Source organism: Youxingia wuxianensis (assembly GCF_014385085.1).
Lineage (GTDB): Bacteria > Bacillota > Clostridia > Oscillospirales > Ruminococcaceae > Youxingia > Youxingia wuxianensis.
The window spans coordinates 171,771-221,636 of record NZ_JACRTD010000005.1 but is presented as its reverse complement, the minus strand read 5'-3'; the positions used below and the strand labels follow the sequence as shown (position 1 = coordinate 221,636).

53 protein-coding genes and 6 pseudogenes (1 of these 59 cut by a window edge) are annotated in these 49,866 nt (G+C 51.6%); 41 read left to right on the top strand and 18 right to left on the bottom strand.

Translation table 11 applies throughout. The annotated features are described in order from the left end of the window. The 4 genes and pseudogenes from H8705_RS08810 to H8705_RS08795 form a co-directional block, all read left to right on the top strand. Window positions 1–528, top strand: a pseudogene (locus tag H8705_RS08810) (AAA family ATPase); the annotation flags it as partial. A gap of 122 nt (window positions 529–650) precedes the next feature. Then, window positions 651–842 (top strand): transposon-encoded TnpW family protein, encoded by a 192-nt coding sequence (locus tag H8705_RS08805; RefSeq protein ID WP_087385489.1) that lies wholly within the window; start codon window positions 651–653, stop codon window positions 840–842. A gap of 35 nt (window positions 843–877) precedes the next feature. Next, a pseudogene (locus H8705_RS08800) lies at window positions 878–2,143 on the top strand (VirD4-like conjugal transfer protein, CD1115 family); the annotation flags it as partial. 67 nt (window positions 2,144–2,210) lie between these two features. After that, window positions 2,211–2,339: pseudogene (locus H8705_RS08795) on the top strand (Maff2 family mobile element protein); the annotation flags it as partial. Between the two features lie 135 nt (window positions 2,340–2,474). Here the strand turns inward: H8705_RS08795 and H8705_RS08790 are convergent. From H8705_RS08790 to tnpA, 3 genes and pseudogenes are all read right to left on the bottom strand, one after another. After that, window positions 2,475–2,684, bottom strand: a pseudogene (locus H8705_RS08790) (IS66 family transposase); the annotation flags it as partial. A gap of 181 nt (window positions 2,685–2,865) precedes the next feature. Further along, entirely contained in the window at window positions 2,866–3,213 is a 348-nt protein-coding gene (tnpB, locus tag H8705_RS08785) for an IS66 family insertion sequence element accessory protein TnpB (RefSeq protein ID WP_075704897.1), read from the bottom strand. Then, window positions 3,207–3,623: an IS66 family insertion sequence element accessory protein TnpA gene (gene tnpA / locus H8705_RS08780; protein WP_075704896.1), complete on the bottom strand. Its 417-nt coding sequence runs from the start codon at window positions 3,621–3,623 to the stop codon at window positions 3,207–3,209. The genes tnpB and tnpA overlap by 7 nt, the downstream gene beginning before the upstream one ends. 166 nt (window positions 3,624–3,789) lie before the next feature. On the opposite strand from tnpA, the gene erm(G) reads away from it, so the two are divergent. The 3 genes from erm(G) (at window position 3,790) to H8705_RS08765 (ending at window position 5,531) form a co-directional block, all read left to right on the top strand. After that, complete coding sequence (gene erm(G) / locus H8705_RS08775; protein WP_014387027.1) at window positions 3,790–4,524, top strand: 23S rRNA (adenine(2058)-N(6))-methyltransferase Erm(G); 735 nt, start codon at window positions 3,790–3,792, stop codon at window positions 4,522–4,524. Between the two features lie 225 nt (window positions 4,525–4,749). After that, the gene (locus H8705_RS08770) at window positions 4,750–4,947 is read left to right on the top strand and encodes a helix-turn-helix domain-containing protein (protein WP_075704895.1); all 198 of its coding nucleotides are present in this window, start codon (window positions 4,750–4,752) and stop codon (window positions 4,945–4,947) included. A gap of 104 nt (window positions 4,948–5,051) precedes the next feature. Beyond that, window positions 5,052–5,531 carry an MGMT family protein gene (locus H8705_RS08765; RefSeq protein WP_075704894.1) on the top strand — a complete coding sequence of 160 codons (480 nt, stop codon included), beginning with the start codon at window positions 5,052–5,054 and terminating at the stop codon, window positions 5,529–5,531. A 44-nt stretch (window positions 5,532–5,575) separates the two neighbouring features. On the opposite strand, the gene H8705_RS08760 is transcribed toward H8705_RS08765, so the two are convergent. Next, window positions 5,576–5,806, bottom strand: a complete 231-nt coding sequence (locus H8705_RS08760) for a hypothetical protein (protein ID WP_158024444.1) — start codon at window positions 5,804–5,806, stop codon at window positions 5,576–5,578. A 396-nt stretch (window positions 5,807–6,202) separates the two neighbouring features. Between H8705_RS08760 and H8705_RS08755 the strand changes: the two genes are divergently transcribed. The 21 genes and pseudogenes from H8705_RS08755 (at window position 6,203) to H8705_RS08655 (ending at window position 27,423) form a co-directional block, all read left to right on the top strand. Beyond that, window positions 6,203–6,601: a plasmid mobilization protein gene (locus tag H8705_RS08755; RefSeq protein ID WP_002584975.1), complete on the top strand. Its 399-nt coding sequence runs from the start codon at window positions 6,203–6,205 to the stop codon at window positions 6,599–6,601. Then, window positions 6,573–8,198, top strand: coding sequence for a relaxase/mobilization nuclease domain-containing protein (locus H8705_RS08750; RefSeq protein ID WP_262395402.1), 1,626 nt, complete (start codon window positions 6,573–6,575; stop codon window positions 8,196–8,198). Before H8705_RS08755 ends, H8705_RS08750 begins: the two co-directional genes overlap by 29 nt. Continuing rightward, window positions 8,188–8,574: a cysteine-rich VLP domain-containing protein gene (locus tag H8705_RS08745; RefSeq protein WP_071431006.1), complete on the top strand. Its 387-nt coding sequence runs from the start codon at window positions 8,188–8,190 to the stop codon at window positions 8,572–8,574. Before H8705_RS08750 ends, H8705_RS08745 begins: the two co-directional genes overlap by 11 nt. Before the next feature lie 112 nt (window positions 8,575–8,686). Next, window positions 8,687–9,445, top strand: a complete 759-nt coding sequence (locus H8705_RS08740) for a phage replisome organizer N-terminal domain-containing protein (protein WP_021659606.1) — start codon at window positions 8,687–8,689, stop codon at window positions 9,443–9,445. Further along, window positions 9,442–10,284, top strand: a complete 843-nt coding sequence (locus H8705_RS08735; RefSeq protein ID WP_262395401.1) for an ATP-binding protein — start codon at window positions 9,442–9,444, stop codon at window positions 10,282–10,284. The genes H8705_RS08740 and H8705_RS08735 overlap by 4 nt, the downstream gene beginning before the upstream one ends. Before the next feature lie 14 nt (window positions 10,285–10,298). Continuing rightward, the gene (locus H8705_RS08730; protein WP_020995296.1) at window positions 10,299–10,487 is read left to right on the top strand and encodes a transposon-encoded TnpW family protein; all 189 of its coding nucleotides are present in this window, start codon (window positions 10,299–10,301) and stop codon (window positions 10,485–10,487) included. 111 nt (window positions 10,488–10,598) lie between these two features. Continuing rightward, window positions 10,599–12,218 carry a recombinase family protein gene (locus H8705_RS08725; RefSeq protein WP_074754402.1) on the top strand — a complete coding sequence of 540 codons (1,620 nt, stop codon included), beginning with the start codon at window positions 10,599–10,601 and terminating at the stop codon, window positions 12,216–12,218. Between the two features lie 86 nt (window positions 12,219–12,304). Next, a pseudogene (locus H8705_RS13700) lies at window positions 12,305–12,400 on the top strand (Maff2 family mobile element protein); the annotation flags it as partial. A 73-nt stretch (window positions 12,401–12,473) separates the two neighbouring features. Beyond that, complete coding sequence (locus H8705_RS08715; RefSeq protein ID WP_002604481.1) at window positions 12,474–13,337, top strand: VirB6/TrbL-like conjugal transfer protein, CD1112 family; 864 nt, start codon at window positions 12,474–12,476, stop codon at window positions 13,335–13,337. A 10-nt stretch (window positions 13,338–13,347) separates the two neighbouring features. Next, complete coding sequence (locus H8705_RS08710; protein WP_215696661.1) at window positions 13,348–13,896, top strand: MT-A70 family methyltransferase; 549 nt, start codon at window positions 13,348–13,350, stop codon at window positions 13,894–13,896. A gap of 1 nt (window position 13,897) precedes the next feature. Continuing rightward, complete coding sequence (locus H8705_RS08705) at window positions 13,898–14,290, top strand: PrgI family protein (RefSeq protein ID WP_002604479.1); 393 nt, start codon at window positions 13,898–13,900, stop codon at window positions 14,288–14,290. Beyond that, window positions 14,250–16,646, top strand: coding sequence for a VirB4-like conjugal transfer ATPase, CD1110 family (locus H8705_RS08700; protein ID WP_002604478.1), 2,397 nt, complete (start codon window positions 14,250–14,252; stop codon window positions 16,644–16,646). Before H8705_RS08705 ends, H8705_RS08700 begins: the two co-directional genes overlap by 41 nt. Beyond that, window positions 16,643–17,599, top strand: a complete 957-nt coding sequence (locus H8705_RS08695) for a DNA-methyltransferase (protein ID WP_002604477.1) — start codon at window positions 16,643–16,645, stop codon at window positions 17,597–17,599. Before H8705_RS08700 ends, H8705_RS08695 begins: the two co-directional genes overlap by 4 nt. 38 nt (window positions 17,600–17,637) lie before the next feature. After that, window positions 17,638–19,566 (top strand): C40 family peptidase, encoded by a 1,929-nt coding sequence (locus tag H8705_RS08690; RefSeq protein WP_425516017.1) that lies wholly within the window; start codon window positions 17,638–17,640, stop codon window positions 19,564–19,566. Between the two features lie 13 nt (window positions 19,567–19,579). Continuing rightward, entirely contained in the window at window positions 19,580–20,302 is a 723-nt protein-coding gene (locus H8705_RS08685) for a phosphoadenosine phosphosulfate reductase domain-containing protein (RefSeq protein ID WP_002604475.1), read from the top strand. A gap of 6 nt (window positions 20,303–20,308) precedes the next feature. Next, window positions 20,309–20,575 carry a DUF4315 family protein gene (locus H8705_RS08680; RefSeq protein ID WP_002584965.1) on the top strand — a complete coding sequence of 89 codons (267 nt, stop codon included), beginning with the start codon at window positions 20,309–20,311 and terminating at the stop codon, window positions 20,573–20,575. Beyond that, entirely contained in the window at window positions 20,565–21,299 is a 735-nt protein-coding gene (locus tag H8705_RS08675; protein WP_262395399.1) for a DUF4366 domain-containing protein, read from the top strand. Before H8705_RS08680 ends, H8705_RS08675 begins: the two co-directional genes overlap by 11 nt. Then, window positions 21,296–23,371 (top strand): type IA DNA topoisomerase, encoded by a 2,076-nt coding sequence (locus H8705_RS08670; RefSeq protein WP_044942468.1) that lies wholly within the window; start codon window positions 21,296–21,298, stop codon window positions 23,369–23,371. The genes H8705_RS08675 and H8705_RS08670 overlap by 4 nt, the downstream gene beginning before the upstream one ends. Continuing rightward, a complete protein-coding gene (locus tag H8705_RS08665) occupies window positions 23,368–23,736 on the top strand; it encodes a cysteine-rich VLP domain-containing protein (RefSeq protein ID WP_002584962.1) in 369 nt (122 codons plus the stop codon). Before H8705_RS08670 ends, H8705_RS08665 begins: the two co-directional genes overlap by 4 nt. 125 nt (window positions 23,737–23,861) lie before the next feature. After that, a complete protein-coding gene (locus H8705_RS08660; protein WP_262395398.1) occupies window positions 23,862–27,209 on the top strand; it encodes a YodL domain-containing protein in 3,348 nt (1,115 codons plus the stop codon). A 4-nt stretch (window positions 27,210–27,213) separates the two neighbouring features. Then, window positions 27,214–27,423 carry a transposon-transfer assisting family protein gene (locus tag H8705_RS08655; RefSeq protein ID WP_002584960.1) on the top strand — a complete coding sequence of 70 codons (210 nt, stop codon included), beginning with the start codon at window positions 27,214–27,216 and terminating at the stop codon, window positions 27,421–27,423. 201 nt (window positions 27,424–27,624) lie between these two features. Here H8705_RS08655 and H8705_RS08650 read toward each other — a convergent pair whose 3' ends face one another. The 3 genes from H8705_RS08650 to H8705_RS08640 form a co-directional block, all read right to left on the bottom strand. Continuing rightward, window positions 27,625–28,959, bottom strand: coding sequence for a relaxase/mobilization nuclease domain-containing protein (locus H8705_RS08650; RefSeq protein WP_002584959.1), 1,335 nt, complete (start codon window positions 28,957–28,959; stop codon window positions 27,625–27,627). Next, complete coding sequence (locus H8705_RS08645) at window positions 28,920–29,249, bottom strand: plasmid mobilization protein (protein WP_002584958.1); 330 nt, start codon at window positions 29,247–29,249, stop codon at window positions 28,920–28,922. Before H8705_RS08645 ends, H8705_RS08650 begins: the two co-directional genes overlap by 40 nt. Window positions 29,250–29,450: 201 nt before the next feature. Continuing rightward, complete coding sequence (locus H8705_RS08640) at window positions 29,451–29,807, bottom strand: helix-turn-helix transcriptional regulator (RefSeq protein WP_002584957.1); 357 nt, start codon at window positions 29,805–29,807, stop codon at window positions 29,451–29,453. Window positions 29,808–30,205: 398 nt separating this feature from the next. On the opposite strand from H8705_RS08640, the gene H8705_RS08635 reads away from it, so the two are divergent. The 6 genes from H8705_RS08635 to H8705_RS08610 all read left to right on the top strand — a co-directional run bounded on the left by H8705_RS08635 (window position 30,206) and on the right by H8705_RS08610 (window position 34,911). Continuing rightward, entirely contained in the window at window positions 30,206–30,391 is a 186-nt protein-coding gene (locus H8705_RS08635) for a cysteine-rich KTR domain-containing protein (protein WP_003431289.1), read from the top strand. Window positions 30,392–30,407: 16 nt separating this feature from the next. Beyond that, window positions 30,408–31,391: a 23S rRNA (adenine(2503)-C(2))-methyltransferase RlmN gene (gene rlmN, locus H8705_RS08630; protein ID WP_002584956.1), complete on the top strand. Its 984-nt coding sequence runs from the start codon at window positions 30,408–30,410 to the stop codon at window positions 31,389–31,391. Window positions 31,392–31,864: 473 nt separating this feature from the next. Continuing rightward, window positions 31,865–32,302: a sigma-70 family RNA polymerase sigma factor gene (locus H8705_RS08625; protein ID WP_002604474.1), complete on the top strand. Its 438-nt coding sequence runs from the start codon at window positions 31,865–31,867 to the stop codon at window positions 32,300–32,302. Continuing rightward, window positions 32,286–32,528, top strand: coding sequence for a helix-turn-helix domain-containing protein (locus H8705_RS08620; protein WP_002604473.1), 243 nt, complete (start codon window positions 32,286–32,288; stop codon window positions 32,526–32,528). The genes H8705_RS08625 and H8705_RS08620 overlap by 17 nt, the downstream gene beginning before the upstream one ends. 458 nt (window positions 32,529–32,986) lie before the next feature. Then, a complete protein-coding gene (locus H8705_RS08615) occupies window positions 32,987–33,160 on the top strand; it encodes a transposon-encoded TnpW family protein (RefSeq protein WP_002604472.1) in 174 nt (57 codons plus the stop codon). Window positions 33,161–33,237: 77 nt separating this feature from the next. Beyond that, complete coding sequence (locus H8705_RS08610) at window positions 33,238–34,911, top strand: recombinase family protein (RefSeq protein ID WP_002604471.1); 1,674 nt, start codon at window positions 33,238–33,240, stop codon at window positions 34,909–34,911. A gap of 7 nt (window positions 34,912–34,918) precedes the next feature. Here H8705_RS08610 and H8705_RS08605 read toward each other — a convergent pair. After that, window positions 34,919–35,104, bottom strand: a pseudogene (locus H8705_RS08605) (recombinase family protein); the annotation flags it as partial. Between the two features lie 225 nt (window positions 35,105–35,329). Between H8705_RS08605 and H8705_RS08600 the strand changes: the two are divergent. After that, entirely contained in the window at window positions 35,330–35,530 is a 201-nt protein-coding gene (locus H8705_RS08600) for a hypothetical protein (RefSeq protein ID WP_002596235.1), read from the top strand. A 64-nt stretch (window positions 35,531–35,594) separates the two neighbouring features. Here H8705_RS08600 and H8705_RS08595 read toward each other — a convergent pair whose 3' ends face one another. The 10 genes from H8705_RS08595 to tet(W) all read right to left on the bottom strand — a co-directional run bounded on the left by H8705_RS08595 (window position 35,595) and on the right by tet(W) (window position 43,915). Then, complete coding sequence (locus H8705_RS08595) at window positions 35,595–35,789, bottom strand: transposon-encoded TnpW family protein (RefSeq protein WP_002596234.1); 195 nt, start codon at window positions 35,787–35,789, stop codon at window positions 35,595–35,597. Between the two features lie 14 nt (window positions 35,790–35,803). Then, a complete protein-coding gene (locus H8705_RS08590) occupies window positions 35,804–36,646 on the bottom strand; it encodes an ATP-binding protein (protein ID WP_002596233.1) in 843 nt (280 codons plus the stop codon). Beyond that, complete coding sequence (locus H8705_RS08585; protein WP_002596232.1) at window positions 36,643–37,494, bottom strand: replication initiator protein A; 852 nt, start codon at window positions 37,492–37,494, stop codon at window positions 36,643–36,645. Before H8705_RS08585 ends, H8705_RS08590 begins: the two co-directional genes overlap by 4 nt. A 15-nt stretch (window positions 37,495–37,509) precedes the next feature. Next, on the bottom strand, window positions 37,510–37,896 hold the full coding sequence (locus tag H8705_RS08580) for a cysteine-rich VLP domain-containing protein (protein ID WP_002596231.1): 387 nt from the start codon (window positions 37,894–37,896) through the stop codon (window positions 37,510–37,512). Next, window positions 37,886–39,511 carry a relaxase/mobilization nuclease domain-containing protein gene (locus H8705_RS08575; RefSeq protein ID WP_002596230.1) on the bottom strand — a complete coding sequence of 542 codons (1,626 nt, stop codon included), beginning with the start codon at window positions 39,509–39,511 and terminating at the stop codon, window positions 37,886–37,888. Before H8705_RS08575 ends, H8705_RS08580 begins: the two co-directional genes overlap by 11 nt. After that, window positions 39,483–39,881: a plasmid mobilization protein gene (locus H8705_RS08570; protein WP_002596229.1), complete on the bottom strand. Its 399-nt coding sequence runs from the start codon at window positions 39,879–39,881 to the stop codon at window positions 39,483–39,485. The genes H8705_RS08575 and H8705_RS08570 overlap by 29 nt, the downstream gene beginning before the upstream one ends. 497 nt (window positions 39,882–40,378) lie before the next feature. Continuing rightward, complete coding sequence (locus tag H8705_RS08565; protein WP_002586615.1) at window positions 40,379–40,591, bottom strand: helix-turn-helix domain-containing protein; 213 nt, start codon at window positions 40,589–40,591, stop codon at window positions 40,379–40,381. Then, a complete protein-coding gene (locus H8705_RS08560; protein ID WP_002586616.1) occupies window positions 40,584–41,006 on the bottom strand; it encodes a sigma-70 RNA polymerase sigma factor region 4 domain-containing protein in 423 nt (140 codons plus the stop codon). Before H8705_RS08560 ends, H8705_RS08565 begins: the two co-directional genes overlap by 8 nt. 171 nt (window positions 41,007–41,177) lie before the next feature. Further along, complete coding sequence (locus tag H8705_RS08555; RefSeq protein WP_002586626.1) at window positions 41,178–41,945, bottom strand: class I SAM-dependent methyltransferase; 768 nt, start codon at window positions 41,943–41,945, stop codon at window positions 41,178–41,180. A 50-nt stretch (window positions 41,946–41,995) separates the two neighbouring features. Then, window positions 41,996–43,915 (bottom strand): tetracycline resistance ribosomal protection protein Tet(W), encoded by a 1,920-nt coding sequence (tet(W), locus tag H8705_RS08550; protein ID WP_002586627.1) that lies wholly within the window; start codon window positions 43,913–43,915, stop codon window positions 41,996–41,998. Window positions 43,916–44,590: 675 nt separating this feature from the next. On the opposite strand from tet(W), the gene cpaB reads away from it, so the two are divergent. The 6 genes in view from cpaB to H8705_RS08520 are tightly spaced (at most 11 nt apart) and all read left to right on the top strand, a layout consistent with a single transcriptional unit that may run on beyond the window. Then, on the top strand, window positions 44,591–45,421 hold the full coding sequence (gene cpaB / locus H8705_RS08545; protein ID WP_262395397.1) for a Flp pilus assembly protein CpaB: 831 nt from the start codon (window positions 44,591–44,593) through the stop codon (window positions 45,419–45,421). Next, the gene (locus H8705_RS08540) at window positions 45,418–46,224 is read left to right on the top strand and encodes a ParA family protein (RefSeq protein WP_262395396.1); all 807 of its coding nucleotides are present in this window, start codon (window positions 45,418–45,420) and stop codon (window positions 46,222–46,224) included. Before cpaB ends, H8705_RS08540 begins: the two co-directional genes overlap by 4 nt. Then, a complete protein-coding gene (locus tag H8705_RS08535; protein WP_262395395.1) occupies window positions 46,224–47,720 on the top strand; it encodes a CpaF/VirB11 family protein in 1,497 nt (498 codons plus the stop codon). Before H8705_RS08540 ends, H8705_RS08535 begins: the two co-directional genes overlap by 1 nt. Next, window positions 47,717–48,646 (top strand): type II secretion system F family protein, encoded by a 930-nt coding sequence (locus tag H8705_RS08530; protein ID WP_262395394.1) that lies wholly within the window; start codon window positions 47,717–47,719, stop codon window positions 48,644–48,646. The genes H8705_RS08535 and H8705_RS08530 overlap by 4 nt, the downstream gene beginning before the upstream one ends. Before the next feature lie 4 nt (window positions 48,647–48,650). After that, on the top strand, window positions 48,651–49,523 hold the full coding sequence (locus H8705_RS08525) for a secretion protein F (protein WP_262395393.1): 873 nt from the start codon (window positions 48,651–48,653) through the stop codon (window positions 49,521–49,523). Between the two features lie 11 nt (window positions 49,524–49,534). Beyond that, window positions 49,535–49,866 carry the 5' portion of a DUF4320 family protein gene (locus tag H8705_RS08520; protein ID WP_262395392.1) on the top strand. Its footprint extends 64 nt past the window's final position, so 332 of the gene's 396 nt are visible here — the first part of the coding sequence; it begins with the start codon at window positions 49,535–49,537; the stop codon falls past the right edge of the window.

Here is a 49,866-nt window from a genome sequence, read left to right as displayed (position 1 = left end):
CGCCCCATGTTCCGCCGCCTTGCCGATGTTGCCGAGCGTACCGGGTGCGCCGTTATCCTTATCGGACACTTGAACAAAGCTGCCGGAGGGCAGAGCGCATACCGGGGCTTAGGTTCTATCGACTTCCGCGCCGCAGCAAGGAGCGTCCTGCTGATCGGGCGCGTGAAGCGGGAGCCGAATGTGCGTGTTATCGTCCATGACAAATCTTCCCTTGCGCCGGAGGGCAAGCCCGTTGCCTTTTGCCTTGACCCGGAAACAGGCTTTTCATGGATAGGCGAGTATGACATTACCGCCGACGAGCTGCTGTCCGGCGCGGGCGGGAACACCGCCACCAAGACCGAACAGGCGGAACGGCTGATACTTGATTTACTTGCAGACGGAAAAGAGCTTGCCAGCGAGGACATTGATAAGGCCGCAGCCGAAGCCGGGATTTCTGCCCGTACCGTCCGGGCGGCAAAGAAAAACCTTGACGGGCGCATTACCTCAAAGCGCATCGGCGCGGCATGGTATCACGCCCTCAAAAAATGAAGTGGCAAAATCCAAGTGGCAAAACCCAGATACCTTGCCACTTTGCCACTTCGCCACTTCAACCCTCAACCACCGCCCCATGTGCTGCCGCATGGGGCTTTTCTCATAGAAAGGAGCAGCCTATGAACAATGAAACCAGCAAGACCAGCGCCCCCGCAGCCGCTTCCCCTCTGACCGCCAAACCCGACCTTGTGAAGAACATCGGCGGCACGACCTTTGACATTCATATCCATTTCAGCGAAACCAGCCGGGAAACCTTTACGGACAAGGTTGTGCGCCTTATCAAGAACGACAGCGGCGATGAAACCGCTTAAAAGCAAGATACTTTTTTCTTGTTCCTTATTGACAAAACCCGAAAGGTACGGTTTTGATTGAGTGCGGGAAGCTGCTGCAACGGGCGGGCTACCGCATTAAGGTACTGAATACGATTAACTTCAAAAAATCTATGCACTACAACCCCTTTGTGTATATCCGCAGCGAGAAAGATATTTTGAAGCTGGTAAATACGTTGATAGCGAATACCAAAGGTGAGGGAGAAAAAAGCGCGGAGGATTTTTGGGTAAAGGCAGAACGGCTTTTGTATTGCGCGTTGGTGGGCTACATCTGGTACGAAGCCCCCGCCGAGGAAATGAACTTTATTACCCTGTTGGAACTTATCAACGCCAGCGAAGCCCGCGAGGACGACGAGGAATATCAAAGCCCCGTCGATTTGCTGTTTGCCGACTTGGAAGAACGCGACCCCGACCATTTCGCGGTGAAGCAGTACCGAAAATATAAATTGGCGGCGGGCAAAACCGCAAAATCAATCCTCATTTCTTGCGGTGCGAGGCTCGCTCCTTTTGATATAAAGGAATTGCGCGATCTTATGTCCTACGACGAATTAGAACTTGACACGTTAGGCGACAGAAAAACAGCTTTGTTTTTGATTATGAGCGATACGGACAGCACGTTTAATTTTGTTATCGCTATGCTGCAATCGCAGTTATTTAATCTCTTGTGCGACAAGGCCGACGACGAATACGGCGGCAAGCTGCCGGTTCATGTTCGCTGCCTGTTAGACGAGTTTGCAAACATTGGACAAATCCCGCAGTTTGAAAAATTGATTGCCACAATCCGCAGCCGGGAAATCTCGGCTTCTATCATTCTGCAATCGCAGAGCCAGCTAAAAGCCATTTACAAGGACGCGGCAGAAATCATACTTGACAATGCCGACAGCACCTTGTTTTTGGGAGGGCGCGGGAAAAATGCAAAGGATATTTCGGAGAACTTGGGACGTGAAACAATCGACAGTTTCAACACTTCCGAAAATCGCGGCACGCAGGTTTCTCATGGCCTCAATTATCAGAAATTGGGAAAGGAGTTGATGACACAGGACGAAATCGCAGTTATGGACGGAGGAAAATGTATTTTGCAGTTGCGCGGCGTGCGCCCCTTTTTCAGCGATAAGTACGATATAACGCAGCACCCGAACTACAAATACCTTTCCGACTTCGACAAGAAAAACGCTTTTGACGTTGAACGGTATATGTCCACCCGTCCGGCAATCGTAAAGCCCGACGAACCCTTTGACATATACGAAATAGATTTGTCCGACGAGGACGCAGCCGCCGAATAAAAACGGCGGCATTTTTATTTCCAACAACATTTTTTGAGCCGTTTTAGCGGCAGAAAGCGAGGTTTATATGGATTTTTTCAACAGCGCAGTTGACGTATTGCAGACTTTGGTAATCGCGCTTGGCGCAGGACTTGGCATTTGGGGCGGCATTAACCTCATGGAGGGGTACGGCAACGATAACCCCGGCGCGAATGCTCATGTGTCGTAAAGAAACACAGAAAAATTTGATAGACAGTCCTACTATATCCGTAAAAAAATGTTTACAAATGGAGCGCACAGAGTTATACTTGTCATCATAGGTTGCCTTGGGTTTCCGCTCTTTGGTATACCCCTTGACGCTGATCACTTCCGGTTCGATCACTTCCGCAGGCTTTTCATCACCGACGGGTGTACCGAACAGATTCAGCTGTCCGTCCAGCTGGTCATGGCGTATTTCACTGGTTGAGCCAAAGACCTTGTTCTTAAGATACGCAAGCTGAGACTGGAGATTCGCGATCAGAAGGTCTTTTTCACTGTCCTTCGCATTGCGTTCTTCCAGCATCTTCTGCAATGAACTTATGAGTTCGTTCTGAGTGCTGATTGTTTTATTCAGTTGTGAGATTGTATCCTTAAGCTCTAAGAGCTGGATATCTTTTACTCCTGAAGGCATGGTCTTCTGCTCCGTTTTTTGATACTTCTATTGTACCATAAACAGGTGCAAAAGCCTAGAAAAATCAAGCGTTTCAGGCACTTTTTATTGCCTTTGGCTGCTCGATCTCAAGACCGGACATGAGCCAGTCAAACTGCCTCCATGTAATGGTTTTCACCTCGTCACGGTTACGTGGCCACCGGTATTTTCCGGTGTTATGATCGAGGCGTTTATATAAAAGCACAAAACCGTCATTCTCATGAAGGAGTGCCTTTATCCTGTCATTGCGTCTGCCGCAGAAAAGGTAGAGCGCGGTGGTATGCTCCGGTTCAAAGTGAAGCTGGTCTCTGATGATGGCGCACAGACCATCGATTGATTTTCTCATATCGGTGTAGCCACAAATGATATAAATATCTGTTGCAGCTGTAATGTCGCCTAGCATGATGCACCTCCCACAGACCGGATGATCTGTGCTAAAAGTGCCGGATCTATATCATTTGAAATCCTGATCAGGGCGGAGCCGAGTTTGATCTCAGCAGTTGCTTCCATACAGTTTGTATCCGTATGATCCGGAAGCACGCTTAAAAGCTGTGGTGTCTCTTCGTGCAGAACAGGCTGGTCAACGATTTCAAGTTTGACAACATCCTGTTGTTCCGAAGGCTTATAGCCTCCCCGGCCTGTTGCCGGCGGAATATCATAGCAGGATTTTTTGCGAAGCCGCTTGACCCAGTTGTAGAATGTACCGGGTTTGATCCCGTGCTCGTTGCACCACTGAAAATCGCTTAGTCCGCTGCTGCGACATTCCATGATGAGCCGGTATTGCTCATCGGCAGTTCGTCTTTCTGTCTGCATAAATGTAACCTCCATAATTGTAGTAAAATGCTTGCTTACTGCTAGATCCTAGCGCCGGATCATAGAGTAAAATGCTGGCATATGTGATTACTACTATTATGGCAAATATATGACCAAGCGAACAGATACCCTTATATTAGGCGCTTACCTTTAAGGAGAGGTTATAATGAACAAAGTAAATATAAAAGATAGTCAAAATTTTATTACTTCAAAATATCACATAGAAAAAATAATGAATTGCATAAGTTTAGATGAAAAAGATAACATCTTTGAAATAGGTGCAGGGAAAGGTCATTTTACTGCTGAATTGGTAAAGAGATGTAATTTTGTTACGGCGATAGAAATTGATTCTAAATTATGTGAGGTAACTCGTAATAAGCTCTTAAATTATCCTAACTATCAAATAGTAAATGATGATATACTGAAATTTACATTTCCTAGCCACAATCCATATAAAATATTTGGCAGCATACCTTACAACATAAGCACAAATATAATTCGAAAAATTGTTTTTGAAAGTTCAGCCACAATAAGTTATTTAATAGTGGAATATGGTTTTGCTAAAAGGTTATTAGATACAAACAGATCACTAGCATTGCTGTTAATGGCAGAGGTAGATATTTCTATATTAGCAAAAATTCCTAGGTATTATTTCCATCCAAAACCTAAAGTGGATAGCGCATTAATTGTATTAAAAAGAAAGCCAGCAAAAATGGCATTTAAAGAGAGAAAAAAATATGAAACTTTTGTAATGAAATGGGTTAACAAAGAGTATGAAAAACTGTTTACAAAAAATCAATTTAATAAAGCTTTAAAACATGCGAGAATATATGATATAAACAATATTAGTTTCGAACAATTTGTATCGCTATTTAATAGTTATAAAATATTTAACGGCTAAAAACAATAGGCCACATGCAACTGTAAATGTTTAGTTATAGGTAGGGTAGCATAAGTTAAAATGCTATTCTGCCTTTTAAAAGTATGGTATACATTCCAGAGAGAGATTGGATATGTTCCCGTATACCGATAGTGCCAAAAGCGAAGTGGATATGTTTCCGAGAACGGACGTACTCAAATGACATTCATTCTGTCCTCTCCAGCCAGCTCATGGAGGGAAACGACCATGAGTAAACTTCTCCCCTATGAAACAATCGTTAAAGCCCATGAGGGCGACCCGGACGCAATCGACACGGTTCTTTCCCACTACGCCGGATATATCCGCTACTTCTCCAAAATAAACGGACAGGTCAACTCCGAGGTGGAGGACTATGTGAAGCAGCGGCTCATTGCCGCGCTGTTCAAATTTCGCTTTGACCGTTGAGTTATATCCAATGTCAGACAAGAAAAAAATCAAGCTGATTTTCAAACCGTCTCATTGCATGGAATAATCTGCTCCACTATAATTAAGGCAGGAGGTGTTGAGAGATGGCGAATGAAGATAAAAAAGATTTTAATGCCATGCTACATGATAGCAAGGATATGCCTAAATTTCAGATTATTACCGACCAGAAAAGCATTGAGAAATATGGCGGAAGCAGAATGTATTTTGCCCCACCAATCGAATATGATAAAGTGATGAAACTAATTCCTTATGGCAAAGTAATCACTGTCGGAAAAATCCGTGAATATTTTGCTAAACTGAATGGAGCGGATTTCACAGAGCCTATTACAGCCGGGATTTTTGTATCTATTGCAGCATGGGCGAGTTACCAGCGTTCTGAAGATGAAACCCCGTATTGGCGAACCTTAAAGGCAAACGGGGAATTGAACGCAAAATATCCCGGCGGTGTAGAGGCACAAAAGGAAAAGTTGGAAGCGGAAGGCCACACAATTATTCAGAAAGGACGCACAAATATAAAGTATTTTGTAAAGGACTATGAAAGTATTCTTTTTGATTTGAGATGAGAAGTTTTTATTTGCTAAACGCGTTATCGTCATACCAGCCAGCCCTAAACTTTCAAAACTGAATACCAGCCGCCACCGGCGACCAGCGAAAGCAGTAAGTCTGAAAAAGATTTGCTGCTTTTTTTGTTGCCCGTTCTGGCTCCCGGCCATTTTGCCCCCTGCCGGTTGTAGTAGTAAATGAGGGGAGAAATTTTCCCGCCCGGATATTTGGCATTTTCAAAATCTCTCCGTTGTAGGAAGTGAAAGCAAAATTTTTCTGTCCCGCCGGTTGCCAAAATCCCCGTTCCCGGATTACTAAGGCAAAAGAAATTTTGAAAAATCTCTGTCCAGCGGGTAGCTGACGGCTTTTCAAATGTATCTTTAGCGGAAAAGAAAAATAGCGCAGCCAGCGGGTAGCAAAGCCCCTCTGCGGAGTAATATTGGCGAAAGAAAAAAGGCAGCGAACAGCGGGCTGAAAGCCCCGCCCTGTTCGCTCTATGTACGGAAAAGCCCGGACAGGGCCAGTCTGCGGCTTACTTAGAGCAAGTTTCTACCACGGTGCCAAAATCCGCAATTCTGCGGTTTTGCCCCTCGCGGGAAACTTGTTGGGGAGTGCCTTCCCCAAACCCTGCTATGCGGCTTGCGCCGCTTATCCCCGCCGCGCTCATGCGGCAAGAAAGGAGGTCACGACCATGCGAAAAAAATACAACACACCCCACCGCAGCCGCGTTGTGAAAACCCGGCTGACCGAAGATGAATACGCCGACTTCACAGCGCGGCTTGCGCCCTATGGTATCAGCCAGTCGGAATTTCTCCGGCAGGCGATCCGGCGTACCACCATACGCCCCGTACTCCATGTGTCGTCGGTCAATGACGAACTGCTCTCCGCTGTCGGGAAGCTCGCAGCCGAGTACGGCAGGATCGGCGGCAACCTCAACCAGATTGCCCGGTATCTGAACGAGTACGGCGCGCCCTATCATGCGTTGTCCGGCGAGGTACGCGCCGCCATAGCCGACCTTGCCGCCCTCAAGTATGAAGTCTTAAAGAAAGTAGGTGACGCGGTTGGCAACACTCAAACATATCAACTCTAAAAACGCCGACTACGGAGCCGCCGAACAATACCTGCTCTTTGAGCATGACGAATTTACCATGAAGCCCGTCCTTGATGAAACCGGCAGGCTTATCCCCCGCGAGGACTACCGGCTGTCTACGCTGAACTGCGGCGGGGAGGATTTTGCCGTTGCGTGTATGCGGGCCAATCTCCGCTATGAGAAAAACCAGCGGCGGGAAGATGTGAAAAGCCACCACTACATCATCAGCTTTGACCCGCGGGACGGGCCGGACAACGGCCTGACCGTAGACCGGGCGCAGGCGTTGGGGGAGCAATTCTGTAAAGAACATTTCCCCGGCCACCAAGCCCTTGTCTGCACCCACCCGGACGGGCATAACCACAGCGGCAACATTCATGTGCATATCGTCATAAACAGCCTGCGGATTGAGGAAGTGCCGTTCCTGCCCTACATGGACAGGCCAGCCGACACGAAAGCCGGCTGCAAGCACCGATGTACCGACGCTGCCCTGCGCTACTTCAAATCCGAAGTCATGGAGATGTGCCACCGGGAGGGGCTTTACCAAATCGACCTCTTGAACGGCAGCAAGAACCGCATCACCGACCGGGAGTATTGGGCGCAGAAAAAGGGACAAGCCGCGCTGGACAAGCAGAACGCCCCCATGATTGCCGATGGTATCACGCCCCGGCAGACCAAGTTTGAAACGAACAAGGAAAAGCTGCGGCAGACCATACGGAAAGCCCTTGCCACCGCCGCCAGCTTTGACGAGTTTTCCTCTCTGCTGCTGCGGGAGGGTGTGACCGTCAAGGAGAGCCGGGGGCGGCTGTCCTATCTCACGCCGGACAGGACAAAGCCCATCACCGCCCGGAAGCTGGGCGACGATTTTGACCGCGCCGCTGTCTTTGCCGTTTTAGAGCAAAACGCCGCCAGAGCAGCCGAAGCGCCAGCCAGATCCCCCGATCCCCCACGCACCATAAAAGACCGCTTGCAGGTTGCCAGAGCCGAGATAGCCGCCCCGAAACAAGACGGCGTGCAGCGGCTTGTGGACATTGAGCAGAAGAAAGCCGAGGGCAAAGGCCGGGGCTATGAACGCTGGGCGACCATGCACAACCTCAAACAAATGGCCGCGACGCTGAATGTGTATCAGGAATACGGCTTTACTTCCCCGGAGCAGTTAGAAGCCGCCGTTGATACCGCCTATCAGGAAATGCGCCAGACCAGCGGCGAACTGAAAGCACTGGAAACGAAGCTACAAGGGAAAAAGGAGTTGCAGCAACAGGTACTTGCCTATGCCAAGACCAAGCCTGCCCGTGACGGGCTGAAAGCGCAGAAATCCGAAAAAGCCCGCGCCGCCTACCGGCAGGCAAATGAGAGCGATTTTATCATAGCCGAAGCCGCCGCCCGGTATTTCAAGGCGCATGGCATTACCAAGCTGCCCGCCCGGAAAGCGTTGCAGGCCGAGATCGAGCAGCTTATCTCCGAGAAAGACGGCCTGTATAACACCTATCACGAACAGAAACAGCGGTTCAAGGAGTTGCAGACCGTCAAGCGGAACATCGACCAGATTTTGCGCCGGGAGGAACCCCACCGCAGAAAGGAGCAGATCCATGAGCGATAAGCTGCCCCGCATGGACTACCGCCAGCACCGGCGGGCGCGGCGGCTGGTACATGAGTGCTGTAACTATGACGGGGGGAACTGCCTGCTGTTAGACGACGGGGAGCCTTGCGTGTGCGTCCAGAGCATTTCCCTTTCCCTCATGTGCCGCTGGTTCCGTGTGGCTGTCCTGCCCCTTGACGGGGAGCTGGCCGCAGCCCTCTTGTACCGGGGGAGCCGGAAACGGTGTGCGGTCTGCGGCGCGGCATTTGTCCCCAAATCCAACCGGGGAAAATACTGCCCCGACTGCGCCGGACGCATGAAGAAAATCAAAGCCGCCGAGAGAAAGCGGAAACAAAGGCAGAGATGTCACGCTTTAGAGCCTTTCAAACCCGCATAAATCAAGGCTTTTTTCGTGGGTGTCAAAGGGTACGCGATACATTTATCCTTTACCCCCGGAAACGGCGTTCTAAATGCGTACAAACGCCCCAAATCCACCCAAAGGAGGAACCATGTCAGACAACCGAAAATACTACTACCTCAAGCTGAAAGAGAATTACTTTGACGAGGACGCTATCGTGCTGCTGGAGAGTATGCAGGACGGTATCCTCTATTCCAACATTCTCTTGAAACTGTACCTGAAATCGCTGAAAAACGGCGGGAAGTTGCAGCTTGATGAAAATATCCCCTACACCGCGCAGATGATTGCCACCATTACCCGCCAGCAAGTCGGCACCGTAGAACGAGCCTTGCAGATTTTTATGAAGCTGGGGCTTGTGGAGCCGCTGCCAAGCGGCGCGCTGTATATGAGCAACATCGAACTGCTGATCGGCCAATCCTCTACCGAGGGGGAGCGGAAACGGCGGGCAAGGCTGGCTTTGCAGGAGCAGAAAGCCTTGCCAAAGGCCGGGGCGGACAAATGTCCACCATATCAAGCGGACATTTGTCCACCAGAGATAGAGATAGAGAAAGAGATAGAGATAGAAAAAGAGAGAGAGCGAGAGTTAGATAAGGGACAGCCCGCCCGCGCCGCCTATGGCCGGTATGAAAATGTCTTTCTTTCGCAATCGGAACTGGACGGGCTGAAAGCAGACCTGCCCGACAAATGGAACTACTACATTGACCGGCTATCCTGCCATATCGCGTCCAGCGGCAAGCGATACCGCAGCCATGCCGCCACAATCTACAAATGGGCGCAGGAGGACGCAGCCAAGAAAGCCCCGAAAAAGGGCATACCAGACTACTCATGCAAGGAGGGCGAGAGTTTATGAAGAACGAAATCAACGCTGTTTTGGAGAATATGACGACCACCGCCCCGGAGCCGGAGGACTACACCGGCGAGGACGGTTTGCTGTACTGCGGCAAGTGCCGCAAGCCGAAAGAAGCCTATTTTGCGCCGGATAAGGCCGCTATCTTCGGGCGCGACCGCCACCCGGCAGAGTGCGACTGCCAGAAAACCGCCCGCGAGGAACGGGAAGCCGCCGAAAAGCGGCGCAGGCACCTTGACACCGTGGAAGAACTGAAACGCCGGGGCTTTACCGACCCCGCCATGCGGGACTGGACTTTCGAGAATGACAACGGCAGGAACCCGCAGGCCGGGCTTGCCCGCCGGTATGTGGAGCATTGGGAGGATATGCGGACAGACAATATCGGCTGCCTGTTCTGGGGCGGCGTAGGAACCGGGAAAAGCTACCTTGCGGGCTGTATCGCAAACGCCCTCATGGAGAAAGAAATCCCCGTCCACATGACGAACTTTGCCCTGATCCTCAATGACCTTGCCGCCAGCTTTGAGGGGCGCAACGAGTACATTTCCCGCCTTTGCCGCTATCCGCTGCTGATCCTTGACGACTTTGGCATGGAACGCGGCACCGACTACGGGCTGGAACAGGTTTTCAATGTGATTGACAGCCGTTACCGCAGCGGCAAGCCGCTGATCGTCACGACCAACCTCACGCTGGACGACCTGCGAAACCCGGAGGACACCGCCCATTCCCGGATTTATGACCGGCTGCTTTCCATGTGCGTCCCGGTACGCTTTACCGGCGACAACTTCCGGCAGGAAACCGCCAAGCGGAAAATGGAGAGCATGAAGAAACTGATTACCGACTGAAAGGAGTATTGCCTATGGCAGATAACAAGCAGCACGACACCCGCACCGCCCGCCGCCCCGACTGCGTGACGGAAATCCGCATGGGCAATTCCGTCCTTGTCGTGTCCGGCTATTTCAAGAAAGATACCACGACCACCGCCGCCGACAAAATGGCGCGGGTACTGGAAGCGGAAGCCGCTGCTACGCAAAAACCGGCAATTTGACCGACTGTAAAGAAGCAAATTTAACGCTTTTGCCGCTGTACAGCCCCCGCTGTTCCGTGGTACAATGAAACCACGGAATAGTGGGGCTGGCTGTCGGAAACGGAGGATTTTATGTTAAGACAAGCCACCCAAAACCTCATTACCGCCCTTTATCCGAGATTGTCCCATGAGGACGAGCTGCAAGGCGAGAGTAATTCCATATCGAACCAAAAAAGGATACTCGAAACCTACGCAAAACAGAACGGCTTTACCAATCTGCGCTGGTACACCGACGACGGTTATTCCGGCGCGAACTTCCAGCGGCCCGGATTTCAAGCCATGCTTGCGGACATTGAAGCCGGGAAAGTTGGTACGGTCATTGTCAAGGACATGAGCCGGTTAGGGCGAAACTACTTGCAGGTAGGGTTTTACACGGAAATGCTGTTCCCTCAAAAGGGCGTGCGTTTTATCGCTGTCAACGACAATGTGGACAGCGCAAACGGCGGCATGGACAATGATTTTACCCCTCTGCGAAATCTGTTCAACGAATGGCTGGTGAGAGATACGAGCAAGAAAATCAAGGCAGTTAAAAGAGCAAAAGGCATGAGCGGCAAGCCCGTTACCAGCAAGCCGGTGTATGGCTACCTCATGGACGAGGACGAGAACTATATCGTTGACGAGGAAACCGCGCCGGTTGTCCAGCAGATTTACCAGCTTTGCCTTGCGGGGAACGGCCCGACCAAGATTGCCCGTATGCTGACGGAACAGCAAATCCCCACGCCGGGGACGCTGGAATACCGCAGGACAGGCAGCACACGCCGCTACCACCCCGGCTATGAGTGTAAATGGGCGACGAACACCGTCGTTCATATCCTCGAAAACCGGGAGTACACCGGCTGTCTGGTAAACTTCAAGACGGAAAAGCCCTCTTACAAGACCAAGCACAGCGTAGAAAATCCCATTGAGAAGCAGGCCATTTTTGAGAACCACCATGAGCCGATTATTGACACGGAAACATGGGAGCGTGTGCAGGAGTTACGCAAGCAGCGCAAACGCCCGAACCGCTATGACGAAGTGGGGCTGTTCTCTGGTATGCTGTTCTGCGCCGACTGCGGCCATGTGATGTACCAGCAGCGGTATCAGAACAAGAACCGCAAGCAGGACTGTTACATCTGCGGCAGCTACAAGAAGCGCACCCGCGACTGTACGGCGCACTTTATCCGCACCGACCTGCTGACCGCCGGTGTCCTCTCCAATCTCCGGCAAGTGACGGAGTATGCTGCCAGGCACGAGAGCCGTTTTGTAAAGCTGCTGATCCAGCAGAACGAAATCGGCGGCAAGAGAAAGACCGCCGCAGCCACCAAGCAGCTTGAACAGGCGCAGGAGCGGATTGCCGAAGTGAGCCGCATTATCAAGCGGCTGTATGAGGACAATGTGAACGGCAAAATCAGCGACGAGCGTTTCATGGAACTGTCGGCAGACTATGAGCAGGAGCAGCGGGAACTGAAAGACCGCACCGCCGCATTGCAGGCGGAACTGGACAAGTCGCAGGCGGCCACCGTTAACGCCGAGAAATTCATGGGGATTGTCCGCAAGCACCTTGCCTTTGAGGAATTGACACCCACCCTCTTGCGGGAAATGATTGAGAAAATCGTCGTGCATGAGTGCAGCTATGACGAGAACGGCACCCGCAGGCAGGACATTGAGATTTATTACAGCTTTGTCGGCAAAATTGACTTGCCCGAAGCCTAACGCCCGACCTATCCGACACAATGGCCAAGTGCCGGATAGGAACGGCAAAATTTTTTACACTTCTATTACTTCTTTATCGCACATCAGCAAAGTCGCAGGGCATGAAACAGTTGATGGCGGGCGGCGGCGTTGCCCTTATCGGCCTTACCCTTGTCCCGCTGCTCTCCGGCCTGTTTGGATAATGCCACAAACTAACACTACCCGCCGCGCTCTCCCGCTTCACGCGGGAGGGCGCGGGAAAGGAGGGATTAGCTTTTGATATGGCAGATGATTGAAGATTGGTTTCGCGGCATTTTGACAGACGGAATACTCTCTAATCTCTCCGGGCTGTTCGACAGCGTAAATACAGAGGTTGGAGAAATCGCAACGCAAGTCGGCACAACCCCCGCCGGGTGGAACGCGGGCATATTCAATATGATACGCAGCCTATCGGAAAACGTCATTGTGCCGATTGCGGGCGTTATCATTACCTTTGTCATGTGCTACGAACTAATCCAGCTTGTAATTGAGAAAAACAATCTGCACGATCTCGACACTTGGATTTTCTTCAAGTGGATTTTCAAAACCTTTGTTGCGGTGCTGCTGGTAACAAATACTTGGAACATCGTCATGGGCGTATTTGACATTACACAGAGCGTCGTCAACGACAGCGCGGGCGTTATCATATCCGACACAAGCATAGATATTGCAACCGTTATCACCGATATAGAAGCAAAGCTGGACGCTATGAGCGTCGGCGGGCTTTTGGGGCTATGGTTTCAATCACTCTTTGTGGGGCTTACCATGAAAGCGTTGTCTATCTGTATCATGCTGGTGGTGTACGGGCGCATGATTGAAATATACCTTGTAACGAGTATCGCCCCTATCCCCGTTGCGACAATGGTAAATCGTGAATGGGGCGGCATGGGACAGAACTACTTAAAATCCTTGCTTGCCCTCGGTTTTCAGGCTTTTCTAATTCTTGTGTGCGTCGGTATTTATGCGGTTTTGATACAGACAATCGCAGCAACCGATGACATATCCGGCGCGATCTGGTCTTGCATGGGCTATACCGTCCTCTTGTGTTTTACGCTTTTCAAAACGGGAAGCCTTGCAAAATCCGTATTCAGCGCGCATTAAGGGGGTGCAGATGAAGAAATACAAAATCATTTACGCCGATCCCCCTTGGAGATACGCGAGAAGCAAGGTACAGGGCGCAGCGGAAAAGCACTATCCCACTATGAGTATTGAGGAACTTTGCGCTTTACCCGTCAAAGAAATTGCGGATAAGGACTGTATTTTATTCCTATGGGCGACGTTCCCGCAGCTTAAAGAAGCGTTGCAGTTAATCAAGGCTTGGGGATTTACCTATAAATCCGTTGCCTTTGTATGGTTAAAGCAAAATCGGAAATCGCCCACTTGGTTTTATGGCTTGGGCTTTTGGACGCGAGGAAATGCGGAAATCTGCTTGCTTGCTACCAAAGGACACCCGAAGCGACAATCAAACAAGGTACATCAATTTATTATTTCCCCTGTTGAGCAGCACAGCAAAAAGCCGGATATAACGCAGGAAAAGATACTTGCCCTTATGGGCGACCTACCGCGTATTGAACTGTTTGCAAGGCAGCATACCCCTGGTTGGGACGTATGGGGAAATGAAATCAAAAGCGACATACGGTTTGCCGGAAAGGAGGTTTGAAATGGCGTATGTAACCGTCCCAAAGGATTTAACCAAAATCAAGAGCAAGGTAATGTTCAACCTTACCAAAAGACAATTACTCTGTTTCGGCGCGGCGGTGGCTATCGGGCTACCGCTATTCTTTTTGACAAAGGACAGCGCGGGAACGACAACGGCGGCTTTGTGCATGGTGCTTGCCATGCTGCCCATGTTCCTACTCGCTATGTACGAGAAGAACGGGCAACCGCTGGAAGTGATTATACGGCAATTTGTGGAAGTGAAGTTTCTTCGCCCCAAAGAGCGACCTTATCAGACCAACAATTTTTATACCGCCCTTGCGCGGCAGGAGCGATTAGATAAGGAGGTACGGGCGATTGTCAAAGGAAAAGGGAAAGACCCAAAACAAAAAGCGTAAACTTACGCGGCAGGAAAAGAAACAGATCGACGCGCTTATCCGGCAGTCAAAGGGCGACGGGAAGCCCCATACGGCGCAGGACAGCATACCGTTTGAACGAATGTATAAGGACGGGATTTGCCGCCTTGCAAACGGGCGGTATTCCAAGTGCATTGAGTTTGAAGATATTAACTATCAGCTTGCGCAGCCGGACGACAAGACCGCCATTTTTGAAGCCCTTTGCGATATGTATAACTCTTTTGACGCTTCTATCAGTGTGCAGCTTTCCTTAATCAGCCGCCATGCGAACAAGGAGGATTTCAAGAGCAGTATCACGATTGCCCCACAGAATGACGACTTTGACAGTATCAGAGCCGAATACACCGAAATGCTGCAAACACAGCTTGAACGCGGCAACAACGGGCTTATCAAGACAAAGTTTCTCACCTTTACCATTGAAGCAAAAGATATTAAATCGGCGCGGGCGCGGCTTGCCCGTATCGAAACGGACACCCTCAACCATTTTAAGGTGATCGGCGCGGCGGCGCGGGTATTGGACGGGAAGCAGCGGCTTGAAGTGCTGCATGGGCTTTTCCACCCGGACGGGGAACGCTTCAACTTTGCGTGGGAATGGCTACCCGTAAGCGGCCTTTCCGTCAAAGACTTTATTGCCCCGTCCTCTTTCCGTTTTGGCGACGGGCGAATGTTTCAAATGGGCGGGAAGTTTGGCGCGGTTTCCTTTTTGCAGATTGCCGCGCCGGAACTTTCAGACCGTATGCTTGCCGACTTCATGGAAGCGGAAAACGGGATTGTCGTCAATCTGCACATTCAGAGTATCGACCACAACGAAGCGATCAAGACGATCAAGCGGAAAATCACCGACCTTGACCGTATGAAAATCGAGGAACAGAAAAAGGCAATCCGCAGCGGCTACGATATGGATATAATTCCGTCCGACCTTGCCACCTACGGCGGCGAAGCGAAAAACCTTTTGCGGGATTTGCAGAGCCGGAACGAGCGAATGTTTTTGCTTACGCTGTTAGTTTTGAATGTGGCAGACACAAAGCAGAAATTGGACAACGACGTATTTCAGGCCGCAAGTATCGCACAGAAATACAACTGTATGCTCACCCGCCTTGACTACCGGCAGGAACAGGGGCTTATGTCCTCTATCCCATTGGGCGAAAACCTAATCCAAATCCAGCGGGGCTTGACGACTTCCAGCACCGCCATTTTCGTCCCCTTTACGGTACAAGAGCTGTTCCAAAGCGGCGAAGCGTTGTATTACGGCTTAAACGCATTATCGAATAACATGATTTTGTGCGACAGGAAAAGGCTGAAGAACCCTAACGGCTTGATACTCGGCACACCCGGCAGCGGCAAGAGTTTTTCGGCAAAGCGCGAGATCACCAACGCTTTTCTCATTACCGCAGACGATATTATCATTTGCGACCCGGAAGCGGAATATTACCCCCTTGTGGAACGGCTGAAAGGGCAGGTTATCAAGGTTTCGCAGAACAGCACGCAGTACATTAACCCGATGGATATAAACCTCAATTACAGCGAGGGCGACACGCCCATAGCCTTAAAGAGCGATTTTATCCTTTCCTTTTGCGAGTTGATTATGGGCGGCAAAAACGGGCTGGAAGCGGTTGAAAAGACTTTGATTGACCGCGCCGTTATCAGCGTGTACCGCAGCTACCTTGCAGACCCGAAGCCGGAGAATATGCCGATTTTGGGCGACCTCTACAATGAAATCAAGAAGCAGCCGGAAAAGGAAGCGCAGCGTATCGCGTCGGCATTGGAACTCTATGTAAATGGCAGTTTGAACGTGTTTAACCACCAAACAAACGTTGACATTCACAACCGCCTTGTCTGCTTTGATATTAAAGAACTCGGCACCCAGCTACGAAAACTCGGTATGCTCATTGTCCAAGATCAAGTTTGGAACAGAGTTACCATAAACCGCAGCGAAGGCAAGGCGACGCGGTACTATATCGACGAGTTTCATTTGCTGCTCAAAGAGGAACAGACCGCAGCGTACAGCGTTGAGATTTGGAAGCGTTTTAGAAAATGGGGCGGTATTCCGACAGGTATCACCCAAAACGTGAAAGATTTGTTATCGTCCCGCGAGGTGGAGAACATTTTTGAAAACAGCGATTTTGTGTATATGCTCAACCAAGCCCAGGGCGACAGGGAAATCCTTGCAAAGCAGCTTAACATTTCGCAGCAGCAAATGACCTATGTAACCCATTCCGACGCGGGCGAGGGGCTTATCTTCTATGGCAACGTGATTTTGCCCTTTATTGACCGTTTCCCGCAAGATACGGAACTCTATCGTGTAATGACGACCAAACCCGGCGAGGTGTCGGCATGAGGATAGAAATGGACAAAATCTATTGCGGCGACAGCTTGCAGGTGCTTCAAACCTTGCCGGAAAATGCAGTTGATTGTTGCGTAACGTCCCCACCCTACTATGCCTTGCGGGACTACGGCGCAGACGGGCAGATCGGACGGGAAGCAACGCCGGAGGAATATGTTTCCCGTATTACGGCGGTATTCCATGAGGTAAAGCGGGTGCTTACGCCGGAGGGTACTTGTTGGCTGAATATCGCGGACACTTATTGCGGCACAGGCAGCAAAGCCGACCACCAAGACCCCAAATACCCCAAAGGCAGGAACGGGCAGCAAGTGGCGTTTAACCACCGCGCCCCCGGCTGCAAGCCCAAAGATTTAATTGGTATTCCGTGGCTTGTAGCCCTCGCCTTGCGGGGCGACGGTTGGTATTTGCGCAGTTCTATCATTTGGCACAAAACAAACCCCATGCCGGAAAGCACGCGGGACAGGCCGACCCGCTGCTATGAATATGTGTTTCTGCTTACCAAGTCAAAGAAGTATTATTACGATTGGCAAGCAGTAGCCGAGCCGATAGCCCCCACAACGGCGGGGCGGCTGAAAAGCGGAGTTAGCAAAGGAAATAAGTATAACGTTACTGTTCCGGGGCAAAACCAACCGCAGAAAATCAACCGCCCCCGCGAAAAGGGCGCATACGCCGACGAGTTGATTTCTCCCGTCCGCAGCCGCCGCAACGTTTGGCAGATTAACAATGTCGGCTATCATGGCGGGCATTTCGCAGCGTTCCCGCCGAAACTTGCGGAAACGTGCATTTTGGCGGGCTGTCCCATCGGCGGGATTGTCCTTGACCCCTTTTTCGGCAGCGGCACGACGGGCATGGTAGCAAAACGGCTTAACCGCCGCTATATCGGCATTGAGTTAAACCCCGACTATTGCGAACTTGCAAAACAGCGGATTGGAGGTGATGAAGATTGAGCAAGGAACTGAAAGCCCCCGACAAGGTAACGCAAAAAATGACCCGCGACGGTGCGGTTGCGGAAAACCTCACGACGGGCGAAACGTCCAGTATCAGCGAAAGGCCGCAGGAAGAAAACTATTCAGCCCCCGCAGGGGTGGCAGCGGAAAAGGTTGTGCAGCATATCGGCGCAGAGATTGAGCGACACGCAGCAAAAGGCGCGGAGAAAAAAGCCCTTGACGCGACGCAGCCTAAAACCCATTCTTCCCGCTTGCAGTTTTCCGAAGCGGAACGGGCAACGCCGGAACTTCAAAAAGCGATCAAGAAATCGGATAAGGCGGCAGACTGTTTAGACGCAGCGCGGGCGGCTATCCCCAAGCAGACCAAAATCAAGAAAGAGCGCGTTTTTGACGAAGCGAAAGGCAAGGCAAAGACGCGCCTTTCCTTTGAAAAGACGGATAAGCCCCCAAACGGCAAGTTGCGGCATAACCCCTTATCCCGTCCGGCACAGGAGTTAAACAGTACCGTACATGGGAAAATCTACGAGGTAGAGAAAGAAAACGTCGGTGTGGAAAGCGGGCACCGGGTAGAACTTGCCGGAGAGAAAGCGGGCGGCATGGCGGCGCGGGCAGTTAAGGGCGGCATACGCCGCCATAAGCTGAAACCCTACCGGGCAGCGGCGGCAGCGGAAAAACAAGCGGTAAAGGCAAACGCAGATTTTCTCTATCAAAAGGCGTTGCACGATAACCCCGCGCTTGCGCACTCCAACCCCATTTCCCGTTTTTGGCAGAAGCAGCGCATTAAAAAGCAGTATGCAAAAACGCTGAAAGCGGGCGGCAAAGCGAAAAAAACCGCTGAAGCCACCGCAAAGGCGGCGAAGAAAACCGCGCAGGAAACCAAACGGGCGACGTTCTTTGTTGTCCGGCATTGGAAAGGCTGCTTGATTGTGGGCGGGATTGCCTTTATCGTGCTGCTGCTTTTCGGCGGGCTGTCCTCTTGCTCCCTCTTTGGCGGCAACAGCGGCAGCGGCTTGATTGCGTCGTCCTATCTCTCCGAGGACGCGGATATAACGGGCGCGGAAAGCGCGTATGCCGCTATGGAAGCCGAGTTACAAGATATGCTGGACAATATCGAAAGCGAATACCCCGGCTATGACGAATACCGGGTAAACGCGGACGAGATCGAGCATGACCCCTATGTGCTAATTTCTATCCTTTCCGCGTGGCATGAGGGCGTGTTTACACTCGATGAAGTGCAAAGCACCCTTGAAATGCTCTTTGAGAAACAGTATATCTTGACGGTCGAGGAAGAAGTACAGGTACGCTACCGCACCGAAACAAGGACGGACAGCGAGGGCAACCCCTATACGGTTGAAGTCCCCTATAACTATTACATTCTTCATGTGGATTTGGAAAACTTCAACCTCTCCCATGTCCCCGTTTACATCATGGGCGAAGAACAGCTATCCATGTACGCTATGTATATGTCGTCGCTGGGAAACAGACCCGACCTTTTCCCGCAATCCGGCTATGTGTCTAAATACTATGAAAACCCGCCCGCCGATTATGAAGTACCCGCCGCGCTGCTGGGTTCCGATGAAAAGTTTGCGCGGCTCATGGAGGAAGCAGATAAATACGTCGGTTTTCCCTATGTGTGGGGCGGCAGCACCCCGGAAACCTCTTTTGATTGCAGCGGCTTTGTGAGTTATGTGTTGACGAACAGCGGCCTATACAATACGGGCAGACTTGGGGCGCAAGGGCTTTACAACATCTCAACCCCTGTTTCTAACCCGCAGCCGGGGGATTTGGTGTTCTTTACGGGTACATACGACACCCCCGGCGTTTCCCATGTGGGGATTTATGTGGGCGAGGACGGGGACGGAAGCCCCGTCATGCTGCATTGTGGCGACCCTATCCAGTATTCAAAGCTGGACACCAGCTATTGGCAATCCCACTTTTACGCCTACGGGCGGTTAAATTACAATTAAAAGGAGTTGAAAAATGAATATTGTATCTTTTGGCGGCGGCACGAATAGTGCCGCCTTACTTATTGGCCTATACAAGCACAAAATCCCGATTGACCTTATCACCTTTGCCGATACGGGCGCGGAACACCCGCATACCTATCAATTTATCGAGATAATCAATCAATGGCTTGCGGAACACGGTATGCCGCAGATTACCGTTGTGCAGTATGTTGACCGCTACGGCAACCGCCTATCTCTTGAAACCGAGTGCTTGCGCTCTCATACGCTCCCGTCGATTGCCTACGGGCATAAGCGTTGTTCGCAGAAACACAAAATCGCACCGCAGGAAAAGTTTTGCAACCACTATGCGCCTTGCCGCGAAGTATGGCAGCGCGGCGAGAAAGTCAACCGCTATATCGGCTATGACGCGGGAGAAGTGAAACGGTATGAACATTCCCGCAAGTACAACGAAGCCGACAAAAAATATCATAACCGCTACCCCCTCATTGAAGAATGGGGCTGGAACAGGGACGATTGTATCCGGGAAATCAAAGCGGCAGGATTGCCGCAGCCGGGTAAATCGTCCTGTTTCTTTTGTCCGAGCATGAAGAAACAAGAGATTTTATATCTCAAAGAACACTATCCCGATCTATTTAACCGGGCGGCGACTTTGGAAGAAAACGCTATGCCCTATCTTAAAACCGTTAAGGGATTGGGGCGCAGCTATTCATGGAAAGAACAGTTTGGAAAGGAGTAAATGACTATGGCGAACACGAAACTTGACCGTATCGAAAGGGATATTGAGAAAACGAGGGCAAAAATCCTTGAACAGCAAAAGAAGCTGAAAGACCTTGAAGCGCAGAAAGTCGAGGAAGAAAACGCGCAGATCGTGCAAATGGTAAAGGCGGTACACCTTGACGGGACGCAGCTTGCCGCGTTCCTCTCCGCTTACGCCAGCGGCGAAATCACCTTGCCGCAGCCGGAAGCCACTTACCCCGCCGAACAGGAGGACAACGACAATGAAGAATAAAAAGATAATCCGAAAGTTTACCGTATTGCTTGCCGCACTGGTTATCATGTGCGGCTTTTCTGTTACCGCTTATGCGGGCGGTGGCGATGAAAGCGACGACACGCCTACCCCCGTAACCGAGGAAACCCCCGCGCCGGAAACCGAGCCGGAAGAAACGACGGGCGGCTATGAGCCGCAGCCCCTTACCCCGGACGGGAATATGTCCCTTGTGGACGATATAACGGGTGAAGCGTCCGGCGACAAGCAGTTTATCACCGTCGTTACCAAAAGTGGCAACTATTTTTACATCATCATTGACCGCACCGAGGACGGGGAAAATACCGTCCATTTCCTTAACCAAGTGGACGAAGCGGATTTAACCGCCCTTATGGAGGACGGGCAGACCGAAGCCCCCGTTTGTAGCTGCACCGATAAATGCGTTGCCGGAAGCGTCAACACCGCTTGCCCGGTTTGCAGCGTCAACATGAGCGAGTGCGCGGGTGTGGAAGCCGAGCCGGAGCCGGAAGAAACCGAGCAGCCGCCGGAAGAAGAAAAAGGCGGCGGCATGGGTATTCTGCTTGTCGTGCTGCTTGTTGCCGCAGCGGGCGGCGGCGCGTTCTATTACTTTAAGATTATGAAGCCCAAAAAGGACGCGGCAAAAGGCAGCAGCAACCTTGACGATCTCGATTTTGACGAGGACGACGAGGAAGAATTAGAAACCGAGCAGGAGGACGAGGAAGTATGAAACTTGTAATTGCAGAGAAACCGAGCGTCGGGGCGGCGATTGCCGCCGTTATTGGCGCGAATGAAAAGCGCAGCGGATATTTTGAGGGCAGCGGCTACCTTGTGTCGTGGTGTATCGGGCATTTGATTAGCCTTGCAGACGCGGCAACCTACAACGAGCAGTACCGAAAATGGAAGTATGACGATCTCCCCATTGTCCCGCAGGATTGGCAGTTTACCGTTGCCAGCGGCAAGGAGCAGCAGTTTTCCGTACTCAAAGACCTTATGCAGCGCAGCGACGTTTCCGAGATTGTCAATGCGTGCGACAGCGGGCGCGAGGGAGAACTCATTTTTCGATTTGTCTACGAACAGGTAAATTGCCAAAAGCCCTTTTCCCGCCTTTGGATTAGCAGCATGGAAGAAAGCGCAATCCGCGAGGGCTTTTCAAACCTCAAAGACGGGCGCAGCTATGACAACCTCTATCAATCCGCGCTTTGCAGAGCAAAGGCAGATTGGCTTGTCGGGATTAACGCGACCCGCCTTTTCTCTATCCTCTATCACAAAACGCTGAATGTCGGCAGAGTGCAGACGCCCACCCTTACCATGCTGGTAAACCGCGACTATGCGATCAGCAGCTTTAAGAAAGAAAAATATCATGTTGTCCGTCTGGACGCGGGCGGTGTTTCGGCTTTGTCCGAAAGGCTGAACGAAGAAGCGGCGGCGCAGCAGATGAAAGCGGCTTGCGAGAAATCGCAAGCCGTTTGTACTTCCCTCAAAAAAGAGAAAAAGACCGTTGCACCGCCGAAGCTGTTTGACCTTACCGCGTTGCAGCGCGAAGCCAACCGCCTGTACGGGTTTACGGCGAAACAGACCCTTGATTATGCGCAAGCCCTCTACGAAAAGCGGCTTTTGACCTATCCCCGCACCGACAGCAAATATATCACTTCCGATATGCAGCGCAGCACAAAGGAACTCATTACCGGGCTTTGTTCGCTGCTTCCCTTTATGCGGGACGTGAAGCTGCAAGCAGACCTTACAAGGGTTTGCGACAACAGCAAAGTAACCGACCACCACGCTATTTTGCCGACAGCCGAGTTTTTGAAAACGGGCTTTTCTTCCCTTACCGACAGCGAAACAAAACTTATGACCCTTGTATGCGCGAAGCTGCTTTGCGCCGCAGCCGCGCCCTATGAATATGAAGCGGTTACGGCGGTTATCTCTTGCGGCGGTTATACCTTTACCGCAAAGGGAAAGACGACGCTTTGCGAGGGGTGGCGTGAGATTGAAAAGCTGTCCCGCGCCGCGTCCGAGGAACAGGACGAGGACGCAGAGCCGGAAACCGTTTTGCCGCCGCTTGCCGAGGGGCAGACCTTTGACAATCCGGCAGCGGAGATCTCCGAGCGTTACACGCAGCCCCCAAAGGCATTTACCGAAGATACGCTTCTGTCCGCTATGGAGAACGCGGGCAAGGAAGAAACGCCGGAGGACGCAGAGCGCAAAGGGTTAGGCACTACCGCAACGCGGGCGGGTATCATTGAAAAACTCATTAGCGCGGGCTTTGCCGAGCGCAAGGGCAAAAAGCTAATCCCCACAAAGGACGGGTATAACCTTGCCGCTATCCTGCCCGAAGTCCTTACGTCCCCGCAGCTTACGGCAGAATGGGAAACCCGCCTTACCGGGATTGCCAAAGGCAGCGACAGCCCGGACGATTTCATGCGCAGCATTGAGGAAATGACAGCGGGGCTTGTCAAGACCTATTCCGCGATTTCCGAGGATAAAGCGAAGCTGTTTACCCCGCAGCGGGAAGCAATCGGCACTTGCCCCCGTTGCGGCGCGGCGGTTTACGAGGGCAAGAAAAACTTTTACTGCTCCGACAGGGCTTGCAGCTTTGTGATGTGGAAGAATGACCGCTTTTTTGAGCAGCGCAAAAAGGCTTTCACAAAGGCGATTGCCGCCGCCCTTTTGAAAGACGGAAAGGTAAAAATCAAAGGTATGTACTCGACCAAGACGGGAAAGACCTTTGACGGAGTTGTGCTGCTTGCCGACACAGGCGGCAAGTATGTAAACTTCCGCGTCGAGCAGAACCGAAAATGATAAGGCTTGATGAAAAGCAATACCGCGCCGTAAAGAAAATGACCCGCGCCGCTTGTGCAAACAACGATTGCGGGAATTGTCTGCTGCTGGACGACGGGGAAACTTGCGTTTGTGTGCAGAGTATCAGCTATTCGCTGCTATGCCGCTATTTCCGCGAAGCGGTATTACCCGCCGACAGGCAGCTTTGCGAACAGATCACCCGCAGCGGGGAAACCGATTTGAAGCGTTGCGCGGTATGCGGCAGCACGTTTGCGGCGGGCAGCAACCGGGCGAAATACTGCCCCGATTGCGCGGCAAAGATACGCCGCAGACAGAAAGCCCAAAGCGAGAGAAACAGGCGTTTACGGATAAAAACAACTACATAGCAAGCACAGCAAACGAGTACCCGTTTGCGAGAAATGCCCGCGCTTCCCATAGAGAGCGCGGGCATTTTGCTTGTTGGGATAGTCCCAAACCCTTATATGACCGAGAAAGGACGTGATGAAAGAATATGCCGTATTCCTCATACGACCATGACAAATTGGAAACCGCCGAAACCATGCGGATAGAACGCCGGATATATTTTGAAGCAAAGGACAGGGAGATTGCCCCTTATGCTTCCTTGCCGATTGCGCAGCTACTTTCCATGCGCAGCGAAAGCGCGGCGGCAGAACAGGCGATTTTTGACGACCTTAAAGAACGCGCCGCCGCATGGGAAGAACAGGCGGGAAGAACGCTTTTGCTGGATAAAACACTTGAATATGTGAGAACGCCGCACGTCCAGCACACCGCTAACGAGTGGCAGACCACCGAGCATAACCGCCATATTCGCAGCAACCGGGTATATCAGATGAATTACTACATTTACGAGAATACCCGCTACGACAAAGAAGCGCAGAAATCTATCCCGTATTCATGGACGCTTACATGGAGCGTGCGCACCAACAGCCCAAGCAGAACCCAAGCGAAGATTGCCGGACAAGATAGAAAGGTTTTCACCGACAAGGCAGCTATGGAAAAGTATCTGAATGGGCGTATCAAAGCGTATGACCGTCTGTTTACGGAAATCTCCCCGCCTATCCCGCAGGAGTACGCCGACTATTTCAAAGTAAACGGTATGCTCATGCCGGACTACACCATAGAGGGCGAAGAACCCCCGCAGCAGCAACAGGCGGCAGCTATCCCCGAAAATACCGGGCAGGAAAAGGAGCGTGAACACATGAGCGAACAGTTTTCTATTATGATAGGCAACCGCAGCCGCTTTGACGCGGGCGACCCCGGCGGCTATTGGCTGGATATGCCCGCCACAAAGGAGCAGTTGCACGAAGCTATGCGGAACGTCGGCATTACCGCCGACAACCCGCAGGATTTTTCCATTCGCGGCTATTCCGACGACCCGGAGAAACATATTGCCTTGCCTTATGAAATGGTATGCGCCGCCGACGTGGACGAACTCAATTTTCTTGCGGCGCGGCTCGAACAGCTTGACCCCGCCGAGGTTGGCAAGCTGAACGCAGCCTTGCAGCAGAAAAACGGGCTTGCAAATATTGGACAGGTAATTGACTTCACCTACAACGTGGATTTCTACGTCCATATCCCCGAAGTACATAACTACCACGATTTGGGCGACTATTACTTAAATCAATCCGGCATGGTACAAATGCCCGAAGAATGGAAAGGCGGCATTGACCTTTCTACTTTTGGCAGGAACGCTGCCGCGCAGGAAAAAGGCGCGTTTACCGAGTACGGCTATATCGTGGAAAGCGGCGACGAGTGGGAACGGCAGTTTGAGGGGCGCGAAGTGCCGGAAGAATACCGCATTATGAGTTACCCGCAGCCGGAGCGCGGCGAACAGGACAAAGCCTATATGGACGCAGCCGAAACGCAGCAAGCAGACGCACAGGCCGCAGAGCCGCAGCAGCCCCGCCCCGTCGTCCCCATTATCCTTACTTCCGAAAAGCCCGCCGAAAAGGTAAAGGAGATCACCGCGCGTTTGGAACAGGGCGTACAGGCGATTTTTGACAGCGACCGCTACAAAGAGTTTCTAACCGCTATGTCAAAGTTCCATGATTATAGTTTGAATAACACTATCCTAATTGCTATGCAGGGCGGCAATTTGGTAATGGGCTTCCGTCAATGGGAAAAGGAGTTTGACCGCCATGTAAAGAAAGGCGAGAAAGGCATTAAAATCTTTGCCCCCGCGCCCTACAAGGTGAAAAAGCTGGTTGATAAAATCGACCCCGAAACGAGAAAGCCCATGCTTGACCGCGAGGGAAAAGTGGTAAAGGAAGAAAAGGAAATCACCGTCCCCGCCTTTAAGGTTATAACCGTCTTTGATATTTCGCAGACCGAGGGCAAGGAGTTTCCCGACCTTTCCGTTAAACCGCTGCTTGCCGATGTGGAGCAGTACGAGGATTTTTTCGCCGCCCTTGAAAAAGCGTCCCCCGTCCCGATTGCATTTGAGCAGATCACAAACGGCGCAAATGGGTATTTCAGTTTGACCGACAAGCGTATTGCAATCAAAGAGGGCGTGAGTGAATTACAGGCGGTAAAGACCGCCATTCACGAAATCGCCCATGCGAAGCTGCACGACGTAGACTTAAACGCCCCGCCGGAGCAGCAAAACCGCGTTGACCGCCATACCTGCGAGGTAGAAGCGGAAAGCGTCGCTTATACGGTTTGCCAGCATTTCGGCCTTGATACTTCCGATTACTCTTTCGGCTATGTGGCTGGTTGGAGCAGCGGCAAGGAAATGACCGAGTTAAAAGCGTCCCTTGAAACAATACAGACCACCGCAAAGGAACTCATTACCGAGATTGAGGGGCATTTTACCGAGTTGCAGCAGCAGCGGCAAGCCGAGCAGGAGCAGGGCGATACCTTTTCCATTTATCAGTTAAAGCGCGGGGACGAAACAAGGGACTTGCGCTTTGAGCCTTATGACCGTCTGCAAGCGGCTGGACTTACCATTGACCGGGTAAATTATGAACTCGTCTATACTGCACCGCTTACAAAGGATATGACGCTGGGCGACATTTGGGAAAGGTTTAATATCGACCACCCCGCCGACTTTAAGGGGCATAGCCTTTCCGTTTCCGACATTGTTGTGCTTCATCAGAACGACGAGGACACCGCCCACTATGTAGACAGTATCGGTTTTCAGCAAGTGCCGGAGTTTTTGCAGGAGCAGCAGACCCCCGTATTTGACAAGCTGCCGCCCGAACAGCAGCAAGCCTTGTCCGACACCGTACAAGACACTTTGCAAATGCTGGTTGACGCAGACAAGCGGATTTATGGCGACGTTACGGGCAAGACCCTTGAAGCAATCGCGGCGCAAGGATATTCCTACAAGGACGGGCAGCTTGAAAAGCAGCAGCCGGAAGCGACCCCCGACAGCCTTTTGACGGGTGAAACCGTTAGAACGCCGAGGGGCAATTTTCATATTACCGATATGAGCCGTGAACAGATCGAAGCGGCGGGATTTGGTTTTCACCATGCGTCGGAGGACGGGAAGTATCTCATTATGGGGAATGGCACACAGGCTTATGCCATAGCCGCCGAGCAGCCGCAGCGGGATAATCCCTTAAAGCACGTCGAGGACACCATAGAGCAGAACGACAACAATTTTGACGGGCTTATCAACAATACGCCGCAAACGCCCACCGTTGCAGATTTTGAGCAGCGGGCAAAGGCGGGGGAAGCGATTTCCGTTACCGACCTTGCAAAAGCGGTAAAAGCCGAGAAACGGGAACAGCCGCAGAAAAAACCGTCCATTTTGAAGAAGCTGGACGAATACAAGAAACAGGCGGCGCAGCAGCCGAAAGATAAACAGAAAGAGCATAAAAAGGATTTGGAGGTTTGATAGCATGAATACCCGCTTTACCATTGAGGAAGAAAACATTGTTGCGATCTACGCCGAGGACAGCCGGGAAACAACGCTTGAAAATATCCTTGCCGCCATGCCCTACATGGACGAGGATATGCGCCAGCTTGCCGCCGCAGCGGTGAACAAGCTGCAAGCCATGACGGACAGCGAGTTTTCCGAAAGGGAGTTTATCTTGACCGACGAGGAATAGCCCATAGAGAACAGGGGCGCGGTTGCCGATTTCCGGCACCGCGCCCCTGTTCTTTTTTTGTCCTTGCGTGGACAATTAGAAAGCCGTTTTTGCGGGTTTGAATATACTTTATCGTCTATGTCGTTTTCATGCGCTGGAAGCCGCAGAAACACAGGCGTTTTCAGCCCTTAACATTCCACTTGCCACCCCATGTTTTGCGCCTTATCGCTCCTGCTCCCGCGCCCTGCTTTGGGACGGGTAAAGAATACTATCGACGTTCTTTTTGACAACGCCGTATTCCTGCATTTGCTTCTTGGCTTGCCGATAATCTTCATACAATTTGGTTTTCCTGTCGTTTAAGCTTCTATACTCCTTGCGCAGCGCGGCGAGATCGGGCAGCTTCTTTATCTGCATTTCCTTTAATGCCCTTGCCGCAGCTTCAAACAGGATAATTTCGCTTTCATGCCCCCGCAGATACTTTTCCTTGTCCGGCGATTTTCGGTATTCATCGTAAATCGGTTTTAACTGTCGGTATGTGGTGGTGTGCTTGATAAGCAGCGACAAATCAGACATACGCTGTTCCACTTCCTTAACCGCCTTTGCCGCCGCGTCATGAGCGGTCATAATATCGGCTATCTTGCTTTCAAGTTCGCTATAATACTCAATCTTGTTTTCGGTTAGGAAGTTCATGCTTTTAGCAGCCTGTTTCAGATTATGGATTTTTGCCCACCGTTCATAGCCCGCCGACTGTTGGGCTTTGATACTGTTTTCAAGATCGACGACAAGCCGGATTTTCTTATCTTCCCGCAGCGTTTTTGTTTTGGCAACATACACGCCCTTGATACGCTCCTTTATCGCTTCTTCCGTATAGGCCGCGCCGAGCGTCTTTGTGCGGGTAAACCGTTCCTGTCCGGCAGCGCGAAAGGAAATGTATTTGCCCTGTTTGATTTCATACCCCATTTCCTGCAAGCGGCGCAGCAGTTCGTCAAAATCTTTCACTTGGGGAATGAGAGTATCTATCGCCGTTTTCAGCTTTGCTTTGTAGCTTGTCCCTTGCTTTTCGGCGGTGTATTCTGCATAGCTTTTTCCCTTGTCCTGTCCCGGTACGACGACGGATAGCCCATGCTCTTTACATATCCTGTCGCTGGTGCGCCGGATAAAGTGATAGCTTTGCTTGTTGGAATGGTACTTTTTGTAGTCAACGAAGCTAACCGCGTTGAAAATCAAGTGATTATGCAGATGGTCTTTATCGACGTGAGTTGTCAAAACAAACTCATACTTGCCGCCTAATACCGCCCCGGCAAGTTCCATGCCGATTTTGTGCGCTTCTTCCGGTGTGGTTTCTCCCACCGCAAAGGATTGTATCAAGTGCCGCCCTAAATGTGTGCCGCGATCTCCGGCAGCTTCCCGCGTCCATGCAAACTCAATATCGGCGGTTTCCAGCCCGCAGCCGAAAGAGGACGCAAGCAGCTTCCCGTCTGTCTTTTCGGGATTTAAGATATAGTCTATCGCAGCCTTTAAGGTTGATTTAATAGGGTGCGTCTTTGTAACCGCCATATCTCGTCCACCGCCTTTTTAATGTCCTCTATATCCTGCCTGTAAACCGTCCCCGTCGCATTGGCGCGTTTTGCAATTTGGTTGATGTTCCGGCTCACCGCTTGCAGTTCCCGGATATATGCTTTTGTGTCGCTTCGGTCAACGACAAGAATATACCCGTCTATCGCCATTTTACGGAAGTATGCCCCATACTGCTTTATGGGAAGCTGCTTCATCTTCTCGTCGATCAGCCGCTTTTCTTCTTCCGTAACGTAAAACTTCATCTGTATATTTCTCTTTCGGTTTTCCATTTCCGCACCGCCTTTCGGTATAAGGGTTTGGGATTATCCCAACAAGCATTTTCCGCAAACGGGTACTCGTTTGCTGTGCTTGCTATCTACTCCATACCCCCACCGAAAGGCGGTATTTGTTGCGCGTTCCTTTGATTTTGGACGCAAAAAAAGATTGCAGCCGCCATGCGCTGCAATCTCCCGATTTCTCATATTGTGAGGTTAATCCTCTGCTTTTTCGACTTCCGTTATCTCCCTTGCTGTTGCGGTTACAATCCGTATGCCTTTATCGCTCATACCGTCCAGCAGCGCGTCAAGCTGCCGCCGCCCGGTGGATTTCTCCGCATTGCTGTTCGGGAAGAAAAATTGATCTACCGAAATATGATACCGGGTTACAAGGTCATAGAATACCTGTAAACTCGGCTGTTGTCCCTTGTTCTCGATATTCGCAAGGTAGCGCGGGGAAATATATAACTCGTCGCTTACCTTTTTGCGGCTCTCGCCGTATTCATTTCTCGCGGCTTTTATAGCTGCCCCGAAAGCCTTAAAGTCGTACAATGGTACGGGTCTTTTTGCCATTTTCATTCACCCTGTTACATTTTACAGTTCACCTTTCTTTTTGGATATGTCCACACAATTCATATCATTAGGTTAAATACTTCCTGTTGTGTATTGACAGTAGACTGATTTTCTGATAAAATAAAATTTATGTAAAAGGAGGCGGCGTTTATGTTGCATAGCATGCGTATTAGATAAGCATTGAAAAAAAGGATTTTCCCATTTTCAACATGGGCTTTTTTGTCATGCTTATTTTGCGGATGCTATACAAAAAACTAACGACGTATAGATATAGTATAGACATAGTGCAAGCTATGCCTTAGTTTTGTTGTACTGCTCTGTGCATTATAAATGCAGGTCAATGCTCATGTTGAGGATTGACCTGCATTTTTTTGTGTAAAAAGGACGAGTGAAATATAATGCTTAAAAAATATTGGATAAAATGTCCGATTTGTAACGGAAAGACGAGAGTTCAAGTATTTCATAATACTGTATTAAAAGATTTTCCTCTTTTCTGCCCTAAATGCAAATTGACGCATATCATTGATGTAGAAAAATTAGAGATTGTAATCAAAAATACAGAAAAACAAACTTTTATTATTTAGAAGAAAGGATATAAAAATGAAACGTTTACCTAAATATACGCCTGCGGAAGTACGGAATGATCCATACGGATTTACTTACAAAGAAATGTCGGAAGTTATTGGCGAGAATGAAGCAAAAGCCTTATATGAAGAATTATATAAGCAATTACCACGCAAAAAAAATCTATCAATGTTGGTAAAAAATATTTGCAAAAGCAGTGATACTGAAAAGTATGTTTACGAACTGAAAGACAACAAATACATTGAAACGGTTTTTATCAAGCGGCGAGATGGTGGAACTGTTTGCGTGAGCACACAAGTCGGTTGTCCTGTTGGTTGTATTTTTTGTGAGTCCGGGCGAAATGGCTTTGTTCGTAATCTAACATCGTCAGAAATCGTACAACAGATTATATTGTTGCGTCGAAAAGTAAACCGTATCGTTTTTATGGGTATGGGAGAGCCTTTATTCAATTATGACAACTTGATAAAAGCAATCCATATTCTCCGAGATAGATATGGGCTCAACTTTCCAACCGACGGCATTACCATATCAACAGTTGGTCCGGTCGATCAATTAAAAAAATTGCGCGAGGAACATCTTAAAATTCAGTTGACAATATCTTTACACGCAGCAACACAATCTGCAAGAAATCGTATTATTCCTCACATGCGCATATATGCTATTGAAGATGTTGTTAAGCAAGCCTTATCCTATTCTGAAAGGCATAATCGCAAAATTGTCTTTGCGTATTTGCTTTTACCGGGTATAAATGACCGGCCCTCAGATGTAAGACAACTTGCAAAATGGTTTCGGGGCAAAAAAGTTATGATTAACGTGTTACAATACAACCCAACAAGCAATTCAAGAATTAAAGCACCACAGAAACGGGAAATAGTTGCATTCAAACATCAATTAGAGCAAGCAGGACTTGAAGTTACTATGAGAGTTTCTCATGGCAGAGAGATTAACGCGGCTTGTGGACAGTTAGCTAACACATATAATAAATTCAAAAAAAAATGATTAAAAGTGCCAGACGCATAGACGCAGAGCCGATAACGCATTAGGTCAAAAAACCTATGTGTTATCGGCTTTTTTATTTAATATTGCGCAAAAGCCGCTGTTCCCTATTATAGAATGGATTGCGGGTAGTGTATTAAAGTCGCCCTTTTTTAAGGATACGGCGGTATCGGGGAGGTATCGCCGTGTCCATTTTTATTTACTGTAACCCGCCTAATGCTTTGCGGTCAAAAAAAGCTATGCTCCGCAAGCGGGATATTCCGGCTATGAATGTGAACTGTCAATACATTTAGCTACTGCTTACATTTCCTTTGCGCCCGTCCGCGTCTTGCGGACGGGCGCATTTTGCTTTTTTCAACTTTTTTCTGAAAAGCGCACTCAAGAGCCATCTCCCGAACGGGTACGGAGCGAAAGGGGCAGAGAGGACAAGCCCTTAACTCCCGTCCTCTACTCCACGCGGGAAGGAGGTGAACTCTATGGAGCTATCTTCTTCCGACAAGGAAAGAATACAACATCAGTACGACGCATTAGCAAAGAAAACTTTGGTCGGCGAAGCGAAAAGCCACCGTCGCACTCTTGCGAAACGCGCAGCACGCGAAGTTACTTTTTCGGATTTGAGCGAAAGCGAACTCGCGCAGCTTTTCACAACGGACGAATACGAAAGCGATTATTTCCGTTTTCAAGTGTCCGGCTTTGATGTACTCGTCAAAAATGAACTGCTTGCCGAAGCCCTTAACGCTTTGCCCGAAAGGAAACGCGACATTATCCTTTTGTCCTACTTCTTGGATATGAGCGACGCGGAAATTGGCGAACTGCTGAATGTTGTACGCACGACGGTTTTCCGGCACAGGAAATCCGCGCTTGCGAAAATCAAACAGTATTTGGAGGGAAAAGCAGATGATGAATACCGTTAGGAAGTCTGAAAATCTGTTGCCGTTCCCTGTCATTTCCGCAGCGGCAAACGGCGACACAACCGCCATGTGCGCGATCTTGAAGCACTACGAGGGTTACATAGCGAAACTTTGTACCCGCACGCTGAAAGACGACGCGGGCAATACCTATTCCTATGTGGACGAGGAAATGCGTAACAGGCTGCAAGTGCGCCTTATTACCCGCACCCTTGCTTTTCATGTAGGATAATCTTTTAGCCCATGCGGGGAGCGTGTCCCCTTTCCACGCTTCCCGTTATGGGCTATTTGTCGTTCCGCAAAAGCATATCCGCTGTTGATGTGCTTTTGCAGGCCGACAAAGCCTATTGTTCTTTGACAAAGAAAGCGGCCTTTGGTGCGCAGCATAACAGGCAAACGGGTACATTCCGTCTGTACCGAGCCAGTCGGCGGGTACGCCATGACAGCTTTTCCCCATAGGGGAAAAGCCGAGCGAGAACTACCGCGCCGTAAAACAGGTTTAGCAGCTTGTGGGCGACGACATACAAGGCGGCACAATGATACTCCCGCGTTGAACACCCTCAAAGTATTGCGCGGCGCACCCATAAGCATGGGCCGGGGTGAAACTCCCGTGAGGTTGCAGCTAACAACCGCCCGTTTTTGCCTTTTGACGAATATAGTTTATCCATACAGGAAAAGGAGGTTTTTCTAATGGATAAAAAACAGACAATTACAACCGAACGCAAAATAGGGAAAATCACCTATCTTGTTCAAGCGTTGCCGAGTGAAAAGGCAACCGATACAATCCATAAAAAGATTGAGAAACTCATTGTAAAGGATTTGCAGAAAAAGCCCGGAAATCCGGGATTTTTAGCGTCCGAGTAGTGCATTAGGCGGCGGGATATGGTATAATGATAGCAACACATTATACCTGTTTATTCGGCTGTCGGAAAGGAGGACTAATGTTACAGTCGAATAAAATCACCGCCCTTTACTGCCGTTTAAGTCAAGAGGATATGCAAGCCGGAGAAAGCGGAAGCATACAGCACCAAAAAATGATACTTCAACGCTATGCGGACGAACACCATTTTTTGAACACAAAGTTTTTTGTGGACGACGGATTTTCCGGCGTGAGTTTTGAGCGCGAGGGGCTGCAAGCGATGTTGCAGGAAGTGGAAGCCGGACGAGTGGCGACGGTCATTACCAAAGACCTTTCCCGTCTTGGCAGAAACTATCTGAAAACGGGCGAACTCATAGAGATTGTATTTCCCGAAAACGGAGTACGCTATATCGCGATCAACGACGGAGTTGACACAGCGCGGGAGGATAACGAGTTTACCCCCTTGCGGAACTGGTTTAACGAGTTTTACGCCCGCGACACAAGCAAGAAAATCCGCGCAGTTAAACAGGCACAGGCGCAAAAAGGCGAGCGCGTCAACGGGGAATATCCATACGGCTATATCCCAGACCCGAACAACCGCCACCACCTTATACCCGACCCGGAAACCGCGCCGATTGTCAAACAGGTTTTCGCTATGTTTGTTAGCGGCGTGCGTATGTGCGAAATCCAAAAATGGCTTGCGGAAAACAAAGTCTTGACGATTGGAGCGTTGCGCTATCAGCGTACAGGACAGGCGCGGTATCAGCGGGCAATGATCGCCCCCTATACTTGGCCGGACAAAACGCTCTATGACATATTAGCAAGGCAGGAATATTTAGGGCATACCATAACCGCGAAAACTCACAAGGTATCCTACAAGTCGAAAAAGACCCGGAAGAACGAAGAAGAACAACGCTATTTCTTCCCAAACACCCATGAGCCGCTTGTTGACGAGGAAACCTTTGAACTTGCGCAAAAGCGGATTGCTACCCGCCACCGCCCGACAAAAGCAGCGGAGATTGATATTTTTTCCGGCTTGCTGTTTTGCGCTGGTTGCAGACATAAGATGTATTACCAACAGGGCGTAAATATCGAGCCGCGCAAGTTTTCCTATTCTTGCGGCGCATGGCGCAACAGGGCAAGGACAGGCAGCGAGTGTACCTCTCATTATATCCGCAAAAACGTACTTCTTGATTTAGTGCTGGAAGATATGCGGCGGGTTTTGCGGTATGTTAAGGAACACGAACAGGACTTTATCTGTAAAGCTACCGAGTACGGCGACATGGAAGCGAGAAAGGCATTAGCGCAGCAGCAAAAGGAACTTTTCAAAGCACAGGCGCGTATGACCGAACTTGACACGCTTTTCCGCAAGCTGTATGAGGACAACGCATTAGGCAGACTGACAGATGAACGGTTTGTGTTTCTAACTTCCGGCTATGAGGACGAAAAGAAATCCCTTGCCGCAAGGATAGACGAGTTACAACAGCAGATCGCAACCGTTACCGAGCGAAAAAGGGATATATCAAGGTTTATTCAGATTGTCGGGAAATACAGCGACATACAGGAATTGACCTATGAAAACGTCCATGAGTTTATCGACCGTATTTTGATACATGAATTAGACCGGGAAACCAACACCCGGAAAATCGAAATCCATTATAGCTTTGTCGGACAGGTTGATACCGAGCAGGAGCCGACGCAAGTTGTCAACCATGACCGCCGCAACATGGTAGATGTAAAAAGTATCGCTATCTAACCCCAGCAAAGTTCGCGCCGGAATAGCCGTCGTCGGTGTACCAGCGCAGGTTGGTAAAGCCATTCTGTTTTGCAAAGGCTTCGAGTATCCGTTTTTGGTTCGATATGGAATTGCTCTCGCCTTGCAATTCGTCCTCATGGGACAATCTCGGATAAAGGGCGGTAATGAGGTTTTGGGTGGCTTGTCTTAACATAAAATCCTCCGTTTCCGACAGCCAGCCCCACTATTCCGTGGTTTCATTGTACCACGGAACGGCGGGGGCTGTACAGCGGCAAAAGCGTTAAATTTGCTTCTTTACAGCTTTTCAATTTTCCGATTTTTATGGTATGGGTTGTCGTCCCATATTTGCAGTAGAAAAGTTCATAACTCCGTGGTATACTCTGATTTAACAAAAAAATCAGAAGTTAAAGGAGAAAACATGAAGTATACAATAGATGAATTAACCGCGGCCAAAAGGCAAATTGATTCAACTCTGCACAAGCTAAGAGAAACAGTAAAAACATTTGAATCAAAGGATAATTCCGAGCGTTATAAATCACAAATCACATTGGCAAAGAGAAGAATAAAAGCCTTTGAAATTGCAAATTATTTTATAGAGAATGAGATTAAGAATTGCTAAAGCACTTCCGATTTTCGTTCCAGCGGTCATGCTCCCTGGCATGGCCGCTTTTCCATGCCCCGGTTCACGCCGGATAAGTCGGCTCCTGTGTAGCAGCGGCTTCCGCTTCCAGTACCCGCGCCATTTTGTCGGCGGCTGTGGTTGTGGTGTCTTTCTTGAAATAGCCGGACACGACAAGGACGGAATTGCCCATGCGGATTTCCGTCACACAGTCAGGGCGGCGGGTGGTGCGGGTGTCGTGCTGCTTGTTATCTGCCATAGGCAATACTCCTTTCAGTCGGTAATCAGTTTCTTCATGCTCTCCATTTTCCGCTTGGCGGTTTCCTGCCGGAAGTTGTCGCCGGTAAAGCGTACCGGGACGCACATGGAAAGCAGGCGGTCATAAATCCGGGAATGGGCGGTGTCCTCCGGGTTGTGCAGGTCGTCCAGCGTAAGGTTGGTCGTGACGATCAGCGGCTTGCCGCTGCGGTAACGGCTGTCAATCACATTGAACACCTGTTCCAGCCCGTATTCCGTCCCGCGTTCCATGCCGAAGTCGTCAAGGATCAGCAGCGGATAACGACAAAGGCGGGAAATGTACTCGTTGCGCCCCTCAAAGCTGGCGGCAAGGTCATTGAGGATAAGAGCAAAGTTCGTCATGCGGACGGGGATTTCTTTCTCCATGAGGGCGTTTGCGATACAGCCTGCAAGGTAGCTTTTGCCGGTGCCTACGCCGCCCCAGAACAGGCAGCCGATATTGTCTGTCCGCATATCTTCCCAATGCTCCACATACCGGCGGGCAAGCCCGGTCTGCGGGTTCCTGCCGTTGTCGTTCTCGAAAGTCCAGTCCCGCATGGTGGGGTCGGTAAAGCCCCGGCGTTTCAGTTCTTCCACGGTGTCAAGGTGTCTGCGCCGCTTTTCGGCGGCTTCCCGTTCCTCGCGGGCGGTTCTCTGGCAGTCGCACTCTGCCGGGTGGCGGTCGCGCCCGAAGATAGCGGCCTTATCCGGCGCAAAATAGGCTTCTTTCGGCTTGCGGCACTTGCCGCAGTACAGTAAACCGTCCTCGCCGGTGTAGTCCTCCGGCTCCGGGATGGTGGTCGTCATATTCTCCAAAACCGCGTTGATTTCATTCTTCATAAACTCTCGCCCTCCTTGCATGAGTAGTCTGGTATGCCCTTTTTAGGGGCTTCCTTTTTGTCGTTCCCCGCCCATATCCGCAGGGCGGCGGCATAGTTCTGGTAGCTTTTCCCGTTGGCGGCAAGGTAGCGGCTCATTTCCTCGATGAACCGTTCCAGCCTGTCAGGGTACTCTGCCTGCAACTCGTCGTATTCGGTCTGTGACAGAAAAATATTTCCATATCGGCCATAGGGCGCGGACGGCCCCCCACTCACTCCCTTTGTTTGGCTCTCTGTAAGGTTGTTTATAGTAGTTTGGTTAGGGGACGGTTTTCCGACCATCATAAGGTCGGTTTTCTGACCATCAGTAGGACGGTTTTCCGGCTCTATGAGGGGCGGACTTCCGGCCATCAGTTGGTCTGAAAACTGTACCTGTGGCACTGGCGGTACTTTGACATAAAGCCGGTTCGGTGCGGAGAAGCCGCCCCGTTCCCGTTCCAACAGCCCCGCCGTGTCCAGTTCATTAAGCGCCCCCTTGATGGTGGTGCTGCCTTTATCCAGTATTTCTGCTATCTCCGCGATGGGATAGATAATATAAATCCTGCCCTCGTCGTCCAGCCACTTGTTTTTCTGGGAGAGGGTGGAACGGTCTAACAGCAGCGAATACAGCAGCTTGGCGGTCTGTGAAATCTCCATTTTCAGCAGGAAACGGGGATACGGCAGATAGGCGGGCAGCCGCGTGTCTGCCCTGATATAATCAGCGATAGGATCACCTCCCTGTGTTCGGGTTGATTTTGGCGTATTGTCACGCATTAAAACGCCGTTTCCGGGGGAAAAGGATAAATGTATCGCGTACCCTTTGACACCCACGAAAAAAGCCTTGATTTATGCGGGTTTGAAAGGCTCTAAAGCGTGACATCTCTGCCTTTGTTTCCGCTTTCTCTCGGCGGCTTTGATTTTCTTCATGCGCCCGGCGCAGTCGGGGCAGTATTTTCCCCGGTTGGATTTGGGGACAAAGGCCGCCCCGCAGACGGCACACCGTTTCCGGCTTCCCCGGCACAAGAGGGCTGCGGCCAGCTCCCCGTCAAGGGGCAGGACAGCCACACGGAACCAGTGGCACATGAGGGAAAAGGAAATGCTCTGGACGCACACGCAAGGCTCCCCGTCGTCCAATAGCAGGCAGTTCCCCTCATCGTAGTTACAGCACTCATGTACCAGCCGCCGCGCCCGCCGGTGCTGGCGGTAGTCCATGTGGGGCAGGTTATCGCTCATGGCTCTGCTCCTTTCTGCGGTGCGGCTCGTCCCGGCGCAAAATCTGGTCGATGTTCCGCTTGACGGTCTGCAACTCCTTGAACCGCTGTTTCTGTTCGTGATAGGTGTTATACAGGCCGTCTTTCTCGGAGATAAGCTGCTCGATCTCGGCCTGCAACGCTTTCCGGGCGGGCAGCTTGGTAATGCCATGCGCCTTGAAATACCGGGCTGCTGCGTCGGCTATGATAAAATCGCTCTCATGGGCCTGCCGGTATGCGGCGCGGGCTTTCTCGGATTTCTGTGCCCGCAGCCCGTCGCGGGCGGCCTTGGTCTGGGCGTAGGCCAACACCTGCCGCTGCAACTTCTTTTTCCCTTGCAGCTTCGTTTCCAGTGCTTTCAGTTCGCCGCTGGTCTGGCGCATTTTCTGATAGGCGGTGTCAACGGCGGCTTCTAACTGCTCCGGGGAAGTAAAGCCGTATTGCTGGTAGACGGACAGCGTTTTGGCGGCCTGCTTCAGATTGTGTATCTTCGCCCAGCGTTCATAGCCCCGGCCTTTGCCCTCGGCCATTTTCTGCTCAATGTCCACAAGCCGCTGCACTCCGTCCTGTTTCGGGGCGGCTATCTCGGCTCTGGCAACCTGCAAGCGGTCTTTTATGGTGCGTGGGGGATCGGGGGATCTGGCTGGCGCTTCGGCTGCTCTGGCGGCGTTTTGCTCTAAAACGGCAAAGACAGCGGCGCGGTCAAAATCGTCGCCCAGCTTCCGGGCGGTAATTGGCTTTGTCCTGTCCGGCGTGAGGTAGGAAAGCCGCCCCCGGCTCTCCTTGACGGTCACACCCTCCTGCAGCAACAGAGAGGAAAACTCGTCAAAGCTGGCGGCGGTGGCAAGGGCTTTCCGTAGGGTCTGCCGCAGCTTCTCCTTGTTCGTTTCAAACTTGGTCTGCCGGGGCGTGATACTATCGGCAATCATGGGGGCGTTCTGCTTGTCCAGCGCGGCCTGTCCCTTTTTCTGCGCCCAATACTCCCGGTCGGTGACGCGGTTCTTGCTGCCGTTCAAGAGGTCGATTTGATAAAGCCCCTCCCGGTGGCACATCTCCATGACTTCGGATTTGAAGTAGCGCAGGGCAGCGTCGGTACATCGGTGCTTGCAGCCGACTTTCGTATCGGCCGGCCTGTCCATGTAGGGCAGGAACGGCACTTCCTCAATCCGCAGGCTGTTTATGACGATATGCACATGAATGTTGCCGCTGTGGTTATGCCCGTCCGGGTGGGTGCAGACAAGGGCCTGGTGGCCGGGAAAATGCTCTTTACAGAATTGTTCCCCCAACGCCTGCGCCCGGTCTACGGTCAGGCCGTTGTCCGGCCCGTCCCGCGGGTCAAAGCTGATGATGTAGTGGTGGCTTTTCACATCTTCCCGCCGCTGGTTTTTCTGATAGCGGAGATTGGCCCGCATACACGCAACGGCAAAATCCTCCCCGTCGCAGTTCAGCGTGGACAGCCGGTAGTCCTCGCGGGGGATAAGCCTGCCGGTTTCATCAAGGACGGGCTTCATGGTAAACTCGTCATGCTCAAAGAGAAGATATTGCTCGGCGGCTCCGTAGTCGGCGTTTTTAGAGTTGATATGCTTGAGTGTTGCCAACCGCGTCACCTACTTTCTTGAGGACTTCATACTTGAGGACGGCAAGGTCGGATATGGCGGCGCGTACCTCGCCGGAAAGGGTGTTGTAGGGTACGCCGTATTCGTTCAGATACCGGGCAATCTGATTGAGGTTGCCGCCGATCCTGCCGTACTCGGCTGTCAGCTTCCCGACAGCGGAAAGCAACTCGTCATTGACCGACGACACATGGACAACCGGGCGTATGGTCGCCCGCCGTATCGCCTGCCGGAGAAATTCGGACTGGCTGATACCATAGGGCGCAAGCCGCGCTGTGAAGTCGGCATACTCATCTTCGGACAGCCGGGTTTTCACAACGCGGCTGCGGTGGGGCGTGTTGTATTTCTTTCGCATGGTGTGACCTCCTTTCTCGCCCGTAAGGGCGCATGAGCAGGGTTTGGGGAAGGCACTCCCCAACAAGTTTCCCGCGAGGGGCAAAACTGCAGAATTGCGGATTTTGGCACCGTGGTAGAAACTTGCTCTCCGTGACTGCAAACTTTCTCTCACTTCCGTCCGCCACTTTTTTGGAAAACTGCAACCACAAAAGTTTGTTTCTCTTTTTCTGCTACTACTAATCCTGTAAAGGGCATTCCTGCCCGCTTTCGCTAAAATGACACCGGACGCAGTGGTTTCTACCCGGTGTTGGAGAAATCCTTTCTCTTTGCCCTCTACTACGGGTAAATGCTCCAAATGCCAAACACCAGGGCAGAAAAATTCCCTCCTCGCTTACTACTACAACCGGCAGGGGGCAAAATGGCCGGGAGCGGAGCCGGACAACAAAAAAAGCAGTAAATCTTTTTCAAGACTTACTGCTTTCGCTGGCCGCGTCGGTGGCGGCTGGTATTCAGTTTTTATGACTTGTCCGGTGGTTCGTCAAGCCGGAACTTGAATTGACAGTCAATTAACCGCTGCTTTACATAGTCCTCCACCTCGGCGTTGACCTGCCCGTTCACTTTTGAGAAATAGCGGATATATCCGGCGTAGTGGAGCAGGACAGCGTTCACGGCTTCTGGGTCGCCCTCACGGGCTTTGAGGATTGTTTCATAGGGGAGAAGTCTACTCATACCGGCTCACCCCCATTTCTTCGCGTAGCCGCTGCAAGGCAAGCTGGATATGCCGCCCCGCTGTGCTGCGTGACCGGCCAATACACGCGCCGATCACGCGCTGCGGCTGGCGCAGAAAGTAATAGCGCAGGATTTCTTCCCGCGTCTGCTCCGGCAAAACAGAGATCGCGTCGGCAAGGGCGGCGTTGCAGAGCAGGACGGTCTGACCGCAGACGGTAAATGGGTATTCCTCGTCCGGCTCCGACGCGGCAAACTGGACAAACTTCTCGTTCATCAGATAGTCAAGGGAAACTTGCCGTTCCCATTGCCGTTTAAGCTTCAAAATCTTGTCCAAGGCGGCACAGCGGATAACAGTCTTGCAAAAGGCGTTGTACCTGCGCTGGATATATTCTTGATAGGCTATCTGGTCGGTCATGGAAATTCCCCTTTCTGAATAATAGTGCGGGGCGGTGGCACTTCTTGCTGTCGCCCCTTGATTGCCTACCAGCAAAGGCGGGCGGGGCTGTCAACGGCTGCGCATATGCGCCGTTCATCTTGACCGTTGACTGGCTCGGCTGGGTTTGCTATTTACCCGACAAACTTGAATTTATTTTAAGCTATCACGTTTTACCTTCTTAAGCCTTACTATCATTACCATAGGAATTTCTTTGTTGGTTTTAAAACATTCTTCATAAAATCCATCAATGACAAATCCAGCTCTAAAACAAAGGTTAAAAATATCTTGTATGGAACGATGATAATAAATCTGCTCTTTCGGTTGCCCTTCAATCGCTATATCATAGTAACTGTGCGGTGTCATATATTTTTCAGTCAACGTGACAAAACAAGGGTGTTGCGTTGCAAAGACAAAAATTCCGCTTTCCTGCAACAGTTCATAAACAGCCATAAGAAGTGGTTCAATATCCGTAATATCCATAATTGCCATATTAGAAACTGCTTTCGTAAAGGCTCGATTTCTTTTTAATTCTAATATACTTTTTCTATCGGTCGCATCCGCCACACAAAATTCAATTTGTTTTGCATATTGTGATTGCCGTCTTTTAGCCAATTCTATCATTTTTTTGCTGTAATCAAAAGCGACAACCGAAGCGCCTCTTTGTGCAAGATACGAAGAATAATTTCCATTGCCACACGCAATATCCAAAATGTAATCCGCAGGATTAGGAGATAGAAGTTCCGTTACTTTGGGACGCACTACCTCTCTGTGAAATTCATTAGATTCGTCACCCATTGCATTATCCCAAAATTGTGCGTTCTCCTCCCAGATTTTTTTACTTTCCTCTGTTCCCATGTTCTCTCCCACTCCCCAAATTTGCTTTTTTGCTTCCATTAAATCTTCCTTACTATATTCCATTGTTACCCTCCATAACTTCTGATTGTTGCCGTCTTGACGATTATGTATCTTTACATTACCTTCTGAAACATATGGCGCACCTTGTCCAGGCGGCTGTTTGGACGGCGGGGCTGGATGACCGGCTGACCGACAGCGGCCTGATATCCTTTCAGCTCTGTAAGGCATACGCTCCGCCCGTTGGTGTAAAAGGCCAGATCAGTACGGTATGCCTGTATACAGCGGGCGGGAATCTCGCCAGTAAAGACAACTTCATCCTTTTTTACCTGGGCCGTTTCGATGGTGGCACAGTATTTCGGTGCATCATGATAAGCCCTGGAAAGGTATTCCTGGGGCGCATAGAGGATGAAGGAGAGATAAGGTTCCAGCAGCTGCGTCCCCGATTCCTTCAATGCCTGTTCCAATACAATCGGGGCCAATGAGCGGAAGTCCGCCGGCGTGCTGACCGGACTGTAATAAAGCCCGTATTCAAAGCAAATCTTACAGTCCGTTACGTTCCAGCCGAACAAGCCCTGCTCCAGCCCGTAACGGATACCATCCCTGACAGCGTTTTGAAAACTCTGGTTCAAGTATCCCAGCGAAACCCGGCTCTCGTATTGTACACCGGAGCCAAGCGAGAGTGGTGTAACAGACAGTCCTATGGATGCCCAAAACGGGTTGGGCGGCACCTCGATATGGATGGTGTGGCTGGCTGCTTTGAGCGGCCGCTCCATATAAATGACGGAGGGTTCCTTTACCACTGTTTCAAGCTTGTATTTTTCCGACAGCAAAGCGGAAACAACCTCCAACTGCACCCGGCCCAAAAAAGAAAGAATGATCTCATGGGTGATGGAATCCACTTCGCAACGCAAAAGCGGGTCAGTATCCGCAAGTTGCGTAAGAGCGTCCAGCAGCCGTTCTCTTTGCGCTGCCGTTTTCGGCGCAATCGTCGTCCGCAGCATGGGGAGGGGGTCCTCGCGCCACCTTTTACGAGGGAGCCGGGTTTGGTCCCCTAATACATCGTTTAACCTCACGCTGTCGCTGGGAAGGATAACAATTTCACCCTGATAAGCGGTGTCTGTCCGAACAATTTCCCCTTTGGATGGAATACGCATCTCTGTGATTTTCAGCTTTTCTCTCCCGGCCAGGGCCACCGTATCCCGCAGGCGCAGCGTTCCGCTGTATAACCGTAGATAGACACGCCGCTGGCCGCAATCGGTGTACTCAACCTTGAAAACGCTGCCGCATAGGGCGGCGCCCCCCTGTTCCCCAATCGGTTGGAACAGCCCTGTCACCGCATCCATCAACGGTTGAATGCCAAGGCCATTTTTGGCGCTGCCATGATAGACTGGGAACAGGGAGGCGTCTTGAACCCGCTGCTGTTCCTCCCGCGCAAGTTTTTCCCGGCTGATTGGTTCTCCTGCGATATACTTTTCCAATAATTCATCGTTATTTTCGATGACCGCATCCCATGCTTCTATGTCGGTATTTTCCTCCAGGACTATTTCCGGGGACAGCGACACCGTCTGCTTGATGATAATATCGGCGGAGAGCTTATCCCGAACAGACTGAACCACGCTCTGCAAATCAACGCCAGCCTGGTCGATCTTGTTGATAAAGATAACGGTGGGAATGTTCATTTTCCGCAGGGCATGGAACAGAATACGGGTCTGGGCCTGCACGCCATCTTTAGCGGAGATCACCAAGATGGCCCCATCTAAAACAGCCAAAGAGCGGTACACCTCCGCCAAAAAATCCATGTGGCCGGGCGTATCCACAATGTTAACTTTACATCTGTGCCACTGGAAGGAAGTGACTGCCGCTTGAATGGTAATCCCACGCTGCCGCTCCAAAAACATGGTGTCCGTCCTCGTTGTCCCTTTTTCGACGCTCCCCGGTTCTGAAATGGCTCCGCTGGCATATAGCAGGCTCTCCGTCAAGGTCGTCTTTCCAGCGTCTACATGGGCAAGAATTCCAATATTGATTATTTTCATGTGATTGTCCTCCCTTTACAGCCCCAAAGGGCATAAAAATCCCCAGCAGTAAAATACTTTTACCACTGGGGATTATAAGTTGCGGACATACACATATACAGCATACACCTGTTTGTGATTGCTGTTTTTGGGGATATGTCAAAATTGATAAGGCAAAAGTATTCTTAAATTGGGTACAAAAAACTAAGCCCCTACAAAAGGAGCTATCATAATCCTTTGTTCCCACTATTTGATTATAGTTTTATTTAAGAATACCTTGCCGCATATTTTTTACTCCTTTTCTGGATTAAATCATTGTATCACATCAGTTTTAGGAAAGCAAGTACCTAAAAGAAATTTTTCTTCCCCTTATATGTAACAATCATACCGGCTTCCTAGCGTTCAGAATGTTTTCTGCTGTCTGCTGTGGTGTTTGGTTGGAATTGTCCAACCAAAAGCCGATCCGTGGTGTTGTCTGCATTTTACTAAATACAAATTCAATGTATACAGAAAGATATAAGGAGTGGGAGGGATTCCGCCGTAGTTGGCATTGTAGGAAAATCCAAAAGTTTAGATTTTCCCACAATGCTTATCTTTTGGTCTTTGGTTCGGAATAGTGTAGTGCTGGCGGTCTATCTCTTGTTTTCGGTTGCTTGCTTCCTTACCGTACATGAGCATTCTTATAAGGAGGCTCGTATGAAAATTTTCCGTAACCGCACCGTGGTCGGTGTGCTGTGTATCCTTCTGGCGCTCCTCATCTGCTTTGGAGTAACGCCCCTGTTCAGCCGCAGCGCCAGTGAGAAGGCTGAGATCATCCGCGTTACCGCCGATATCAAGGAGGGCGATGAGATCACTGCTGAGATGGTGCAGACTGTGGAGGTGGGCGCCTATAACCTGCCTTCCGGCATTATGACAGACAAGGATGACGTCATTGGCAAGTACGCCACTGCCGACCTGAAGGTGGGCGACTACATTCTGGACAGCAAGCTCTCTTATGAGCCCGCAGCCGAGAATGCCTATCTGTACAATCTGGACGGCACCAAACAGGCCATCTCGGTCACCATCAAGAGCTTTGCCACTGGCCTTTCCGGCAAGCTGGAGAGCGGCGACATCGTCTCCGTCCTTGTGGCCGACTACAAGGGTATGGGCGAAACCGTGATCCCGCCTGAGCTGCAGTATGTAGAGGTTATCTCCGTTACCGCTTCCTCCGGTTACGATGCCAACACCGGCGAGGCTGTTGAGGATGAAAAGGAGCTTCCCTCTACCGTTACCCTCCTGGTGACTACCGAGCAGGCCAAAGTTCTGGCCGGACTGGAACAGGAAAGCGAACTGCATCTGGCCCTGGTCTACCGCGGCGCACCTGAGAATGCCGATGAGTTTATCGCAGCGCAGGACGCTCTGATTGAGGAACTGTACGCCGAGCCGGAGGCCGAGGCAGCGGAAGGCGCTGAGAATGCGGAAAGCGCTGAAACCGTGGAAAGCGAGGGCGCTGATCCTGCCGCAGAGAGCGAGGCGGCTGCGGAATGAACTTCATGAAAGGAAGCCTCTTTCACCGCAGCACGGAGCCGGAGGAGTTGGAAATCACCCAGGAATCCGGCGGCGGAGTCCTTGCCGTCTGGGGAAGCCCCGGCTGCGGCAAGACCGTGACCGCGGTGAAGATCGCAAAGCATCTGGCGTCCCAGAAAAAGAATGTGGCGCTGCTGCTCTGCGATATGACCGCCCCCATGATGCCCTGCATCTGCCCGCCCTCTGAGCTGGAGTGCGACAAATCCCTGGGCAGCATCTTCGCCGCCCAGCGGATCTCCGTGAATCTCATCAAGCACAACCTGACCACCCACAAGAAGCTGTCCTACCTGACCATGCTGGGGCTGCGCAAGGGGGAAAACGAGTATACCTACGCGGCCTGCACCAAGCAGCAGGCGGAGGAGCTCATCCGCGGCCTGCGTGAGATTGCCCCCTATGTGGTCATCGACTGCTCCAGCTATATCGCCAATGACATCCTCTCCGCCGTGGCGCTCATGGAGGCTGACAGCGTCCTCCGGCTGGCCAACTGCGACCTGAAATCCATCGGCTACCTGTCCAGCCAGCTCCCGCTCCTTCGGGAACTGCACTGGGATGAGGACAAGCAGTATAAGGCGGCGTCCAACATCAAGCCCCTCCAGGCGGCGGACCGCATCGGTCAGGTGCTTGGGAGCGTCGCTTTCCAGCTTCCGCACTCCCAGGAGCTGGAGGAGCAGTATCTGGAGGGCACGCTTCTGAATGATCTCTCCATGAAAGACAGCAAGGCGTTTCGCCGGGAGATCGAGAAAATCTGCAAGGAGGTGTTCTGATGCTTGGCGACAGAAGAAGCAATTCATTGTTTGCCGCTGCCCCGTCCGCCGCCCCTGCGGAAGCCAAGCCGGAGCAGGCCGAGGTGCATGATATCTCCTTCGAGGAAAATACCGGAAGGGCTATTTTTGCGGAAACCAAGGTCGCGCCCAAAGCGAGCGATGTCTTCTTCGCTCCCCAGGCCGAGGGGATGCCCTTCGCGGAGGTTCTCAGTCAGGTACAGTCCTACCTCTCCGGTACCTATGCCACCCTGATCACAGAGAGCGGCAACGAGGCCAAGGAGCAGATGAAGCGCCGGATCGCCCGCTATTTGCAGGACAATCGCATGGCGGTGGACGGCATGAGCCAGAGCGAGCTGGTGGATGCCCTGTATACGGAGATGGCCGAGTATGGGTTTCTGACCAAGTACATCTTCGCCGACGGCATCGAGGAGATCGACATCAATTCCTGGCGCGACATTGAGATCCAGTATTCCGACGGCCGCACCGTCAAGTTGGAGGAACACTTCGACTCGCCGGACCACGCGGCCAATGTCATCCGCCGTATGCTCCAGAACTCCGGCAAGGTGCTGGACAACGCCAGTCCCATCATTACCTCCCGTCTGGCCAAAAACATCCGTGTCTCGGTCATCAAGACCCCGGTGCTGGACGAGGATGCCGGCGTCGCGGCCTCCATCCGAATCGTCAACCCCAAAAATCTGACCAAGGAGGACTTTGTGGGCAGCGGCACCGCCACGGAGGAAATGCTGGATTTCCTGTCCGCCTGCCTGCGCTACGGCGTCTCCATCTGTGTGGCAGGCGCCACCAGCTCCGGCAAGACTACCGTGGCGGGCTGGCTCCTGTCCACCATCCCTGACCGCAAGCGGATCTTCACCATCGAGGACGGTTCCCGTGAGCTTCAGCTCATCCGGGAGCAGAACGGCAGGGTGGTCAACTCCGTCGTCCACACCCAGACCCGCGACAGTGAGAACGAGCGGCAGCGCATCGACCAGATCGCGCTGCTGGACATCGCCCTTCGCTTCAATCCCGACATCATCGCTGTGGGCGAGATGCGTGGCCCGGAGGCCAATGCCGCCCAGGAGGCCGCCCGCGTGGGTGTGGCCGTTCTCACCACCATCCACTCCAGCTCCAGCGAGGGCACCTATCGCCGCATGGTATCCCTGTGCAAGCGGGCCGTGGACACCCCCGACGATACGCTCATGGGCTATGTCACTGAGGCATATCCCATTGTGGTCTACTGCCGCCAGTTGGAGAACAAGGAGCGCCGCATCACCAACATCTCCGAATGTGAGATCCTGCCGGATGGGAGCCGCCGGCTTCACAAGCTCTACGAGTACAATATCACCGAAAACCGTCTGGAGGGCGACCGGTTCATCATTGAGGGACACCACCAGAAGTGCGAGGAGATGTCCGAGAGCCTGCAGCGCCGCTTTATCGAGAACGGTATGCCCCGCGGTGAGCTGGAGCAGTTCATCCAGGGAAAGGAGGAAACTGCATGACAATGATCCAACTGATCGCCTGCATCGGCATGATCGCCGGGCTTTTTATGGTGCTGGGGATCTCCCCCGCAGAAATGAGCGACAGCATCTTCTCCCGGCTGACTGCCGCTCCTGGCAGCATCCGGGCGGATATCAACGAGACGACCAAGCGAAAAAAGGCCGGCTTCTTCCGCCGGGAGATCACGGAGGCGCAGGCGGTGCTGGCCGCATCCGGGCGTGAGGGGAAGTTCCCCATGGTGTGCATGGCCTCCCTGGTGCTGTTTGCCCTGGGCGCCTGCATCGCCATCCTTGCCGGGAATGCCTTCCTTGTCCCTGTGCTGGCCGTCGGCTTTATGCTGGCGCCGTTCTGGTATATCAAGCTGACAGCCGGCAGCTTCAAAAAGGATGTGGCCGCAGAGCTGGAAACGGCGCTGTCGGTCATCACCACCGCCTATCTGCGCACGGAAAACTTCCAGCAGGCGGTGGAGGAAAATGTCCGATACCTGCACCACCCGGTGCAGGAGGTGTTCCAGCGGTTTCTGACCCGCATCAAGCACATTGACCCGGACATGGACGCCGCACTTCACGACCTGAAATACGCCATCGACAATGAGGTGTGGCAGGAGTGGTGCGAAGCGGTGATGGCGTGCCAGACAGACCGCAGCCTGAAAAGCACCCTGACTCCCATTGTCAGCAAGCTGTCGGATATGAGAGTGGTCAACGGAGAGCTGGAAAATCTGGTCTTCGGCCCCCGCAAGGAGTTCGTCACCATGGCGATCCTGGTGCTGATCAATATCCCGCTGGTGCAGTTTATCAACAACGATTGGTACCACACCCTGGTAGACACCGTTCCCGGCCAAATGATCATTGCCATCTGCATCGCAGCCGTATTCGTGTCCTTTGCCTTCGTGGTGAAGCTGACCCAGCCTATTGAGTATCGGAGGTGAGGAAATGGGCGTACTTTTATTCCTGTTCGGGACCGCACTGGCCGCCGGACTGTATTTCGTCCTCGCCGACCTCCTGAAGATCCCCCGGCTGGCCGCGGAACGGGCGCTCATTTCCGCCGGACGGAGGGAGCGGAGCCTGGTCAAATCTCTGGAAGCGCTGATCCTCGGCTGGGCGCTGAAGCTGGCCCCGCTGATTCGAATGGACGAATACAAATACCGCCGGCTGGAGAGCAAGCTCACGGCGGCAGGGCTGGATATGACGCCCCAGGTCTACACGGCTTATTCGATCCTGAAGCCCTGCCTCATCCTGCTCGGCATCATCCCGTGCCTGCTGATCCTGCCCATCCTGAGCCCCCTCATCGTGGTGCTGGCCGTGCTGACCTGGTTCAAGGAGAGCCGTCGGGCTGACGAGCTGGTCAAGGCCAGAATGGAGCTGATCGAGGGCGAGCTGCCCCGGTTCGTCGCCACCATCCATCAGGAGCTGGCAGCCAGCCGGGATGTGCTGCGGATTCTGGAAAACTACAAGAAACACGCCGGGCCTGACTTTGGTCGTGAGCTGGATGTGCTGACGGCGGATATGCGTTCCTCCTCCTATGAAGCGGCGCTCATCCGCTTTGAGGCCAGAATGGGTTCCGCCATCATTTCGGACATCGTCCGCGGCCTCATCGGCATCCTGCGGGGTGACGACGGGCGAATGTACTTCCAGATGCTGTCCCACGATCTGAAGGCATTGGAACTGCAGCGCCTCAAGGCCAAGGCCGCCAAGATCCCACCCAAGATCCGGGTGTTCAGCTTCATCATGCTCATGTGCTTCATGATGACCTACATCGTCATCATCGTGTACCAGATCGTCAATTCTCTGGGAAGCCTGTTCTAAAGGAGGTCGCCATGAAAAAAATACTGAAACGGCGCTCCGGCGAAGGCTATATCGATGTATGCGTCCTGGTGGTGTGCGCCATGCTGGTGCTCGCGCTGGTGGTTCGTGTGCTTCCGGTCTATATCACCAAGCAGCAGCTGGACACCTATGCGGTGGAGCTGGTGCGCGAGGCGGAAATCGCCGGCCGGGTTGGCACGGAGACCACCCGCCGGGCGGCGGCGCTTACCGGCAGCACCGGGCTTGACCCCGACATCCGGTGGTCCACCACCGGACGCATCCAGCTCAATGACGAGGTCACCGTGACCCTGACGCTGGAAACGGATATCGGCCTGTTCGGAGGGTT

What these genes read in the sequence shown, in the direction of transcription:
- H8705_RS08570 (WP_002596229.1), bottom strand. Translation starts at nt 39,881, where the DNA reads ATGCGAAAGAAATACAACACGCCCCACCGCAGCCGCGTTGTGAAAACC.
- H8705_RS08580 (WP_002596231.1), bottom strand. Translation starts at nt 37,896, where the DNA reads ATGAGCGATAACCTGCCCCACATGGACTACCGCCAGCACCGGCGGGCG.
- H8705_RS08595 (WP_002596234.1), bottom strand. Translation starts at nt 35,789, where the DNA reads ATGGCAGATAACAAGCAGCACGACACCCGCACCACCCGCCGCCCTGAC.
- rlmN (WP_002584956.1), top strand. Translation starts at nt 30,408, where the DNA reads ATGAAACGTTTACCTAAATATACGCCTGCGGAAGTACGGAATGATCCA.
- H8705_RS08660 (WP_262395398.1), top strand. Translation starts at nt 23,862, where the DNA reads ATGCCGTATTCCTCATACGACCATGACAAATTGGAAACCGCCGAAACC.
- H8705_RS08670 (WP_044942468.1), top strand. Translation starts at nt 21,296, where the DNA reads ATGAAACTTGTAATTGCAGAGAAACCGAGCGTCGGGGCGGCGATTGCC.
- tnpA (WP_075704896.1), bottom strand. Translation starts at nt 3,623, where the DNA reads ATGCAGACAGAAAGACGAACTGCCGATGAGCAATACCGGCTCATCATG.
- H8705_RS08710 (WP_215696661.1), top strand. Translation starts at nt 13,348, where the DNA reads ATGAAGAAATACAAAATCATTTACGCCGATCCCCCTTGGAGATACGCG.
- H8705_RS08590 (WP_002596233.1), bottom strand. Translation starts at nt 36,646, where the DNA reads ATGAAGAATGAAATCAACGCGGTTTTGGAGAATATGACGACCACCATC.
- H8705_RS08695 (WP_002604477.1), top strand. Translation starts at nt 16,643, where the DNA reads ATGAGGATAGAAATGGACAAAATCTATTGCGGCGACAGCTTGCAGGTG.
- H8705_RS08745 (WP_071431006.1), top strand. Translation starts at nt 8,188, where the DNA reads ATGAGCGATAAGCTGCCCCGCATGGACTACCGCCAGCACCGGCGGGCG.
- H8705_RS08805 (WP_087385489.1), top strand. Translation starts at nt 651, where the DNA reads ATGAACAATGAAACCAGCAAGACCAGCGCCCCCGCAGCCGCTTCCCCT.
- H8705_RS08525 (WP_262395393.1), top strand. Translation starts at nt 48,651, where the DNA reads ATGGGCGTACTTTTATTCCTGTTCGGGACCGCACTGGCCGCCGGACTG.
- H8705_RS08555 (WP_002586626.1), bottom strand. Translation starts at nt 41,945, where the DNA reads ATGGAATATAGTAAGGAAGATTTAATGGAAGCAAAAAAGCAAATTTGG.
- H8705_RS08655 (WP_002584960.1), top strand. Translation starts at nt 27,214, where the DNA reads ATGAATACCCGCTTTACCATTGAGGAAGAAAACATTGTTGCGATCTAC.
- H8705_RS08535 (WP_262395395.1), top strand. Translation starts at nt 46,224, where the DNA reads ATGCTTGGCGACAGAAGAAGCAATTCATTGTTTGCCGCTGCCCCGTCC.
- H8705_RS08685 (WP_002604475.1), top strand. Translation starts at nt 19,580, where the DNA reads ATGAATATTGTATCTTTTGGCGGCGGCACGAATAGTGCCGCCTTACTT.
- H8705_RS08675 (WP_262395399.1), top strand. Translation starts at nt 20,565, where the DNA reads ATGAAGAATAAAAAGATAATCCGAAAGTTTACCGTATTGCTTGCCGCA.
- H8705_RS08565 (WP_002586615.1), bottom strand. Translation starts at nt 40,591, where the DNA reads ATGAGTAGACTTCTCCCCTATGAAACAATCCTCAAAGCCCGTGAGGGC.
- H8705_RS08560 (WP_002586616.1), bottom strand. Translation starts at nt 41,006, where the DNA reads ATGACCGACCAGATAGCCTATCAAGAATATATCCAGCGCAGGTACAAC.
- H8705_RS08765 (WP_075704894.1), top strand. Translation starts at nt 5,052, where the DNA reads ATGGCGAATGAAGATAAAAAAGATTTTAATGCCATGCTACATGATAGC.
- H8705_RS08705 (WP_002604479.1), top strand. Translation starts at nt 13,898, where the DNA reads ATGGCGTATGTAACCGTCCCAAAGGATTTAACCAAAATCAAGAGCAAG.
- H8705_RS08640 (WP_002584957.1), bottom strand. Translation starts at nt 29,807, where the DNA reads ATGGCAAAAAGACCCGTACCATTGTACGACTTTAAGGCTTTCGGGGCA.
- H8705_RS08635 (WP_003431289.1), top strand. Translation starts at nt 30,206, where the DNA reads ATGCTTAAAAAATATTGGATAAAATGTCCGATTTGTAACGGAAAGACG.
- H8705_RS08755 (WP_002584975.1), top strand. Translation starts at nt 6,203, where the DNA reads ATGCGAAAAAAATACAACACACCCCACCGCAGCCGCGTTGTGAAAACC.
- H8705_RS08600 (WP_002596235.1), top strand. Translation starts at nt 35,330, where the DNA reads ATGAAGTATACAATAGATGAATTAACCGCGGCCAAAAGGCAAATTGAT.
- H8705_RS08690 (WP_425516017.1), top strand. Translation starts at nt 17,638, where the DNA reads ATGACCCGCGACGGTGCGGTTGCGGAAAACCTCACGACGGGCGAAACG.
- H8705_RS08530 (WP_262395394.1), top strand. Translation starts at nt 47,717, where the DNA reads ATGACAATGATCCAACTGATCGCCTGCATCGGCATGATCGCCGGGCTT.
- H8705_RS08615 (WP_002604472.1), top strand. Translation starts at nt 32,987, where the DNA reads ATGGATAAAAAACAGACAATTACAACCGAACGCAAAATAGGGAAAATC.
- cpaB (WP_262395397.1), top strand. Translation starts at nt 44,591, where the DNA reads ATGAAAATTTTCCGTAACCGCACCGTGGTCGGTGTGCTGTGTATCCTT.
- H8705_RS08610 (WP_002604471.1), top strand. Translation starts at nt 33,238, where the DNA reads ATGTTACAGTCGAATAAAATCACCGCCCTTTACTGCCGTTTAAGTCAA.
- H8705_RS08645 (WP_002584958.1), bottom strand. Translation starts at nt 29,249, where the DNA reads ATGGAAAACCGAAAGAGAAATATACAGATGAAGTTTTACGTTACGGAA.
- H8705_RS08620 (WP_002604473.1), top strand. Translation starts at nt 32,286, where the DNA reads ATGATGAATACCGTTAGGAAGTCTGAAAATCTGTTGCCGTTCCCTGTC.
- H8705_RS08665 (WP_002584962.1), top strand. Translation starts at nt 23,368, where the DNA reads ATGATAAGGCTTGATGAAAAGCAATACCGCGCCGTAAAGAAAATGACC.
- H8705_RS08725 (WP_074754402.1), top strand. Translation starts at nt 10,599, where the DNA reads ATGTTAAGACAAGCCACCCAAAACCTCATTACCGCCCTTTATCCGAGA.
- H8705_RS08735 (WP_262395401.1), top strand. Translation starts at nt 9,442, where the DNA reads ATGAAGAACGAAATCAACGCTGTTTTGGAGAATATGACGACCACCGCC.
- H8705_RS08650 (WP_002584959.1), bottom strand. Translation starts at nt 28,959, where the DNA reads ATGGCGGTTACAAAGACGCACCCTATTAAATCAACCTTAAAGGCTGCG.
- H8705_RS08540 (WP_262395396.1), top strand. Translation starts at nt 45,418, where the DNA reads ATGAACTTCATGAAAGGAAGCCTCTTTCACCGCAGCACGGAGCCGGAG.
- H8705_RS08770 (WP_075704895.1), top strand. Translation starts at nt 4,750, where the DNA reads ATGAGTAAACTTCTCCCCTATGAAACAATCGTTAAAGCCCATGAGGGC.
- H8705_RS08625 (WP_002604474.1), top strand. Translation starts at nt 31,865, where the DNA reads ATGGAGCTATCTTCTTCCGACAAGGAAAGAATACAACATCAGTACGAC.
- H8705_RS08680 (WP_002584965.1), top strand. Translation starts at nt 20,309, where the DNA reads ATGGCGAACACGAAACTTGACCGTATCGAAAGGGATATTGAGAAAACG.
- tnpB (WP_075704897.1), bottom strand. Translation starts at nt 3,213, where the DNA reads ATGCTAGGCGACATTACAGCTGCAACAGATATTTATATCATTTGTGGC.
- H8705_RS08740 (WP_021659606.1), top strand. Translation starts at nt 8,687, where the DNA reads ATGTCAGACAACCGAAAATACTACTACCTCAAGCTGAAAGAGAATTAC.
- H8705_RS08730 (WP_020995296.1), top strand. Translation starts at nt 10,299, where the DNA reads ATGGCAGATAACAAGCAGCACGACACCCGCACCGCCCGCCGCCCCGAC.